68 protein-coding genes, 2 pseudogenes and 1 other annotated feature (2 of these 71 only partly in view) are annotated in these 53,921 nt (G+C 58.9%); of the genes and pseudogenes, 49 read left to right on the forward strand and 21 right to left on the reverse strand.

The features are described 5' to 3' along the window. Positions 1–774, forward strand: partial view of a DNA ligase D gene (gene ligD, locus AB6809_RS27825; protein WP_095423910.1) — the 3' portion only. It extends 1,194 nt beyond the left edge of the window; the window shows 774 of its 1,968 coding nt (coding positions 1,195–1,968); its start codon lies off the left edge, out of view; the stop codon is at positions 772–774. Positions 775–1,122: 348 nt separating this feature from the next. After that, a complete protein-coding gene (locus AB6809_RS27830) occupies positions 1,123–1,857 on the forward strand; it encodes a hypothetical protein (protein WP_371027594.1) in 735 nt (244 codons plus the stop codon). 873 nt (positions 1,858–2,730) lie between these two features. On the opposite strand, the gene AB6809_RS27835 is transcribed toward AB6809_RS27830, so the two are convergent. After that, entirely contained in the window at positions 2,731–3,657 is a 927-nt protein-coding gene (locus tag AB6809_RS27835; protein ID WP_371027595.1) for a MerR family transcriptional regulator, read from the reverse strand. 14 nt (positions 3,658–3,671) lie between these two features. Next, positions 3,672–4,589: a Ku protein gene (locus AB6809_RS27840; RefSeq protein ID WP_371027596.1), complete on the reverse strand. Its 918-nt coding sequence runs from the start codon at positions 4,587–4,589 to the stop codon at positions 3,672–3,674. 177 nt (positions 4,590–4,766) lie between these two features. Here AB6809_RS27840 and AB6809_RS27845 point away from each other — a divergent pair, with 177 nt between their 5' ends. The 4 genes from AB6809_RS27845 to AB6809_RS27860 all read left to right on the forward strand — a co-directional run bounded on the left by AB6809_RS27845 (position 4,767) and on the right by AB6809_RS27860 (position 7,118). Then, positions 4,767–4,979, forward strand: coding sequence for a hypothetical protein (locus AB6809_RS27845; protein WP_310035676.1), 213 nt, complete (start codon positions 4,767–4,769; stop codon positions 4,977–4,979). A gap of 224 nt (positions 4,980–5,203) precedes the next feature. Continuing rightward, a complete protein-coding gene (locus AB6809_RS27850) occupies positions 5,204–5,338 on the forward strand; it encodes a hypothetical protein (RefSeq protein WP_371027663.1) in 135 nt (44 codons plus the stop codon). A 421-nt stretch (positions 5,339–5,759) separates the two neighbouring features. Next, entirely contained in the window at positions 5,760–6,098 is a 339-nt protein-coding gene (locus AB6809_RS27855) for a hypothetical protein (protein WP_371027597.1), read from the forward strand. A 123-nt stretch (positions 6,099–6,221) separates the two neighbouring features. Beyond that, positions 6,222–7,118 (forward strand): DUF72 domain-containing protein, encoded by an 897-nt coding sequence (locus AB6809_RS27860; protein ID WP_371027598.1) that lies wholly within the window; start codon positions 6,222–6,224, stop codon positions 7,116–7,118. A gap of 1,018 nt (positions 7,119–8,136) precedes the next feature. On the opposite strand, the gene AB6809_RS27865 is transcribed toward AB6809_RS27860, so the two are convergent. Continuing rightward, positions 8,137–9,573, reverse strand: a complete 1,437-nt coding sequence (locus tag AB6809_RS27865; RefSeq protein WP_307251573.1) for an MFS transporter — start codon at positions 9,571–9,573, stop codon at positions 8,137–8,139. Positions 9,574–9,597: 24 nt separating this feature from the next. Then, positions 9,598–10,071 (reverse strand): nuclear transport factor 2 family protein, encoded by a 474-nt coding sequence (locus AB6809_RS27870; RefSeq protein ID WP_307251571.1) that lies wholly within the window; start codon positions 10,069–10,071, stop codon positions 9,598–9,600. A gap of 233 nt (positions 10,072–10,304) precedes the next feature. Between AB6809_RS27870 and AB6809_RS27875 the strand changes: the two genes are divergently transcribed. Beyond that, entirely contained in the window at positions 10,305–10,946 is a 642-nt protein-coding gene (locus AB6809_RS27875; protein ID WP_307251569.1) for a TetR/AcrR family transcriptional regulator, read from the forward strand. 301 nt (positions 10,947–11,247) lie between these two features. Here the strand turns inward: AB6809_RS27875 and AB6809_RS27880 are convergent, their stop codons facing one another. The 3 genes from AB6809_RS27880 to AB6809_RS27890 all read right to left on the reverse strand — a co-directional run bounded on the left by AB6809_RS27880 (position 11,248) and on the right by AB6809_RS27890 (position 13,885). Next, entirely contained in the window at positions 11,248–12,048 is an 801-nt protein-coding gene (locus AB6809_RS27880) for a TetR/AcrR family transcriptional regulator (protein ID WP_371027664.1), read from the reverse strand. Between the two features lie 111 nt (positions 12,049–12,159). Next, the gene (locus AB6809_RS27885) at positions 12,160–13,071 is read right to left on the reverse strand and encodes an SMP-30/gluconolactonase/LRE family protein (RefSeq protein ID WP_307251565.1); all 912 of its coding nucleotides are present in this window, start codon (positions 13,069–13,071) and stop codon (positions 12,160–12,162) included. A 49-nt stretch (positions 13,072–13,120) separates the two neighbouring features. Next, positions 13,121–13,885 (reverse strand): enoyl-CoA hydratase/isomerase family protein, encoded by a 765-nt coding sequence (locus AB6809_RS27890; protein WP_307251563.1) that lies wholly within the window; start codon positions 13,883–13,885, stop codon positions 13,121–13,123. A gap of 351 nt (positions 13,886–14,236) precedes the next feature. Between AB6809_RS27890 and AB6809_RS27895 the strand changes: the two genes are divergently transcribed. The 7 genes and pseudogenes from AB6809_RS27895 to AB6809_RS27925 all read left to right on the forward strand — a co-directional run bounded on the left by AB6809_RS27895 (position 14,237) and on the right by AB6809_RS27925 (position 20,558). Then, positions 14,237–15,574 (forward strand): MFS transporter, encoded by a 1,338-nt coding sequence (locus tag AB6809_RS27895; protein ID WP_371027599.1) that lies wholly within the window; start codon positions 14,237–14,239, stop codon positions 15,572–15,574. A gap of 49 nt (positions 15,575–15,623) precedes the next feature. Further along, entirely contained in the window at positions 15,624–18,011 is a 2,388-nt protein-coding gene (locus tag AB6809_RS27900; protein WP_371027600.1) for a xanthine dehydrogenase family protein molybdopterin-binding subunit, read from the forward strand. After that, the gene (locus tag AB6809_RS27905) at positions 18,008–18,868 is read left to right on the forward strand and encodes a xanthine dehydrogenase family protein subunit M (protein ID WP_307251559.1); all 861 of its coding nucleotides are present in this window, start codon (positions 18,008–18,010) and stop codon (positions 18,866–18,868) included. The genes AB6809_RS27900 and AB6809_RS27905 overlap by 4 nt, the downstream gene beginning before the upstream one ends. After that, positions 18,865–19,353 carry a (2Fe-2S)-binding protein gene (locus AB6809_RS27910; protein ID WP_307251557.1) on the forward strand — a complete coding sequence of 163 codons (489 nt, stop codon included), beginning with the start codon at positions 18,865–18,867 and terminating at the stop codon, positions 19,351–19,353. The genes AB6809_RS27905 and AB6809_RS27910 overlap by 4 nt, the downstream gene beginning before the upstream one ends. A gap of 19 nt (positions 19,354–19,372) precedes the next feature. Beyond that, a complete protein-coding gene (locus AB6809_RS27915; RefSeq protein WP_371027601.1) occupies positions 19,373–19,657 on the forward strand; it encodes an EthD family reductase in 285 nt (94 codons plus the stop codon). 75 nt (positions 19,658–19,732) lie between these two features. After that, positions 19,733–19,948, forward strand: a pseudogene (locus tag AB6809_RS27920) (NAD(P)-binding domain-containing protein); the annotation flags it as partial. Positions 19,949–20,018: 70 nt separating this feature from the next. Continuing rightward, positions 20,019–20,558: an NAD(P)-dependent oxidoreductase gene (locus AB6809_RS27925; RefSeq protein ID WP_307251553.1), complete on the forward strand. Its 540-nt coding sequence runs from the start codon at positions 20,019–20,021 to the stop codon at positions 20,556–20,558. Between the two features lie 292 nt (positions 20,559–20,850). Here AB6809_RS27925 and AB6809_RS27930 read toward each other — a convergent pair whose 3' ends face one another. Beyond that, positions 20,851–21,252 (reverse strand): hypothetical protein, encoded by a 402-nt coding sequence (locus AB6809_RS27930; protein ID WP_371027602.1) that lies wholly within the window; start codon positions 21,250–21,252, stop codon positions 20,851–20,853. A 493-nt stretch (positions 21,253–21,745) separates the two neighbouring features. Here AB6809_RS27930 and AB6809_RS27935 point away from each other — a divergent pair, with 493 nt between their 5' ends. Next, a complete protein-coding gene (locus AB6809_RS27935; protein ID WP_371027603.1) occupies positions 21,746–22,252 on the forward strand; it encodes a hypothetical protein in 507 nt (168 codons plus the stop codon). 158 nt (positions 22,253–22,410) lie between these two features. Here the strand turns inward: AB6809_RS27935 and AB6809_RS27940 are convergent, their stop codons facing one another. The 3 genes from AB6809_RS27940 to AB6809_RS27950 form a co-directional block, all read right to left on the reverse strand. Then, positions 22,411–22,803, reverse strand: a complete 393-nt coding sequence (locus tag AB6809_RS27940) for a DUF4304 domain-containing protein (RefSeq protein WP_371027604.1) — start codon at positions 22,801–22,803, stop codon at positions 22,411–22,413. A 138-nt stretch (positions 22,804–22,941) separates the two neighbouring features. Beyond that, the gene (locus AB6809_RS27945) at positions 22,942–23,895 is read right to left on the reverse strand and encodes an alpha/beta hydrolase family protein (protein ID WP_371027605.1); all 954 of its coding nucleotides are present in this window, start codon (positions 23,893–23,895) and stop codon (positions 22,942–22,944) included. A gap of 931 nt (positions 23,896–24,826) precedes the next feature. Next, positions 24,827–25,429: a GNAT family N-acetyltransferase gene (locus AB6809_RS27950; RefSeq protein WP_371027606.1), complete on the reverse strand. Its 603-nt coding sequence runs from the start codon at positions 25,427–25,429 to the stop codon at positions 24,827–24,829. 276 nt (positions 25,430–25,705) lie between these two features. Between AB6809_RS27950 and AB6809_RS27955 the strand changes: the two genes are divergently transcribed. From AB6809_RS27955 to AB6809_RS27965, 3 genes are all read left to right on the forward strand, one after another. After that, the gene (locus AB6809_RS27955; protein WP_371027607.1) at positions 25,706–25,972 is read left to right on the forward strand and encodes a hypothetical protein; all 267 of its coding nucleotides are present in this window, start codon (positions 25,706–25,708) and stop codon (positions 25,970–25,972) included. Further along, positions 25,969–26,190: a hypothetical protein gene (locus tag AB6809_RS27960; RefSeq protein WP_371027608.1), complete on the forward strand. Its 222-nt coding sequence runs from the start codon at positions 25,969–25,971 to the stop codon at positions 26,188–26,190. Before AB6809_RS27955 ends, AB6809_RS27960 begins: the two co-directional genes overlap by 4 nt. A 421-nt stretch (positions 26,191–26,611) precedes the next feature. After that, positions 26,612–27,913 carry a UDP-N-acetylglucosamine 1-carboxyvinyltransferase gene (locus AB6809_RS27965; protein WP_371027609.1) on the forward strand — a complete coding sequence of 434 codons (1,302 nt, stop codon included), beginning with the start codon at positions 26,612–26,614 and terminating at the stop codon, positions 27,911–27,913. Between the two features lie 329 nt (positions 27,914–28,242). Here AB6809_RS27965 and AB6809_RS27970 read toward each other — a convergent pair whose 3' ends face one another. The 3 genes from AB6809_RS27970 to AB6809_RS27980 all read right to left on the reverse strand — a co-directional run bounded on the left by AB6809_RS27970 (position 28,243) and on the right by AB6809_RS27980 (position 29,984). Further along, on the reverse strand, positions 28,243–28,758 hold the full coding sequence (locus AB6809_RS27970) for a GNAT family N-acetyltransferase (protein WP_371027610.1): 516 nt from the start codon (positions 28,756–28,758) through the stop codon (positions 28,243–28,245). A 221-nt stretch (positions 28,759–28,979) separates the two neighbouring features. Further along, positions 28,980–29,321: a hypothetical protein gene (locus AB6809_RS27975; protein ID WP_371027611.1), complete on the reverse strand. Its 342-nt coding sequence runs from the start codon at positions 29,319–29,321 to the stop codon at positions 28,980–28,982. A 171-nt stretch (positions 29,322–29,492) separates the two neighbouring features. Continuing rightward, a complete protein-coding gene (locus AB6809_RS27980) occupies positions 29,493–29,984 on the reverse strand; it encodes an NUDIX hydrolase (protein WP_371027612.1) in 492 nt (163 codons plus the stop codon). Positions 29,985–30,740: 756 nt separating this feature from the next. On the opposite strand from AB6809_RS27980, the gene AB6809_RS27985 reads away from it, so the two are divergent. From AB6809_RS27985 to AB6809_RS27995, 3 genes and pseudogenes are all read left to right on the forward strand, one after another. Beyond that, positions 30,741–31,610: a hypothetical protein gene (locus tag AB6809_RS27985; protein WP_371027613.1), complete on the forward strand. Its 870-nt coding sequence runs from the start codon at positions 30,741–30,743 to the stop codon at positions 31,608–31,610. A gap of 9 nt (positions 31,611–31,619) precedes the next feature. Further along, entirely contained in the window at positions 31,620–32,510 is an 891-nt protein-coding gene (locus AB6809_RS27990; protein ID WP_371027614.1) for a DUF2278 family protein, read from the forward strand. Positions 32,511–32,605: 95 nt separating this feature from the next. Next, positions 32,606–32,719 (forward strand) — a sequence feature (AL1L pseudoknot). After that, positions 32,630–32,885: pseudogene (locus tag AB6809_RS27995) on the forward strand (IS3 family transposase); the annotation flags it as partial. (Overlaps the previous feature by 90 nt.) 77 nt (positions 32,886–32,962) lie before the next feature. On the opposite strand, the gene AB6809_RS28000 reads toward AB6809_RS27995, so the two are convergent. The 5 genes from AB6809_RS28000 to AB6809_RS28020 all read right to left on the reverse strand — a co-directional run bounded on the left by AB6809_RS28000 (position 32,963) and on the right by AB6809_RS28020 (position 37,055). Further along, positions 32,963–33,703, reverse strand: a complete 741-nt coding sequence (locus tag AB6809_RS28000; protein ID WP_371027615.1) for a hypothetical protein — start codon at positions 33,701–33,703, stop codon at positions 32,963–32,965. 30 nt (positions 33,704–33,733) lie between these two features. Further along, positions 33,734–35,326: an amidohydrolase family protein gene (locus AB6809_RS28005; RefSeq protein WP_371027616.1), complete on the reverse strand. Its 1,593-nt coding sequence runs from the start codon at positions 35,324–35,326 to the stop codon at positions 33,734–33,736. An 85-nt stretch (positions 35,327–35,411) separates the two neighbouring features. Continuing rightward, positions 35,412–36,086 (reverse strand): hypothetical protein, encoded by a 675-nt coding sequence (locus tag AB6809_RS28010; RefSeq protein ID WP_371027617.1) that lies wholly within the window; start codon positions 36,084–36,086, stop codon positions 35,412–35,414. After that, positions 36,052–36,822 (reverse strand): hypothetical protein, encoded by a 771-nt coding sequence (locus AB6809_RS28015; RefSeq protein ID WP_371027618.1) that lies wholly within the window; start codon positions 36,820–36,822, stop codon positions 36,052–36,054. The genes AB6809_RS28010 and AB6809_RS28015 overlap by 35 nt, the downstream gene beginning before the upstream one ends. A 2-nt stretch (positions 36,823–36,824) precedes the next feature. Then, the gene (locus tag AB6809_RS28020; protein WP_371027619.1) at positions 36,825–37,055 is read right to left on the reverse strand and encodes a hypothetical protein; all 231 of its coding nucleotides are present in this window, start codon (positions 37,053–37,055) and stop codon (positions 36,825–36,827) included. 355 nt (positions 37,056–37,410) lie between these two features. On the opposite strand from AB6809_RS28020, the gene AB6809_RS28025 reads away from it, so the two are divergent. The 26 genes from AB6809_RS28025 (at position 37,411) to AB6809_RS28150 (ending at position 50,583) form a co-directional block, all read left to right on the forward strand. Next, a complete protein-coding gene (locus AB6809_RS28025) occupies positions 37,411–37,890 on the forward strand; it encodes a hypothetical protein (RefSeq protein WP_371027620.1) in 480 nt (159 codons plus the stop codon). Between the two features lie 60 nt (positions 37,891–37,950). Next, a complete protein-coding gene (locus AB6809_RS28030; RefSeq protein ID WP_371027621.1) occupies positions 37,951–38,142 on the forward strand; it encodes a hypothetical protein in 192 nt (63 codons plus the stop codon). Beyond that, positions 38,139–38,882, forward strand: a complete 744-nt coding sequence (locus AB6809_RS28035; protein WP_371027622.1) for an SDR family NAD(P)-dependent oxidoreductase — start codon at positions 38,139–38,141, stop codon at positions 38,880–38,882. The genes AB6809_RS28030 and AB6809_RS28035 overlap by 4 nt, the downstream gene beginning before the upstream one ends. A 206-nt stretch (positions 38,883–39,088) precedes the next feature. Beyond that, on the forward strand, positions 39,089–39,559 hold the full coding sequence (locus tag AB6809_RS28040) for a tyrosine-type recombinase/integrase (RefSeq protein WP_371027623.1): 471 nt from the start codon (positions 39,089–39,091) through the stop codon (positions 39,557–39,559). 104 nt (positions 39,560–39,663) lie between these two features. Continuing rightward, positions 39,664–39,900, forward strand: coding sequence for a type II toxin-antitoxin system Phd/YefM family antitoxin (locus AB6809_RS28045; RefSeq protein ID WP_371027624.1), 237 nt, complete (start codon positions 39,664–39,666; stop codon positions 39,898–39,900). Further along, positions 39,897–40,292, forward strand: coding sequence for a type II toxin-antitoxin system VapC family toxin (locus AB6809_RS28050; RefSeq protein WP_371027625.1), 396 nt, complete (start codon positions 39,897–39,899; stop codon positions 40,290–40,292). The genes AB6809_RS28045 and AB6809_RS28050 overlap by 4 nt, the downstream gene beginning before the upstream one ends. Positions 40,293–40,362: 70 nt before the next feature. Then, entirely contained in the window at positions 40,363–40,605 is a 243-nt protein-coding gene (locus AB6809_RS28055; RefSeq protein WP_371027626.1) for a hypothetical protein, read from the forward strand. 13 nt (positions 40,606–40,618) lie between these two features. Continuing rightward, on the forward strand, positions 40,619–41,149 hold the full coding sequence (locus tag AB6809_RS28060; protein ID WP_371027627.1) for a septation protein IspZ: 531 nt from the start codon (positions 40,619–40,621) through the stop codon (positions 41,147–41,149). Positions 41,150–41,167: 18 nt separating this feature from the next. Further along, positions 41,168–41,665, forward strand: a complete 498-nt coding sequence (locus tag AB6809_RS28065) for a hypothetical protein (RefSeq protein WP_371027628.1) — start codon at positions 41,168–41,170, stop codon at positions 41,663–41,665. A gap of 65 nt (positions 41,666–41,730) precedes the next feature. Then, a complete protein-coding gene (locus AB6809_RS28070) occupies positions 41,731–41,916 on the forward strand; it encodes a hypothetical protein (RefSeq protein WP_371027629.1) in 186 nt (61 codons plus the stop codon). Positions 41,917–42,001: 85 nt separating this feature from the next. Then, on the forward strand, positions 42,002–42,292 hold the full coding sequence (locus AB6809_RS28075; protein ID WP_371027630.1) for a hypothetical protein: 291 nt from the start codon (positions 42,002–42,004) through the stop codon (positions 42,290–42,292). A gap of 51 nt (positions 42,293–42,343) precedes the next feature. Continuing rightward, complete coding sequence (locus AB6809_RS28080; protein WP_371027631.1) at positions 42,344–42,526, forward strand: hypothetical protein; 183 nt, start codon at positions 42,344–42,346, stop codon at positions 42,524–42,526. A gap of 97 nt (positions 42,527–42,623) precedes the next feature. Beyond that, entirely contained in the window at positions 42,624–42,752 is a 129-nt protein-coding gene (locus AB6809_RS28085) for a hypothetical protein (RefSeq protein ID WP_371027632.1), read from the forward strand. Between the two features lie 20 nt (positions 42,753–42,772). Continuing rightward, on the forward strand, positions 42,773–43,087 hold the full coding sequence (locus tag AB6809_RS28090; RefSeq protein WP_371027633.1) for a hypothetical protein: 315 nt from the start codon (positions 42,773–42,775) through the stop codon (positions 43,085–43,087). A gap of 83 nt (positions 43,088–43,170) precedes the next feature. Beyond that, the gene (locus tag AB6809_RS28095) at positions 43,171–44,028 is read left to right on the forward strand and encodes a hypothetical protein (protein ID WP_371027634.1); all 858 of its coding nucleotides are present in this window, start codon (positions 43,171–43,173) and stop codon (positions 44,026–44,028) included. 594 nt (positions 44,029–44,622) lie between these two features. Continuing rightward, positions 44,623–44,958 (forward strand): hypothetical protein, encoded by a 336-nt coding sequence (locus AB6809_RS28100; RefSeq protein WP_371027635.1) that lies wholly within the window; start codon positions 44,623–44,625, stop codon positions 44,956–44,958. 29 nt (positions 44,959–44,987) lie between these two features. Continuing rightward, entirely contained in the window at positions 44,988–45,173 is a 186-nt protein-coding gene (locus AB6809_RS28105) for a hypothetical protein (RefSeq protein WP_371027636.1), read from the forward strand. Positions 45,174–45,563: 390 nt separating this feature from the next. Further along, positions 45,564–45,857, forward strand: coding sequence for an H-NS family nucleoid-associated regulatory protein (locus tag AB6809_RS28110; RefSeq protein WP_371027637.1), 294 nt, complete (start codon positions 45,564–45,566; stop codon positions 45,855–45,857). Positions 45,858–46,226: 369 nt separating this feature from the next. Continuing rightward, positions 46,227–46,412 (forward strand): hypothetical protein, encoded by a 186-nt coding sequence (locus AB6809_RS28115; protein WP_371027638.1) that lies wholly within the window; start codon positions 46,227–46,229, stop codon positions 46,410–46,412. Positions 46,413–46,425: 13 nt separating this feature from the next. Then, positions 46,426–46,689 (forward strand): hypothetical protein, encoded by a 264-nt coding sequence (locus AB6809_RS28120; protein WP_371027639.1) that lies wholly within the window; start codon positions 46,426–46,428, stop codon positions 46,687–46,689. Positions 46,690–46,943: 254 nt separating this feature from the next. Continuing rightward, the gene (locus AB6809_RS28125; protein ID WP_371027640.1) at positions 46,944–47,201 is read left to right on the forward strand and encodes a hypothetical protein; all 258 of its coding nucleotides are present in this window, start codon (positions 46,944–46,946) and stop codon (positions 47,199–47,201) included. Between the two features lie 31 nt (positions 47,202–47,232). After that, on the forward strand, positions 47,233–48,405 hold the full coding sequence (locus tag AB6809_RS28130; protein ID WP_371027641.1) for a helix-turn-helix domain-containing protein: 1,173 nt from the start codon (positions 47,233–47,235) through the stop codon (positions 48,403–48,405). 307 nt (positions 48,406–48,712) lie between these two features. Further along, on the forward strand, positions 48,713–49,060 hold the full coding sequence (locus AB6809_RS28135; protein ID WP_371027642.1) for a hypothetical protein: 348 nt from the start codon (positions 48,713–48,715) through the stop codon (positions 49,058–49,060). A gap of 350 nt (positions 49,061–49,410) precedes the next feature. Next, positions 49,411–50,019 (forward strand): hypothetical protein, encoded by a 609-nt coding sequence (locus AB6809_RS28140; RefSeq protein ID WP_371027643.1) that lies wholly within the window; start codon positions 49,411–49,413, stop codon positions 50,017–50,019. A 113-nt stretch (positions 50,020–50,132) separates the two neighbouring features. Then, entirely contained in the window at positions 50,133–50,378 is a 246-nt protein-coding gene (locus AB6809_RS28145) for a hypothetical protein (RefSeq protein WP_371027644.1), read from the forward strand. Positions 50,379–50,394: 16 nt separating this feature from the next. Next, positions 50,395–50,583 carry a hypothetical protein gene (locus AB6809_RS28150; protein WP_371027645.1) on the forward strand — a complete coding sequence of 63 codons (189 nt, stop codon included), beginning with the start codon at positions 50,395–50,397 and terminating at the stop codon, positions 50,581–50,583. Positions 50,584–50,696: 113 nt separating this feature from the next. On the opposite strand, the gene AB6809_RS28155 is transcribed toward AB6809_RS28150, so the two are convergent. Further along, positions 50,697–52,163: a UvrD-helicase domain-containing protein gene (locus AB6809_RS28155; protein WP_371027646.1), complete on the reverse strand. Its 1,467-nt coding sequence runs from the start codon at positions 52,161–52,163 to the stop codon at positions 50,697–50,699. A 130-nt stretch (positions 52,164–52,293) separates the two neighbouring features. Continuing rightward, positions 52,294–52,677: a hypothetical protein gene (locus AB6809_RS28160; protein WP_371027647.1), complete on the reverse strand. Its 384-nt coding sequence runs from the start codon at positions 52,675–52,677 to the stop codon at positions 52,294–52,296. Positions 52,678–52,874: 197 nt separating this feature from the next. Here AB6809_RS28160 and AB6809_RS28165 point away from each other — a divergent pair, with 197 nt between their 5' ends. Both AB6809_RS28165 and AB6809_RS28170 read left to right on the forward strand, forming a co-directional pair. Further along, positions 52,875–53,744 (forward strand): hypothetical protein, encoded by an 870-nt coding sequence (locus AB6809_RS28165; protein ID WP_371027648.1) that lies wholly within the window; start codon positions 52,875–52,877, stop codon positions 53,742–53,744. Positions 53,745–53,793: 49 nt separating this feature from the next. Then, positions 53,794–53,921 carry the start of a hypothetical protein gene (locus AB6809_RS28170; RefSeq protein ID WP_371027649.1) on the forward strand. 322 nt of this gene lie beyond the right edge of the window, so the window shows 128 of its 450 coding nt (coding positions 1–128); the start codon lies at positions 53,794–53,796; its stop codon lies off the right edge, out of view.

Here is a 53,921-nt window from a genome sequence, read left to right on the forward strand (position 1 = left end):
CATCTACACAACCGCCCCCTTGCACTTGTGCGGGCGCCAGACGGCATACAGGGCGAGCTTTTTTTCCAGAAACACAGCGAGCGAGCGAGCATTCCCGGCATCGAAGAGCTGCCGGCTGAACTGCATCCGCGTCATCCGCCGCTACTCGTCGCTAATACGCCCGAAGCGCTGGTGGGCCTCGCGCAGATGTCGGTCGTTGAGCTCCACACATGGAACGCCGTGGCGCCGGATCTCGAGCGCCCCGATCGCATCATCTTCGACCTTGATCCGGACCCGGCGCTGCCTTGGACCGCGATGCTGGAAGCCGCCGAGCTTCTGAAGGTTGTGCTTGACGAGATCGGCCTGCGCTCCTTTCCGAAGACGAGCGGCGGTAAAGGCTTTCACATCGTTGTGCCACTGACGCGCCGGCAGGGATGGAACGAGACCAAGGCCTTCGCACACGCGGTTGCGAGGCACATGGCCAAGGTCGTGCCGCAACGATTCTCGGCAGTGCTCGGGCCGAAAAACCGCGTGGGCAAAATCTTTATCGACTACCTGCGCAACAGTCGCGGGGCGAGCACGGTTGCCGCCTTCTCAGTGCGGGCCCGGTCAGGGATGGGCGTGTCGATGCCGTTCTCGTGGGACGAACTGAAGCAGGTGACGCGCGGCGATGAATGGACGATGCGTAAGGCCGTTGAGCGTCAACGGTCGCTGAGAGCTGACCCGTGGCACGGCTACTGGCAGACCCGGCAGGGCGTCACCGCGACAATGCGGCGGGCGGTGGGTATGGATTAACTGCGCGGGGCCGCGACGGACCTGGCGAGGTCCTCCGACGCCGAGCATCGGGCAACACAGACGGCCGACGGGCTCACAGCGACCCACAAGGGACGGTCGATTTACCTCAGAACGGACGCTCAACGGGCACTCCACCAGAGCAGCTATGCTGGAATCTCAGTCCGTAGCAACGACGTCCGGCTTCACGGTTTTTACGCGCTGCATCTCAGGAGACAGTCGAGGAAATCCAAAGCGGACAACCGTGGATCAGCCGACATCCGATCCACTTATGCCACAATTGCCGCGAAATCTAGAGCTGACGGCAAAGGCTGGTCCGCCGCGCCATGGCAAAGTATCCGGTGAAAAACCATGCTTAAACGCGACGTACAAGCGGTCTTGGATTCTTACTATGCAGATGCGCTTGCCGTGGCAAAGCCCGGCTTTATTCAACATTTTCGCGAGCTGTCGGCGCCGTTTCTCCTTAGCGTATCTCAGGCTTACCTCGATGCGCCCGTCCGCGTGATGTTCATCGGGAAGGAAACTAACGGTTGGTGTGGCAAGCTGGGAGCCTTCTACGAACGTTCTGACAGGATCGAGATCGCGAAAGCTCGCTACGAGAGTCAACACTCCCGTGGTACAGGTCGTAGTGAGTTGTTGCGGCAGTGGAAGCGGTTCGCTAATGCGTTCGCACGAGGCGATCGAGCGGCTGTTTGCTGGAACAATCTAATGAAGATGGACTGGTACCGCCCGAAGCGCGGCTTCTCTCGAACCTCGATTGATCATTCCGCGCATTTATTCAATTTCTCGGTGGCGGCCGTCCAGGTTGAGATCGAGCTGCTTAAGCCAGACCTAATCATCTTCGGTACCGGCCACGCGTACGATTGTGCTCTGAAAGCTGTCCTGCCGACCCGTCAGAATGTGAAGGTTGAGCCAAAGGCGCTGTGGCACTTCCAGTCAAATGGCATCGAGTGTTTTAGGACATTTCATCCAGGTGCGCGGGATAAGCAGGCCCCAAGACCAATCAAAGAGTACTACCAGGAGGTAATCGACACCGCGTCGAAGGCGTTTGCTGTGCGCCTATCGATGCCGAGTGCTTCGCCATAGGCTGCCGTTGTCTCAACGTTCTTCCGCACGGTCGTACAGCGTACTGATGCTGTGTTGACGAGCCGGAACGCGGCCCATCCGTTACGCCTCATGCTCACGCGTCGTCTAGTCGCTTGAACAGCTCTTTGTGCTGAGAGTAGATAACGGCAAGTCGAGACCCGTAGTCACCTTCCAAATATCCTTTCGTTCCCGCTGGCTTGCGGGCCGCCCGGCACTCTACTTGTCGTCTTTGGACGAGTTTTATCCGTACACGCTGCTTCATGACTTGTGCGATGTAGTGGGAATCGGCCGGTCGATTGTGCGCGATTCACGGCCCCGTGTCGAATAACCGTTCTTGGCCGACTGGTGCCCGATGCGGTCAACTGAAGCCGTTTGGGGAGCGTGCCTCTCGGCACCCAAGCACTCAGCTATCTGCGCTCAATTCGAGCAGCGGATTGACTATTTTCAGGACGTCTGCAACGCCTACAACTCTCGAACCCTCAACTACTTCAACGCGTCGACCGAGCCAAAACGTGTGTGGGTATGCTCCAGGCGATAATAGCCAAACCTCCGCCTCACATTGCTGCCCGGTGCAGACGCCAGTGGCGTCCACGAATTCGTGGTGTGCAGATGACCAGTAGTCAGTGCGCACCTTGTAGATCGGACGATAGCCTGAAACGACCTCCTTCAACGAACCGTCTGATCGATGCTCTGTTAGGGAGAAGTTCACAATCAGGTCGGGCGGACGAGGTGGGCGGGACATAAACTGATTCGCAGTAGCGGGGGTGTTGAAACGGCGATTGTCATCGATTTAGCTCGCCGCGTCGAACGTCCCTTCCTGGCCGGTTACCGTCCGATGCGATGGGCTTGGCCGCGGCGCGGTGTCGGCGGTGCCTACCCATTGGAGCGCCTCCATGCGCTGAGATGGCGAATAACGGCCTGCGAGTCGCCGTTCTGCTCGTGAAGTCGCGTCAGGTAGCGCAAGGCTTCTTCGTTGGCCGGGTTGATTTCGAGGCAGCGCGCATAGGCCGCCACAGCCTCCTCAACCCGCCCCAGTTCCTCCAGCAGAACAGCGTGGTTCAGCGCGGCCTGGTCGTTCTTTCCGTTGATTTCGACGCAACGCAAATAGCTGCCGGCGGCGTCTTCGAGTCGCCCGGCTTCTTCCAGCAGCACCGCGCGGTTGGCGTGCAGCAGTTCCGCATCTGCGAAATGTTGCAGCGCTTCGTCGAACACTTCCAGGGCGTGCGCGCAGCGGTTGCGATCGCCCGCCAGCAGGGCGCCGAGATTGTTGTAGGCGTGGAAGTCAGGCTCCGGCGAAAGCTCGATCGCTTTGCGGTACGCGGCCTCTGCGCCGACGGCGTCGGTCGCCTGCAACTGCTCGGCAAGCGAATACCAGTCTTCCGCCTGTTTTCGCCGCGCACTCAGGGTGGCCGGCGCATTGTCGAGAAACGTCACGTCGCCTTTCACGTCCGCGATCTCGAAGTCCAGCAGCAGCTGACCCGACACGGCGTCCCACTGCGCGTCCCCCGTCGTCACGGCCACCGCGTCGCCAACTGCCGTAATGCGCACGCCGGACAGGGGCGCGGCATCGGGCAACTGATCCTTGATACGTGAGAGCGCCTTCAGGACTTTGCGAGGCGGTATCCGCGATCCGCGCAGTTTCAACGCAGTGCGGAGCAGGACGACATCCCGAAAGGTAAAGCGCAGATCGTTGCGCGCGCCGCGTGAGGGCCGCAAGAAGCCGGCGTCAATGAGGATGCGCAGGGCGCGCCGCGAGACCCCGAGAAGCGATTGCACTTCCCGCAGCGAAAAGGTGTGCACGGTCGAACGGCCCCTCACCGCCGTGCCCGGGTCCTGGCGGGCGCCGCGACGGGTTCCTCGGCCTTCTCGGCCCGCTTGACTGTCTTACGTTGTTTCGCGGGCAGTTCAGAAACCGGGACTGCGGGCTTCGTCCGGCCAGGCGACGGGCTGCGCTTCGCATTTCTTGCGAGACTGGCGCGCAACGCTTCCATCAGATCGATCACCTGCCCGCCGTCGGCGGCCGCCTCTCCGTGCGGCGTCACAATCTGCTTGCCCTCGATCTTGGCGTCTATCGCTGCGAGCACGCGCTGCTTCTCCTTGTCCTCGTACTGTTCGGGATCATAGCGCTCGGTTTCGCCCTGCTCGATGAACTTGAGGGCAAGTTGCAATTCATTTTCAGTGACGGGCGCGTCCTCGATGTCCAGGTCTTTGAGCGAGCGAACAGCATCGCCCCAAAGCAGTTGCTGGAGGATAAGGCCGTCGTCGGTTGCCCGCACCTGGACCATATGGGTCTTTGCCTTCCAGTTCCAGGAGGCAAGTGCACATCGTCCGCTCGCCAGAAGGGCCTTCCTGAGCAGGCAGTACGGCTTGCCGCCCCGTTTGTCGGGCGCGACGAAGTAAGCCTTGTCGTAATAAACGGGGTCGATGGACCGGTCGGGCAGGAAGGCCAGAATCTCAACGATGTGACTGGGGCTTTCCTCGAGCGCTTTCAGTTCGTCCTTGGTGAACACGACGAACTTGTCCTTTTCGAACTCGTAGCCTTTCTGCATCTCGTTGCGCTCTACCACCTTTCCTGTGGCCTTGGAGACGTATTGCTGCTGGACGCGCGAGCCATCAGGCGCGAGCAGGTTGAAGCTGATGCTCTCAGACGCTGACGTCGCCGAATACAGGCGCACAGGGATGGACACCAGTCCAAACGAAAGTGAGAGCGATGCAATCGAACGGGCAGCCATGAGCGTCTCCTGATCAACAGAAGAAAGCGGGGCGCTTGAGGCCCTGGGCCGATGCAAATAGATTAGCACTCGTCTGTGCGCCGGCGGTGGCCACTTTCAGCAGATGGCGTTCCTGCTGAAGTCGGGCGCGCCACTTGCTCGACAGGACGGACGGTCCAACAACATGGAGAGGCACAAATGGCAGACCAGCATAAGCCAGGCGAAATCGTTAAGACGTCCGGGATCTACAAAGTAGTGAAAGAGGGCGGCGACGGGCCGGAATTCGAGGTGACGTGCGTCGAAGGTGAGCATTTCCCGCCGACGCGCTCGGGCAAGGGCGCGCACTATGAACTGATCCACGGCGCGACGCATTCGCACAAGCACACCGAACTCGGCAGCGGCGACAAATAGCGAGGCTATGGAACGTCCTGGAGGCCTGCCTGGGCCGCGAAGTCCTGACGGTCCCCTTTGCCGCAAGCGGGAAGTCGATTGGCGTCGCCCTTTGCGAATGCCGATTGCGGTCGTACCATGCGATTTCGTCCGGTCAAAAGGAGGCGCGCATGGTCACGCGTTACTACATACGCAAAGGCGACAGGACCACCGCAGGCGGCACGGTGGCCGAAGGCTCGGCCGTCATGCACTGTGATGGCTTGCCTCTCGCGTTTGAAGGCGACGCGGTGAGCTGCCCCGCGTGCCACAGCACTGGCAAGATTCTGTGTGACGGCCCCGCTGGCCAAAGGCAGGTCCCGATGGCAGGCAAACCGCACTGAGCGATGATCTCTGTCTATGCCGATGCAACCCATTGCCGCGGCTCATCGCTTCGCAAAGCACAATGTCAATGTCGATGGACGGCTCGCCGGCAGACCCTGTCGTGCAGCGGGCCACGGCCCATGTGTATGCGCCTAGCCCGGAAGCTTCGACCGCGGCGCCGAGCACAATCTCCAGGTCAGCGGGGAGCGGGCTGAAGCAGTCGCCGCCACTGGCCTTTGCCAGCAACGCGGCAAGTAGCGGGGATGCGGTGGAGCTGGCCGCGCGAGGCGTGAGCGAGGACGATGAGGCCGAGTGTCATACGCAGTATGAACTCGACATGGAAACGTGCAATGCGGCGAGGGCCATGTATAAGAATCCCGCGTATTTTCTGGCCTGCTCGCAGCGGGCGTTTGAGCGGTATCAACAGTGCAGGGGGTACTGATGGAAGCGAAGCGCAAGACATGCGTCATCACGCTATTCGATGAGGAAGCAAAGACGATTTCGTACCACCACGTGCCGCAGGACCTGGTCGCCGCAGCCATCGACAAAAGCACCAGCGTCGATGTGCCGCTCGAAGACTTTGATAACCGGCTCGACGATGATTTTGCACGTCGACTGGGCGGCATGATCCTGCTCATTCTTGCCGGCCGTTCGCCATTCCTCAAGAGCCATCTTGCGCTCACCACTGAAAACGATCGTGACGCATCCGGGCCGTCTTCCGGACCCGGTACGACGCCGCCGGAAACTGGAAAACGTTCATGGTGGGGGAAAAAGCCATAACGGGGTGCAAAGGCGACGCGCCCCCTGGAAGGTCAGGCAAACGTAAGTGGCGGGCGTTCGCGCTGCCGCGTCTATGCATAGCCGGTGGCAGAATGATCGCCCCGATCCTCAATGGAGACTGGCATGTCGATCTTGGTGGGCACCGCTTCCTGGACTGACAAGACGCTGATCGAGTCGGGCGCCTTTTATCCTCCCGGCTGCAACAGCGCGGAAGCCCGCCTTCGGTATTACGCAAGCGTGTTCCCCCTGGTCGAAGTCGATTCCTCGTACTACGCGATGCCGAGCGCGAGCAACAGCGCCCTTTGGGTTGAGCGCACGCCCCCAGGGTTCGTGTTCGATGTGAAGGCCTTCCGGCTGTTCACCGGCCACCAGACCGAGCCGCGATTCTTCCCGAAGGATTTGCAGGCCAACTTGCCAGACACGGGCAAGAAAAACCTCTACTACAAGGACATACCGTCGGCGGTGCTGGATGAACTGTGGGCCCGCTTTTTTGAGGCGCTGCAGCCGCTACATGCTGCCGGCAAGCTAGGCTCAGTACTTTTCCAGTTTCCTCACTGGATCACCGCGGCTCCGAAAGCGAGGGAGCATGTTGAACACTGTGCCGAGCGCATGCACCCGTTTCTGACGGCGTTTGAGTTCCGCAACGAAAGCTGGCTGGGCGAGAAGCACCGGGAATCGACGCTGGCAATGGAGCGGGAGCGAGGGATCGTGCATGTCATCGTTGATGCGCCCGAGGGAGTGACGAAGCGCGCGCATACGGTATGGGAGGCGACCTCGCCCGAGCTGGCGATCGTGCGTCTGCATGGCCGCAATGCGTCGACGTGGAGCGGCGCCGAATCCGCGGCCGAGCGGTTCAACTATGAATACAGTGATTCTGAATTGCGTGAGCTTGCGCCTCCGATCGCACACATCGCGCTACGGGCAGCGCGTACGCATGTCCTGTTCAACAACTGCTATCGCGACGTCGCGCAGCGCAATGCGGCAACGATGACACGGCTGCTCGACGACATTGGAATGTGAGCCGACGGGCGCGCTACCTCTTACCGTGACCCGACACCGGGCAAACCTGGCCAAGTCGTCAGCGATCCGGGAGCCGACGTAAGCCTTTTTCCCGTGGACGCTTCACCGGTCGGTCTGGCGGACCCGAACCTGAAGGACTGGTTTGCGCATCCCCGCCTGTCCCGCCGGCCGACGTTGCCTGCTGGCTGATCGCCGGCCCCGCCGGTAAAATCGACAGCCCGGAGCCCGATGCGGCACTGGGCCGTCACCCGCGGCCAGAAAAGACGCCGCTTCCGGCCTCTGATCGACGGTTTGGGCGTGGCGGTTGCAGCTATCCTCGATGCGATCTCTCGGTTCTGCCACGGCCTTCGGAAAGATGGGCAGAATCATTCAGCCGGTCCCCGCGACCGGCTTTTTTTCGCCTGGCGGTTTTTCCGAGGAAAATGTAACGCAACGTAACTGTTACGAACAGGTGCTGAGTTAAGTGTTGAACTCCGCCGCGTTCAGAAGGCAAGCTTCCGGTGTCGGCCATTAGCCGCCGGTCGAGGTCGTCGTCCAGTTCGGCTCGCCGAGGTCTCGTTCGCCCTTGCTCAATGACCGCTCTGAGGCGGCCAAATTCCGGAAGGCACCGCCTCAACCCGGCCACTTTCTGCCGGTCGGCCCCCTCGCAAAGCAGTCATTTGAACAGCTCGTTCACTCCTGATAACGGCCGCTTAACTGACTCCCTTGAATCGGGCCAAGGGGAAACAACAGATGTATCTAGCCGCTCTATTTTCCGGACCCATCGTGCTTTTCAAACAAGACATCCCCGTTTGGAACGTTGATCGCGCAAGCGTGTCAGCAGGCGGGCATCCATCTCAAAGTCGACGATCCCCAACTGTTCAATCTCCGCCCGCATGTCCAAGGCCCTGCATCCGGCAAGATCGACGCGGAGCACGCCCTGCGGCGCTCGGCCGGTGCGGCTCGCAATTGGATTGCCGTGCATGCCGGGGGAACGAGCATCGATGTTCTCCTTGCCGCGAGTGATGGCGGGCTGGGCTCAACGAGCGACGGTCCTTGCAGCGGCATGATGGCTCGATCTTGAAGCGACGATAGCCAGGACGGCGGAAACGGTCAGACTACCGCCGACGCACATCATTGCGACGACCAGTGCCCTGGCCAGGCTCGCCGGATCCGGTGAAGTCCCTGCGACACTGAAGAAGACGCCGCCGATGACCGAGACACCCAGTGCTGCGCTGATTTGCAACGCCGAATTCGTGATGCCCGCGATCATCCCGGAACCGGTCGCCGGTGCGCGATTGATAACCGAGCGCACCAGCGTCGGCAGCGCCCAGCCCTGACCGAATCCCAGGAGTGCGACCGCGCCGATGAGCGGAAAATGAGCCGGCACCTGTCCAGGCGCGCCGGCCACGAGGTCGGCGAGGAGTATGCAGCCGGCGACCTCGAGCATCATGCCGATGGCGGGAACGCGGTCGCCGAAGAGGCGGATGGCCAGCGGGGTCGTCAACGGCCCGATGAAGGCGCCGACCCCGAACGGCAGGAAAACCAGCCCTGTCTCGAATGGGCTCATTCCAAGTGCCGCCTGCAGGTAGACGGAGAACGTCAGGAAGAAAGCAGAGACGACGTAGAAGAAGAGGACGCCCGTAAGCCCGCTCATCAGGCCAGGCCTGCGGATCAGCTCCACGCTGATCAGGGGCACGCCGCCTCGGCCGGCGTAGCCCACCTCATATCGGCAAAAGCCTACGCCAGCGACGGGACATGCGATCAGCATTGCGCAAGCCCACCACGGCCAATCTAGCTCCCGCCCTTCGACCAGGGGCACGATGAGCAAGCCCAGCGTAAGCGCGCAGAGCAGCACCCCGATCCGGTCTACAGGTGCCGGGCTGTCACCGCGGACGTCGGGTAGTAACGGCAGCCCGAAAATCAGGACGGCGACGACGACGGGCAGGTTGATGAGAAAGACGACGCGCCACGCCAGGTGAAAGATGTCCGCAGAGATCAACGCACCCCCGAGCGCCTGCGCGGCTACGGCGGCCAGTCCCACCGCGGCGCCGTAGAGGCCCAAAGCGCGCGCGCGCTCCTTCTCTGGGAATAAGGCGTGAATGGAGGCCAGTCCCTGCGGCGCCATGGCGGCGGCGCTCAGGCCCTGCAGCACACGCCCGAGGATCAGTATGACGGGTGACGATGCGAGGCCGCAGATCACCGATGTCAGTCCGAAGCCCGTGACGCCGATGAGGAAGATCCGCCGCCGGCCGAAGAGATCGCCTAACCGTCCTCCTGTGATGAGGAAGACCGCGTAGGCCGCGGCGTATGCGGAGATGACGAGTTGCAGTTCTGCAGCGCTCGTGTGGAGGGTGCTTTGGATGGACGGCAGAGCGACGTTCACGATGAAGAAGTCCAGCGGAGGCAGAAATGCTCCCACCAGCAACACCGCGAACGCCGACCATCGACGCGTGGAGGAGGTTGTCGTATGCATAAGTTTGGGCGGCCAAGGACCGTGTCAGGCCGGACGGCCGAAGCGTTCAGTTCCCGTGATGGGGTGCCAGTTTTGAAGCGGCGTGGCGTAGTGCATGGTGAAGGTGCGCTCCAGGAATGCCCAGCGGCCTTCGCGTCGCTGATAGACGTCGCGGTATTGGCCGCTCACTTGAAGCGTGCCCTGATCGACGTCGTAAAAAAGACAGTCCGCCGCCACCAGGCCGTGGCCGTTATCGCCGTCCACCGTAATCAGGGCATTCGCCATCCAATGATGCATGTGGGGCATGCGCTTCATGTTGATGCGTGCTTGCGCCAGGATGGCCTCCAGGCCGTCGGAGTTGCCGTTCGCGCCCAGCAGCAGTCGCGAGTCGGGATGCCAGAGAGTGGCCAGCAGCTCGATGTTCATGGTGTCGAACGCCTCGGCGTAGTTAGCGATCAGCGCATCGATGGCGAAGCGGCTTTCGATGGCGTCAAGGCGTGCTTCGAGTTCTTTGGACATTGGTTATTTCCGTACCGAATGGTACATAAATAGTGAAAAAAATGCGGGACTCGTGTGATGACCCCGCGCTGCTTCGATATACATACCGAGTGGTACAAATATACGGGGCCGTGGAAGACCGTGTCAACCGTTCTCTTGAACGGCCCGCTGCCATGTGCCGGAAGTTGTAAGGCGCGGCTTGCCCAACGATTATGTATCGATTAGTATATATATTTTGACTGACGGAGATGTTCATGACTCAGCGGGGTCGGCCACGCACGTTCGACCGTGATGCGGCGATCATTTCGGCGATGCACCTGTTCTGGGAACATGGCTATGAATCGACGTCTTTGTCGCAGCTAAAGGCGGCGATCGGCGGTGGCATCTCCGCGCCCAGCTTCTATGCGGCCTTCGAGTCCAAGGAGGCGCTGTACAAGGAGGCGCTGGAGCGATACATGGAGATTTATGGCAAGGTGACCCGTAGTCTCCATGACACGTCGCTTCCGCCACGGGAGGGCGTGTTCCTGGCGCTGCTCCGGTCGGCAAGGATGCAGATTGAGAGCGGCCACCCGAAAGGCTGTATGGTCGCGCTGGGCGTTGCCGGGGCCAGTTCCACCGGCAGCGAAGCCATCACCCAGTTGCTTCGTGAGGTGCGCAGTCGCACGCGCGCCGGCTTCCGCGCCTGCGTAGTACGGGGCATCAAGAGTGGGGAACTGCGCAGCAGCACGGATCCGGCATCGCTGTCCATCGCGCTCGACTGCTTTTTCCAGGGATTGTCTGTGCTCGCCCGCGATCGTGTCCGGCATGCCGTCATCGAGAAGGCCGTGACCGACGCGATGGGAATCTGGGATGCCGCAGTGGACCAGCCGATGCCTAAGGAGGTCGGCAAGACTTAGTTCGGAAGTAGATCAGCTTAGCATTGCCTGTCGACAAAATAAAACGGGCCAGCGCGAGTTCCTTCGACCGGGTGAAGCGCTTGGTGCGTGCAAGGCACTGGTGCAGATCGTCGAGCCGCACTGGCCCAACAGCAAGACCGGGCGGCCACCGGCCGGAGTGGCTCGATGTACGTCGAGTAACCTCGACGAACTCCGAAAAGGCGTCCGTATCAATCCGCGGATCAATTGGCTCTTCCAATTAGAGTCAACGTCCGGCGGCCGTGTGACCAAGCCGCATCGCTTGAACGGCGCATTGTGCAACTCAGTGGGTACGCGATGGCGAAGGCTTTCGGTTGCTTGGGGGTTTGGCGACACGGCCGTCGGGACCCTTCGATAACGCTGTGAGAGCTGTTTCGTTGCGCACCAATGCGCGAATGCCCGCAGCCGCGAAGCGAACGAGGTCCGCATAATGCGCTGTCGACTTTTTTTCGCGGTCCTGTGCGCCTAGTCGCATCGCCCGGCCATTGAGTGCATGGGCCTGCTGCCGCGCTCCGACAGAGAAAAGATACGCCCACACCGCCTGCTCGCGTGCGATGCCAGGCACGACCGTATGTAGGGCGTCGATGATTCGCTCCGCAATCGGGTCATAGTAGGTTTCACGAATGCGCCGGGAGCGCTCGTCGCTGCCTAGACTCACGGACGCCACCAGCTGCACGTAAAGCGCCAGATTCACGGCATCCTCGCCATGAAAAATCTCCGACAGCGGCGTAAAGGCGATCGTCAGCACGTCTTCGACGGTGGCCTTGCGTTCGCTCGCAAACAGGTCGTCGAGCAACTTGCCACGGTGTTGATTGATCGCTGACGATCGCCGCTCGAATACGGCCTCGTAGAGCTTGTCCTTGGTCGCGTAGTGGTAGTGCACGAGCGCCTGCGCGACGCCCGCTTCGTCCGCGATGTTTCGCATGCTCGCTCCGGCGTAGCCGTGCTCGCCGAACACGCGCTCGGCCGCATTCAGGATCGCGGATAAGCGCGTACCCGGCGCGCGGTCGGGTTCCTGAGCACCGTTGCCGGCGTGTGCGGACGCCTTCTTTTCGCGTTGTGTTCTCATCTCCGCAAGCTCCATGGCCTTACTATTCAATCGATCAGTCAGTATATCGCCATCCTCGCGCGACGCGGGCCGGACGATCCGGACCGCGTCGCAGCTTGCAATGCGATGACCGGACCGCGCACGCCCTTATCCGAGAAACGCCGGCTCCGGCAGACCCCTGACGCCGGGCCGCACCGCGAGCACGTTGCCCGCGAGCGGCTGCTGCGCGAGTTCCTTCTCGCTCATCCGCCGGCGCGCCGTCGTAATGAAGAGGGTGTCGAGGTCCGGACCGCCGAAGCACAAGCTGCTCACGCGTCGCACCGGCAGATTGACGACCATGTCGATTCTCCCGCGCGGGTCATAGCGCGTGACGCACCAGCCATCCATGTTCGCGCTCCAGAAGCAGCCGTCGGCATCGACGGTCGAGCCGTCGCAGATGCCGCGCCCGAGCGGAACTTCCGCGAACTTGCGGCGGTTGTAGATGGCGCCATCGACCGAATCGTAGTCGAACACGTCGATCTGGCAGCTGAACGAATCGGTCATGTACATGAGCCGGTTATCGGGACTGAAGCTGATGCCATTGATGCAGGTGATGCCCTCCATGATCAGATGCGGCTTCAGATCGGGATCGAGACGGAACAGACGTCCGCGCGGCGTGTAGGCGGCTGCTTCCACGGTGCCAGACCAGTAACGGCCGTGACGATCGCATTTACCGTCGTTGAAGCGGTTCTTCGGCCGCTCGGCGTCGGGACGCGCCACGTCGGTCAGCTCGCCGGTTTCGGGCGAGAAAAAGCAGAAGCCCGAGCGCATCCCCACGATCAGGCCGCCCTTCGCGCGTAGACCGATGCTGCCGATTTCTTCCTGCATCGGCCAGCTTTTCTTGGCGCCGCTTGAAATGTCGAGGCGATGGATCGCCTGTCCGATGCCATCTACCCACCAGAGCAGTTGCGTTTTCTCATCCCAGATGATCGATTCGCCCAGCACATCGGGTGTGGAATCGATCACGTCGATGACCGAACCCACCATATCGATAGGTCTCGTGATGCTGCTGACAGTCATGTTGCCTCCTTGATCCTGACGTTGATATCGATGAATGCGATCTGTCCGCTCAGACGGCCGGCTCTTTCATGCGGGCGATGCCTTCGAGCGCGAGTCCGTAACCCAGGACGTCGTGCAGGCGAGCTTTCAGTTCCTGATTCAGGCAGGTGCGTGTATAGCGTCTTACGAGACGCGGTTGCTTGAGCATCGACCGGGCGAGTTCGCGGGCCCGCGGGAGCAGGTCTGCCGGCGGCAGCACTTCGTTGACGAGGCCCATCTCCAGCGCCTCGGTGGCTGAGATGCTCTGGCCCGTCAGCAGAAAGTAGTGGCCGCGCGCTCGGCCCATGAGCAGCGGCATGATCAGATGCATGCCATCGCCCGGCACCATGCCGCCCTGGAAGTGCGCGGTGTCCTGGATCGTCGCAGTGTCCGATGCCAGCACGATGTCGCCCAGCAGTGGAAGCTCCGCGTGCCGCACGGCCGGCCCGTTGATGATGCTGATCACCGGCGCTTCGATGTTGAGCAGGTTGATGAGCAGATGCTTCGCTTCCCAGTAGATCGGATCATAGATCGTGGGTGTCATCGAATTGCGGTTCTCGTGCATGCCCGGCGCGATGGACGGCCCGCTGAACGCATCGCCCGTGCCGGTCATGATCACGACGTCGTTTTCACGGTCTCGGCCGACGTCGAGAAACGCCTGCTCGAACTCGCGGTGTGCCGTCAGATTCCACACGAGCGGCCGGCCGTGTGTGTGGAAGTGCATCTCCAGTACGCCGTCGGTGCGCGTCATGCGGATGGTCTCGAATTTGTCTGCGTATTCGTCGAAGTTGCTCACGGCTCTGTCCTCTACTGAACGTTGAAAATCGCGCCGGCGCACGCCGACGAAGGCGTTGGCATGCATCCGCGCAAGGTAATCAAGCGCCTATACTAGTCCTGACTGATCGATCAGTCAACAAGGGAAATTCCGGTCTCGCTTCCGGTTGACCGGGTGTTTGCTCATCCGTTACTGTGCTGACTGTTCGATCGATCAGTTTTTGATCCGAGCGATCCGCCGCCTTTGGGTACGCCCTGACAAAGAACAGATGCCGCCGGACCATCAGCATGTCCGAGGTTCAAGGAGACAGCTTCATGAGACGCTTTCCGTCGTTCGTATGCCGTTCCGTCCACCAACATTGAGAGGGTCATCATGTCGCGCAAAATCGCTCTCGATACAAACTCGCCCGCCCCGGCGACGCCCCAAATGGACACGCAACGTGCGCTGTATTTCAAGGTCGCGCTGCGGCTCGTGCCGCTGCTGATCGTGTGCTACGTGGTCGCGTATCTGGACCGCATCAACGTCGGCTTCGCCAAGCTTCAGATGCAGGACGCGCTCGGTTTCAGCGATGCGGTGTACGGTCTGGGCGCCGGCATTTTCTTCATCGGCTATTTTTTGTTCGAGGTGCCGAGCAATCTGCTCTTGCAACGCATCGGCGCACGCAAGACCATCACGCGCATCATGGTTCTGTGGGGCATCACCGGCTGCGCGATGGCGACGGTATCGAGCCCGACGGCGTTCTACGGGCTGCGTTTTCTGCTCGGCGTGTTCGAGGCCGGCTTCTTTCCGGGCGTCCTGTACTACTTGAGCCAGTGGTTTCCGCGTCATCGCCGCGGCCAGATTCTCGGACTCTTCATGACGGGCTTTCCGATCGCAGGGGCGATCGGCGGACCGGTGTCGGGCTGGGCGATGTCGCGGCTCGGCGGCGTCGCGGGTTTCGCGGGCTGGCAGTGGCTCTATATCGTTGAAGCTGCTCCTGCGGTGCTGCTCGGCATCGTGACGTGGTTCACGCTGTCGGACGACATCGGGCGTGCAAAATGGCTGACCGAATCGGAGCGCGACGCTTTGCGCCATGCATTGCGTGCCGAAGGCAGCGACGCGGAGCCGAAGCATACCGGACAGTTGCGGCAGGTGATAGCCGATCCCAAGGTGTACCTTATAAGCTTCGCGTATTTCACCTTCATCTGCGGCACGTATGCGCTGAGCTTCTGGTTGCCGACGGTGCTCAGGAGCGCGGGCGCGACGAGCGTGGAGCGTGTCGGCTGGCTGTCGGCGATTCCCTACGGTATCGCGGCCGTGGGCATGGTGCTGATCTGCCGCAACTCGGACCGGCTGCTCGAGCGTCGCTGGCATGGCGCGCTGGCCGCCTTCGCAGGGGCGATTGCGCTTTCGCTGCTGCCGCTTATGGCGCATGATCTGACTGCGACCATCGTGCTGCTGACGATCGCATCGACCACGGTGTTCGTCACACTTCCGCTGCTGTGGTCGCTCGCATCCGACTATTTCGCGGGCTCGTCGGTGGCTGCTGCCGCAATCGCCTTCGTCAACAGCCTTGGCCTGCTAGGCGGCTTCGCCAGTCCGTTCGCAATGGGCTGGCTCAAGACATTGAGCGGCACGCTGAGCAGTGGGCTTTATCTGATGACCACGCTGCTTGCACTGGGTGCATGCGCGATGCTGTGCATGCGTACCGGCCGTCAGTCGAATGCATAATCAACCAACGAACGTGGAGGCTGCGCAATCGGGCCCGCACGCGGCAAACATGGAACAGACCTTCAAGGATGCATCGCCGGGGAGCCTGCTCGGGGAAAGCGTGGCGCGACTGGATGGCGCGCGCTTCGTCTCGGGACGTGTCGACTACAGCGCTGACCTCATTCCTCGAGATGCCCTCCATCTCGCCATACTGCGCAGCGCGCACGCTTGCGCGAGGATCGTGTCGATCGACCTGTCCGATGCGCTGGCGATGCCCGGCGTTGTCGCCGGCCTGACAGGCGAGGAAGCGGCCCGCTGCAGCGATGCGATGCCGCCGGCGATGGACCTGCCCGCGAAAGGCGCGCGCGGTCCCCTGCAGAGCCGCTGCCTCGCGCTCGGAGAGGCGACCTACTTCGGTCAACCCGTGGCGGCGCTCGTGGCGACTTCGGTTCACGATGCTCAGGCGGCGCTCGCGAAGATTCGCATCGAATACGAAGTGCGCGCGCCGACCGTGAGCGCGCGTGACGCATTGCGCGACGGTGCGCCGATCGTCCAGCCCGGCTGGGACACGAATTTGCTCGTGCACGACCGCATCCGCTCCGGCGACGCCGATGCCGCGTTCGCGCGCGCGGCACACGTCGCGCGAGGTGAACTGACAATCGGCTCGTCGACGAGCGCGCCGATGGAAACGCTCTGCTATGTCGCCGAATGGGATGCGCGCGGCGAGCGTTACGCGCTCACTGGCACGTTCCAGAATCCCCATACGAGCCGCTGGCTGATCGCTGCGGCGCTGCGCGTGAAGGAGTCGCAGGTGCGTGTGATCGCGCCGCGTATCGGCGGCACGTTCGGGCTCAAGATGGCGGGGCATCCGGAGGAAGTGCTGGTCGCGCTCTTCAGCCGGCTCACGAAGCGCCCGGTGGCATGGATCGAGGAACGGCGAGAGACCTTGCTCGCGGGCGCGCGGTCACAGCATCACAGCTTCGAGATCGCCGCGGATGAGAACGGCAGGCTGATCGCCTGGCGTGATCGCATACTAGTCGACGTCGGGATCATCGGCGCCGGTCATAGCTGGGCGATGGCGCTCGTCACGCCGGCGGTGTTTCCGACCGTCTATACGATCGAGCATTGCGACGTCGAGTGCTCGCTGGCCATGACCAACCAGCCGCCGTGGCAAGCCATACGTGGTTACGGCAAGGAGATCGGCAATCTCGTGCTCGAACGCGCGATCGATCTGCTCGCGCAACAGACCGGCATGGATCCGGTCGGACTGCGCCGCCGCAACCTCGTCGCGCGCGAAGCCTTGCCGCGCCTCCTGCCATCCGGCCTGAACGTGGACAGCGGCGACTATCCGGGCGGCCTCGAGCAGTTGCTCACGATGTTCGACTACCCGCGATGGCAGGCACGGGCGCGCGCCGCGCGCGATTCGGAGTGTCGCATCGGGATCGGCGTTGCGTTTGAACTCACGCCGGAGGGCGGCGCGCGGCCGGGAAATTTTCCCAACGGCTACGAGACGTCCACGGTACGCATGATGCCGTCGGGCGACGTGCAGGTGCTGACAGGCGTGACGTCACCCGGCAGCGGTAGCGACACCGGCATCGCGCAGATGGTCGCGGGCGAACTCGGCTTGCGCGCCGACCAGGTGAGCATCATCGAAGGCGATACCGACGTGACGCCGCTCGGCACCGGCAACGCCAGCAGCCGTGCGCTTATGTATGGCGGCACGGCTGCCTACCTCGCCGCGCGGGAACTGCGTGACCGGCTTGCGCAGTGCGCCGCCAATATGCTCGGCGGAACTGCCGACGACATCGTGTTGCGCGACGGGCATGCGCGCCGCCGGTCGAACGGCGCGCAGATCGCCGTGGCGGAACTTGCACTCGGCGCCCACCTGCGTCCGTTCACCGTGGCTGCGGGCGTGACCCTTCCACTCGAAGTGACGCGCAGCTTCGCGCCGAAGAACGTACGCGTGGAGCCGGACGCGCAAGGCCGCATCGCCACTTACCCGACATTCTCGTATTCCGTGCATGCCGTCGCGCTCGAACTCGACATGGCCACCGGCAACAGCAAGCTCCTCGACTATGCCGTGGTGCATGACTGCGGCGCGATGATCAACCCCGCGCTCGTGGAAGCGCAACTTAGGGGTGCGATCGTGATGGGCATCGGCGTGGCGCTGTGGGAACTTATCAAGATGGACGAGCAGAATCGCATGATCACCGATCGCTTCAAGAGCTACCTGCTACCGCGTGCAAACGATCTTCCGCCGATCCGCGTCGGGCATCGCGTGACGCTCAATCCGTTTCATCCGCTCGGGATGAAGGGCGCGGGCGAATCGGGGCTCGGCGGCGCGCTTGCGGCCGTCAGCAATGCCGTGGCGAACGCGCTGGGTAACGATGCGTGCCTCGCGCACGTGCCGGCAACGCCCGCGCGCGTGATCGCTTCCCTGCGGGAGCGATTCGCGTGATAGGGCATCGCTTCGATTTTCATCAGCCAAAGGAACTCGACGAAGCAGCAGACTTGCTGGCTCGCTTCGGTGAGGACGCGTCCTTGCTGGGCGGCGGCACGATGCTGGTGCCGTCGATGTCGGCGAATCTCGTGCGGCCCGCGCATCTCATCGGTTTGAGCGCGCTCGGTCTGGATTCGATCGAGCTGGACGGCACACACCTGCGTATCGGCGCGATGACGACCTACGCGCAACTGCTCGCCTCGCCGATCGTCGCAAGCCATGCGCCGCTGCTCGCCGCGATGGCCGCCCAAGTCACGGGCGGCGCATCGATCCTCAATCAGGGAACGCTCGGCGGAGCCGCGAGCTTTGCGAATCCTTCGTCCGATGCGCCGGGCTGTCTCGCGGCGATGGAGGCGGTGTTCGAGTTGCACTCGTCCCAGGGAAAGCGTTGCATGCCGGCGTGTGATTTTTTCGCCGACGCGTTTCGGACCGCGCGGCGCGCGGACGAATTCCTCACGGGCATTCTCGTCTCGCGCGACGCGACCCTCATCGCCTGCCAGTACCAGAAGTACAAGGCGAGCGCGAGTTCGTGGCCGATCGTGACCGTCGCATGCTCGTTGCATCGTGGCACGCAGGCGAGCGTGCGGCTCGCGGTCGGTGCGGCAGGGCGCCGACCGGCGTATCACCGCTTCATGATCGACGAGAGATCGTTGCTCGCGCCCGATGCACTCATCGAGCAGGCCGCAAGCAGGGCGCTCAATCTCGTCGGCGAAGGCTGGAACGATGAACTAGCGGACGGCGATTACCGTCGCGCCATCGTGCCGGGTGTCGTGAGGCGGCATTTGCGCACGCTACTCGCGGGAGCGAAGGCATGAAAGGAACGATTCAGGTGCGGCTCACGCTCAATGGCGAGCCGCGTTTCGCGGACATAGACTCGCGGCTGTTGCTCGTCGAGGTGATCCGCGATGCGCTGGATGCAAAAGGGACCCGCGTCGGCTGTCTGACCGGCGATTGCGGGGCGTGCACGGTCCTAGTCGATGGCGAGGTAAGAAAGGCCTGCCTCGTCCTGGCGGCGTCGATTTCGGGCAACGATGTGCGGACGATCGAAGGCATCGAGGGAATTGAGACGCTGAAAGAGGCGTTTATCGCGGAGAACGGATTCCAGTGCGGCTTTTGCACGAGCGGCATGATCGTCGCGGCCGCGGATCTGTTGAAGCAGAATCCGCTGCCGAGTCAGGAAGAAATACGGCGCGCCATCAGCGGCAACCTGTGCCGATGCACCGGTTACGAAAGCATCGTCAATGCAGTCTATCGTGCGGCGCATGGCGGCCGCTTATCTGGAGGAAACGATGACGAATGATTCCACCGTCGCGGTTTAGGTGACGTATGAAGGAGAACCGGGCGCGCGTTTCGACAGGGCTTACTACGTCGAGCGTCACCTTCCGCTCGTTATGCATCGCTGGTCGCGTTACGGCTTGACCAGTGTCGCTGCGTTTTTTCCGGCGGTGGAGCAGGCAGGTACGCTCGCGATCTGCGAATGCCAATTTCGCGACGAAGCATCGGTCGATGCGGCGTTCGCATCGCCGGAAGTTTCGGAGGTGATGGCCGATCTGCCGTGCTTCACCGAGATCGCGCCGCGCCGCGTGCGGGTGCTGCCGCTCTGAAAAGAGGCTCCCTATCAACATCGATTCGATCAAGGTGGCAATTTCATGGAAATCGGCATCATCGGTCTTGGCGCGATGGGACGCGCGATGGCGCGCAATCTGGCGCACGCCGGACATGGCGTGAAGGCGTAGAACCGCTCGGGCGGAACAGTGGACGGTGTGACGACGGTGGCCTCGCCGGTCGAGGCGTTTCGGGGCGACGCCGTGCTCACCATGCTGTCCGACGACGATGCGATCCGCTCGACGCTGCTCGCGTCGGGCGTGCTCGCGCAGGCAAAGCCTGGGCTGGTTCACGTGGTCACGTCGACGATCTCGGTTGCGTTCGCGCGCGAGCTCGTTGCGGCCCACGAATCGGCACGCATTGGGTTACGTTTCCGCGCCGGTGCTCGGACGCCCCGACGTCGCGGCGAAGGGCGAACTCAACGTGCTGGCGGGCGGTCCGCCCGATGCTGTCACGAAGGTGCGGCCGCTGCTCGACGGGATCGGCGGTCGCGACTGGGACATGGGCGACCAGGCCCCGACCGCCAACGCCGCGAAAATCGCCTGCAACATGATGATTACGATGGCGATCGAGGCAATGGCCGAAGCCGTCGTTCTGACGGAGGCAAACGGTTTGCCGCGCGAGCGATTCTTCGACCTGATCCTGAACACGCTGTTCGGCAGTCGCTCGTATCAGGTTTATTCCGCGAACATCGCGCACGGAAACTACGAGCCGGGCTTCAAGGCCACGCTTGGCATGAAGGATCTGCGGCTCGCGGCCGAAGCGGCCGAGGAGGCTGGCCGTGCGTTGCCGCTGCTGGCGGCGGTATATGCGCGCATGGCTGAAACGATTGATGCGGGCATGGGCGATCGGGACTGGTCCGCGATGGCGAAGTTCACGATCGAGTCCGATGATTCATGAGTTGGCGATTAGAAACGGGCCGTTTGACGCGAGGTGTCAGCCGCTCGCATCATGTATGGAGCGCAAGAGTTCGTCGCACGCATGGATGACCGCTGCGTGTGGGAAGCGGCCGTCGTCTCGGCGCAAACGCGGAAGTCTGCTCCGGGTACGCACTGCCGACTGGCCGCTTCGGGGCCGCGGAATTCCAGTGACCGCTTGCGAGCGATGAGTTTGGGGAGCGGACTGACGCAGCCCGACCCTGAAAGGACTTTCAGTTTTTCCGAGAACGGTCATTCAGTCGTCTATCGGCTGTCTATGAGGCGTATAGTTTGCCATCCTCGTCGACCCAAATGACACCAGGGATCATGTAAAAGTAGACTGTTAGCTCTGGGTCGTTTGCATGAGACACATGACTCGGCCATTGAGCCGCGAGTTGGCGAACAATTTCTTCGGATGACTCGTGCCACTGGGCGTCTCGATCGTAGATAGTGTATCGAGGACGCGGATTGGAAGGAGACGTATAGCAGTCAGCTCCTGGCGCGATGAACATGATCTTGCCGTCATCCAGCAATTGCCTTAATACGTCAAAAAATGCAGATTTATACTCATCGAATGAGAAGGTTGGATTCCAGTGCCTAATCGAGTCAAAGAGTCCTGTAATCCAAAGACCGAATGAATCTCGAATGATCTCCTCAATGTGGTCTATCTGCGTCATTGCTGAACACCAGCCTCTACAAAGTTGACTCTCAACGGTTCATCTTATCGGTCGTTCGTTCGTACTAACGCTCACTGTTTCAGGGCATGAGCCAAGATTCGCGCAGTCCTTCAGCGTCGCCTTTATGAAAGGGATGCACATGTCATTGAATACGTGCGTTATCTATAGGTCTGATCGGATTAAAAAACGAATTTTAGCGGCGTTTGAGCGGGTGAATCTGGAGGACTACCTCTCCAGCAGCGCGAAGGGGCGACGGCGGCTTCGATTGTTGACGATTTTACCTTTTAGCCGCCATCGTCCGTACATGGCCGTTCATCGACGTATGCGAACTGCATACACCGCGAATGCCGCGGGGTAGCGATCGACAGCGCGCGACCCGATGCGGTCCTTCAGATTTTCCGAAATCGGCCGTTCATAGAGCACAGTATGCACGGTATGTTGTGTTCCGCGCTGTGGCATATGTGAGTGACCACGCCTATCTGGATGGGGGTATATGAAGACTGCTGCGAAGCATTTGTTGGGGACTGTGTTTGTCGCCTTGCTTTGGATCCTCTCGGACGTTGCGCTCGCCGACAGCGTCGCAGCTCAGACTTTCTCGCTGGACCCGAGGGTCGAAAAAATTGCTGAAGCGTACGCGTCGGACGCCGTCGATTTCTCGGCAAAACACTTCGCGACAAAACTCGATTGGTCGGATGCAAGCATTGCAGATGTAGAGAAGATATTGGGTCAAATGAACCTGTCGTACGCCAACACCGCCCCCAAGCCCACTGATGACAAAGTCATGGCTTTCGCAAAGGTTTTCGGAAGTTACGTGGGCGAGGTGTATCGCCGCAATCATGGAGGCGAATGGGGTATCGTCACGCTCGGCGGAGAACGCTATCCAGGCATGCAAACCGCATCCGGTACCGATTTTTGGCCTTGGGGTCGAGCATTCGATCGAATTACGAAGGGCCATGAAGACGATATTGCCGCCTACTACAGTGCGCTGCTGAAAAAATAGACAGCTGAGCGAGCAGCTTCTTTTCAAACTGCTTCGAGGGCAACGAGAGTTGTCAATGATCTAGGGGCGTGTGTCGAATGTCCCGTACTGTGGCCGAAGATCGTCGCAGGCCCTAGACAGCAGCCGACCCAACAGTCGCTTACGCCGAAAAGGCGACTTTAGCGAGTAGTCCACCAACGTTCAGCCTCGTCGATGTGAGCGCATAGCGAGTCCGCAACTGCCATCGGCGAAGTGCCGTCATCGAATCTAAACCAGTTGTCAGCATCCGGTCCCGGCGACCCCAGTCTATGACGCTGACTGGGATGCAAATCGTGCGCCGTGACCTTGCCTGCCGATATGAATTTGCCCCAATAGGTGGTGATTCCTTCTATACCGCATTGAGCTAGCTCCACGACGAAACCTCCCCCGTGTCGGTCGAACTGCACCGTCAACAGATCAATTCGACTTTCTCGCTGCCGTCGAAAGTGAGGCAGCGAACCTTTGAACCCTAGCTGACGGAGCGCGGGAACAAAGCGCACTTTCAACGCGTGGTTCATTTCGTCACGGCTCATCGGTGTGTCCAATCAGAATGAGTCAGTAAGGTCACCGCCTGTTTGCGGAGGCGTGATTGTCGACAATTCAGACGATGAAGTCGAATGGCCGAAATTGGCCGCAGTCAGTCGCCCTGTCCGGCCCTTCTGATAAAGCGATCATCGAAGATTCGCTTTAAAGAACTGGAGCGTCATTTGGTCGAAGTGGGCATGGAAGGCGGACCTGTTAAACCCGACGGCGTCGACACACACCTCAGGCGCGATCTGCTTCAATTGGATGGAGCACGGAGCGAGAAACGCGAAGTGTCCCGCTTGCGGGACAAAATGGAACTCTGGCCGTTTGGGAAGTGCATCCGCAAGCGCCGGGATAGTCTCGGGCAGCACTCCGTCGCCTCCAAATTGCGAGGCCCAGAGCTGAATGGGCGCTGTCACGTTTTCCAGCTCGCGTGCTCGCGGAAACTCGTTAAGTGGATCTGCCAGCACATAGGCCTTGATGCGGTCGTCGCGCGCTGGCGTCATGGGCGTCCGTTCGAGCTTGATCTCATGACAGATCGGAAGGTTCGGGTCCGTGCAAGGCACGTTCGCATTGGCGAAGTCAGGGTTGCCGCCGGCTAAGACCAGCCCGGTATAGCCGCCGCGCGAAAAGCCGAAAAACCCTATCCTGGTAGCGTCGATTTTCGCCGCGTCCGGAGCATCATCGAGCATAAAATCGACGAGGCGTTTGATGTCCGTAGGCCGCTCAACGAATTCGGATATTTCGGCCGCACGGCTCATGTCAGAAAACGTATCGCCTGGATGGTTAATCGCCGCCACGACAAAGCCAGCATCCGCCAGGAACTCGGCAAGGTCGTGATGCCCCAGGTACGATCCGCCGTGCCCGTGAGAGACAACGACGAGAGGTAAGCTGTGGCCAGCGGTAGGACAGTCTCGACGCCCCCGCAAGACATACGGACCGACCGTCAAATCCTCTGCCGAATCGGTGCAGGGTGTCCAGACAATGGCCTTCAGGGCTGGGGCCGAGCCATCCCCGGGAATAGTCAGAAATTTGATTCCTGCGGCATGCGACAGCGTCACCAACGAACAGAGGACCACAACCGCAAGAAGCGTCCGCATATGTCTTCCGCCTGATAGGGAGGTTGCGATAACGACTCTGCTTCGAGCGCTGCCCGGCATGGCGGCCCCTAAACAGATAATTGCCACTATAGATTGTCGGTGGATTTTTTTGCATCGCCGTCGACCGGCTGCTTGGCGCGAAACAGCGTCCGACGCCGGCGGCCGCACCGCGCCACACTGACACGTCCCTTTGTACCAACTGAAGGAACGGCAAGTTCAATCATCGTCGACGCCGCAGCGAGCGTTCTGCTTGTGACAGGCTAGCGCTTGATGATTTTGAGCCGGCTTTTCGTGCCACCAGAATAGCAACCGTCGCAATCGGGAGACTGCCGATCCACGCGCGCTATTCGTGAGGCTATGCCATCGGCTTCGAACTGTCAGATTGTCACCAATCTAGCCCCCGGTGTCGAAAGGCGGGTTTTGGCCGGTTATTGCCCGAATCTGCCTACCTTGACCGACTCACAATGGCGCTGGGCGGACGCGTCAGCTTCGATCACTTGCAGTTCAAATACGCGACTTGGCGGTCACACCAATCTTGCGGATATGAAAGAACTTCGTCGTCGGATTGGGATGCGTACTTTCCATAGCCGACGAATTCGTAATAAACGCACATCGCCTCGGCATGTGACGATGCCCAAAACGTCCATATCCAGTCGCTGCCGGGCTCGTTCAGAGCACGAGCGGCATCTCCGTCCGGTCCATGGGCGATGCATGCGGGAAGAGCGTTGCCGAACTCGTCCGGGCAGAGCCAAACCTCGTGAAGGTAACCAAGTGTCTTCCTCATGCAGTACGATCCCCAACCAATTGGCTACACCTCCGCGAATTGTCGACGATTTCCCGCAGAAGGTCGAATGGCTGAAACTGGCCGGTTTTGGAATGCCGCGACATTCGACGCGGCGCGCCTCTGGGCCCAAAGAGTTAGATCATCGCGTCAGGGGAGGCTCGCCCGGCGGGCCAGCTTCTCTTCCAATTGGTTCTTCACGTCCGGCCATTCCGTATCGATGATGCTGAATCGCACCGAATTGCGTTTGCGGCCGTCGGGCATGATCCGCTCATGGCGTACGATACCTTCCTGCTTTGCGCCGATGCGCAAGATTGCCGCTCGCGATTTCTCGTTTAGCTCATCGGTGGTGAACTGCACCCGGACAGTCTGCATTACTTCAAATGCATGCCTCAACATGAGGTATTTCGCCTCCGTGTTCGCCGCTGTTCTTTGAGCGGACTGGCTCAGCCAGGTATGGCCGATCTCGAGCTTCCTGTTGGCGCTGTCGATCTTCCAAAAGCGCGTGCTGCCAACGATGCGTCCGCTATCACGAGCGATGACCACGAATGGGATGACGCGGCCTTCCTCATACCCGCGCAATGCCGAAGCGATGTATTCGTCGATAGTCGACTGTCCCGGCACAACAGTAACTTTCAAGTTCCAAAGCTGGCCGTCCGCTGCCGCATCGATCAGAGCGGGCGCGTCTGCGGGTTCGAGAATACGAAGTTGAACAGTGTTGCCAGAAAAGGTCAGTCTAGCTGCGTCGTTCATAACCATTGGAAAGGTGTTGAGTCGGCGTTGCGTTTTAAGGCGCCCCCTGCTTGCGATGCCAGCGTTCGCGCGCCGGCGAGAGCATAAGAATAGCGATTGTCAGCGATCCTGCACCGGCCGTCGACCGCCCGCTTCCGGCCGACTAGCGCCCGACGATCAAGCATGGCGATCGCGGCCGGCGCGGCCTCTCATGCAGAGGGCGTAAGACGACCCTGATCTGCCCTTCAGTTTTCCCCAGAACAGCCGTTCAACAGTCGGGAACCTTCGGATAAAGATATGATGTTCACGCCAGAATTTTCTACAGCGGACGCCACGGAACATACACTGATCGCCAATCATTATGTCGAGACGCAAGTAGCGCTGAACCTAAGCGTTGCGTACGTTCGGGCGCGTGTACTCTTTGGCCGACAACACGTGCCGCTGCCTACTGCTAGATTTGTGGTGGTTTATGATGTCCGTGGACAAAAGGTGGCAGACGATCTTGAAGGCTGCCTGCATCACGCGCTCGCAGATATTGCAGAGATTCGGGTGAAACGGTCATGAGCTTTCAACTTATGGTTCGCGGTATACCCCTGAACGATGTCGAGCGTAGCCTTGGCTTTCTGAATGGTCGAGCCGAAGTTTTTTCGATCAACTCTGAGCACGTCGGGATTGCAATCCCGACCCGCTTGTTTGACGCCCTCGGAGAAGACAAGATTCGGCAAGCGCTACAGCACATGATGGTCTATGACCTTTACTCCGGCGACTGGAGCGGGCAGTAGTCTGCCGGCACGACGCATATCATGCCGGCCATTCAACCTCGGGCTCTCGCCGCTGAGGATCGCAGGGGCACACAGACGGAGGATTGACGATTCTAAGCCCAACCTCGAAATGACCGTTTGTGGCCGGTTCACTGCATCCAGCCGGTCGCTCAAAACTGGCCGACTTTGGAATGTCGCTTCACTCCCGGTCGACCGTGAGTGGACCGGCGCCAACTCGTGCTTACTCTTGTTCTGGCTTGAAGAACCGAACCCCGAACACGTCTTTTGTCTCCCTCACTACGATTTTGCGGCCGCAGTTTCCGCAGGTGAGAAGGACAGTCGGTTGCAACGGCGCTGCCATTATTTCGTGAACTCCCCGCTTTGCCCTCTCGCAATGGCATCATATCGGCTTGACGTCCATCTCTCTTCAAACGTCCCCAACATGTCCAACTTGATCGTTCATGGAGGCGCCCCGTTACGCGGGGAGATTGTGCCCTCCGCTAACAAGAACGCTGTCCTGCCGATACTCTGTGCAACGCTTCTCACCGATCGACCCGTGCGCCTCATCGGAGTGCCAGAGATCACTGATGTCCGGAAGATTCTCGACATATTCCGTGTGCTCGGAAGTGATGTGTCGGTGAATTTCTCTACCGGCATCGTTGACTTGCATCACCGAGCGACCGTTTTCGATCCCGCTACGCACCGGCTGCCCGAGGAGATGCGCTCGTCGATCATGCTGGTGCCACCTCTTCTCGCGCGTTTCGGCGTGGCCAGGCTTGAAAACGACGTGAAAGGCTGCACACTCGGTGTGCGCGAAATCGATCCACACGTGGAAGTATTCGAGCGTTTCGGCGCTCGTGTGGCGCGCACGGACAATTCGCTGACCGTCCACAACGACGGAAGGATGGTTTCCAACGATCACTGGCTGGACTATGCATCAGTAACGACGACTGAAAACTTTGCGCTGTGTGCGGCGGCCGCCGATGGCACCTCAACACTTGTCAACGCGGCGTCGGAACCACATGTTCAGGAGTTTTGCCGGTTCCTGTCAATGCTCGGTGTCTGCATTGAAGGCGTCGGTACGTCACGGCTCGTGGTGACAGGCGGCCGACAACTCGGCGGCGGCGAGTTTCGCTTTAGCGAGGATTTTCATGAGATTGCGACATTTCTCGCGCTGGGCGCGATCACTGGCGGCGACATCGCGGTCAAAAACTCCGCACCCGAGCAGTTCCCGCTGATCGACAGGACCTTCGCAAAGTTTGGCGTCAACGTCGTGCATCGCAACGGCTGGTCACGCACGGTAGATCAAGGCCAATTGAAAGTGCTCCGCCCGTTCACCCAGAACATTCTTACCAAGGTCGAAGCGGCGCCATGGCCCTATCTGCCGGTCGATCTACTTCCTATCTTCGTGGCACTTGGGGTGAAGTCCGAAGGCAGTGCGATGTTTTGGAACAAGGTCTATGACGGCGCAATGGGCTGGACGAGCGAGTTGTCGAAGTTCGGTGCGCATGTGTTTTTGTCGGACCCCCACCGGCTGGTCACGTTCGGAGGGCTGACGCTAAGCCCCGCACGTGTCGAGAGTCCATACATCATTCGAGTAGCGATCGCATTGCTGATGGTCGCAGCGAGCATTGACGGACGATCGGAGATCGTGAATGCACTACCGATCCGGCGTGCCCATCCGCGCTTTGTCGAAAATCTGCGCTCAGTGGGTGCGAACGTCGAGTGGACCAGTAGCGAATGATAGGCATCGGCGCACGACTGTCCTGCATGGGGGTGCCGGATTCTGCGAGCATTGCGACGCAAGATCTGAAAAAAACAGCCGCAATGTGAACCGTCGCGAGATTGCCGCGTGGTCGAGGTTCCTACGATAGCAACGGCTCCAGGTCCGCTGTTCGCTTCGTTTCCACCGCTCAAATGGTTCTCGGTGCACCGGAGTGAGCGTCTCTTCATGGCCGCACCTGGTCCCACGGACTTGCGCAGCGATCACGCCGGGTTGTGTATCTCGTGCGAAAGGCATAACCCGACGACAGTCACGGATCAAGTGAAAAGGGAGGAACGATTCGAAAAGCCTTACGGTTGGGTCTGTGACGGCGATACAACCACGGCTGTCCCTATAAAGTTGGATGGAGCCTTGCTGCTTGCCTTTCGCTCCACCGGTTGAAGAGCATAGTAGATGTCCCATTCCTCTTCACTAGTCTGTACGAAACCGTGCCGTCTGTAAAAGCGGTTCGAATCACTGCCGCGCAAGGCGCCGAGACGGACTGGCATGCCTTGCGCGTCCGCGCTCATGAAGACGTCGCGTAGGACGGTCGCGCCGATACCCTTTCCCTGGTATTCCGGCAGAATATAAAAGTGATCGAGTAACCAGTGGTCTGCTTGCGGGCGAATGACAATGAAGCCAGAGCGAACACCATTGACCTCGATGAATCGACACAACGCAGGATCGAACGACGTTAGAAAGCGCTCCCGCGCGCGCTGCGGGTCGAAACGATCGGCACGCTCCAGGCTCTCGCGCATCGCGGCGATACGAATGGCAACGAGGCTCTCGGCATCGGACTGCGCCGTAAGGGAATAGGCGATGTTCATTGAAGGCGGCTTCCGGCAACGGTCATTCGGCGCTGCAAATAATAACGCCGCGAATCGATTGTCACCAATCCACGCCTTCTTCCCGGAGGTCCGGTTTTGGCCGACTCTACGCATTCGTCGCCTTCGCCGATCACGCGCCGACGGCGAACGCAGCAAACCTACCCCCAAACGGCTTTTCACCCTTCTCCAATTCGGTCGTTCACTTTGCAATCTCGGCGGACTCAAGGAGCCAGCCGAGAATTATCTGACACAGCGAAAGCCACACACTGGAGGTGACCACAAAGTTCCACGAGACGCGCAATAAACTGCTCGAGAGATGATGTTGACCATGCCTGACTGGAGCGCAGAGCGATATGCGCAGAACTCACCGGGTCATTCGCCAGCGTGACTTCCAGACTATATTCCTCGCAATTCACGAACAGGCCCGTTGTAGATTCCGGGAACTTGGCTTCAAAGATTCTCCGCACGGACTCGGCATCGCCCATAGGGCTTACTTCTCGAACGTCGTTCAGACTTTCCGCATTGAGATTCGTTGGTTGAATGACGATGATGTCAAAACTCATTGCCGGTCCTTGTACGAGTTAGATTATGCAGGCGAGTTCCGAGGTCCTCCGGCGAATTGTCGACGATCTATGCGCCTATGTCGAACAACCCTTCGTGGCCGAAGTCGGCACTCGAACTAGCGACGGGATCAAGCGCCCCTCCTTCATCGTAACTGGCGAGCGAAGCATCGCTCAGTATGAGACTTCAAAATGCGATTCACGCTGGATCACGTGTGCAAGAGCGCCACGATCGGCTCGAAGCAACTGACGAAGAAAAACGGGCCGCACATCAATCTCAGACAGCCGTCGCCGAGCAACCCACGTGAAGGTAAGGCGTTTGTTCCCCTCCGAGCCATGATGCGAAACCGTTAGATCGAGCAACGGCGATCCGGGCTCTAGGCGCGCAATTAGGTAGAAACCGATCTCATGGTTTGGTCGTCCGTTATAACTGAAGAAATTCTCGACGATGCAGAGCGTTTTCTCGATGTGGACCGAAGCGCCAACCTCTTCTTCCATCTCACGGATAACAGTCTGTGCGGCATGTTCTCCAGGCTCGACCCGGCCCCCGGGAAGGCTCCAGAAGTCGTCACCCTCGACTTGATGCAGCAGGACGTAGTCGTCTTGGAAGATTACTGCGGCCGCCCTCAGATTGAAGCGATGACTTCCGGTGTCGAATGAAATCATGGTTTTGAGTTCGAAGATTTATGAGCGGCCATTTTAGGCCCAGAATTTTGGTGCGTCGGCGATTGTCAGCGATCCAAGCACGGATGTCGACTGACCGGTATTGGCCAATTGGGTGAAGTCGCCAACGGCCGCTCATGCGCAGTCCGGTTCGCAAAAACTCGATTCAGCTGACTGACCGCTTCGGAGAAGGTCATCTGACCGGGATGGGTCGAAAGTACGCGCTGACGACTGTCCGCTCCCGGGCCGCGAGATTCCACTGGCCGCTTTCCGGCGATGAAATTGAAGAGCGGGCTGACGCAGCCCGACCTTCTGAGCCATTCGACAGCGCGGTGCCGAAGTGGCCGAGTCGCGTGATAGCGGCCGTTGCCCGGCTACTTGGCAATGGCCGTTACGGTTCCAAAAGGCAAAAGGCGATGTCCTTGTTGCCTTGCGCTGAAGAGACGCACAGGATGTTCGAGAAGCCTTACCTCTTGACTTCGTAACCTACCCAGCCTTGAAGTCGCGTCTTGGAAATCAATCCGTCACGTCAAACTGCCGGGAAGCAGATGCACCATTAGGAATTCCCTGCAGCCGATTTTGTCGCAGTGGTTTTTTTCGGCGACAGCTTCTCGCGGGCAGTCCAAAATCCTAGCTTCTGAATTGCCTCGGAAACGCGCTTGATGCTACCGCCTTTCTAGGCAAATGAGAGAGGGCGACCTATATTATCTTTGGGTTCGTGCGGAGCCGTTTGCGCAACTTGATGCGGGGAGGACTGTGATGATTCTGTCAATGCTCTTCAAAGGTGTACCGGGGGACGAGCAGGTATATCAGAGCAACTTCGACGGATCGGGCTGGTCGGCGAAAGTGGCCATCCCCCAGATCGCGACGGCATCGCATCCGTTCTGGGCCGGTTACTACGACCAGACACTGTTCGCGGCTTGGCACGACACTTCATCGCCGAGTCGGGTGCAAGCGGCGCGATTCGACGGTCTCAACTCTTGGAACTGGTTCGGCGCGGTCCCGGGTGCCACGTCGGACACCGCGCCGGCCGGCGCCTTCATGAACACATCCGACTTCATGTTGATCTGGAAGGCGTTGGGCGGATCAGGACTCAATGCTGCAATCTTCGATTCCGTGCATTGGGGGCCGTTGTCGATCGTAACCAACGCACGGACGTCGCATCCCCCGGCGCTCGCGCGTTTCGACAAGACTATGCACCTAGTCTGGAAAGGTCCCGCCGACGATCACAACGTCTATCACACGACCTACGCCAGCGGAGCTTGGTCAATCGTGCAGCCGATCCCCGGCGTCGCCACGACCAGCCAGCCCGCGCTGGCCGTCTATGACGGACGTCTGGTCCTGGTCTTCAAAGGAGCGGAGGGCGACCATGGGATCTATTGGTCCTCGATGGCGTCGAGCGTCAGTGCGTGGTTGGCTCCATCTAAAATCGCCGACTTCACCACCGGCACCGGGCCGGCAGTCGTCGCCTTCTCCGGCCGGTTGCATCTCGTCTGGAAGGGAATCGGAGACGACTATAGGCTCAATATGGCGAACTTCGATGGCAACTTCTGGTGGCCCCAGCACGAGATACTCGGTGTGGCAACCAGCAGCACCCCGTCGCTCGCCGAGTTCAATACCGCTTTCTGAGGAGAAACCATGCCGCTCCAAACACCGTACGGCGTGAACGTGGGCCCTTTGCATGACGCTGACTTGGTCAACCCCGACACGGGTCAGTGGCCGCACTATCACGTGCGTATCTCTGGCCTGAGCGGACAGATCATGGATTCGGCGATAAATCTAAAATCGTTGACCGATATACAGATCGAGTACCGTAGCCGCCAGTTCGGCATCCAAGAGCCGCTTTTCGCCAGCGTCGTCGAACTCCCCGACGGGCAGCACCTTCTCGCGCAGACGTCTTGGTCCGGAGCGCTCGACTACGTTCGGCACGGGGGCATTACGGGCACCGCCGACTGGATACTTCAAACCGGCGACAACCTCATCGACAAGCTCAACGCACTGCTGAGCGGCGTCGAGCGCCTCTACATCTTCGGCGCAACCTACTCAAGCGGCATCGGCGTGCACGATGTGCACATGAACCAGGGAGATCCTGACGGAAGCTCGTTCCAGCATCTCGACGAGATCTGGCAGGACGGCGGCGTGCTGTTTCAATATGGAGGGAGCCAACCGCGGCTGGAGGTACTGCAGATCAAGTTCGAGACACAGTCGCTTTTCACTGACGACCATGGGCTCCCCATCGATTTCCGCATTCCACCGCGCCTGTACTACTACATTCCACGCTGGCGATGGCCGCCGGGCGATCCGATGACGAACGACGAACGGCGTGTCCTCCTCGAAAGTGGGCTCATCAAAATCGCGTCCTGGGCTGCTGTCATCGACGATGTCCCTTGCGAAGCCAGGGCCGCGATGACGCGCGAGTTGCACACACAACTCGGCAGCCATCTGCCCGAAGCCAGCGAAGAGCACCTCGGACGCATCGCCTCGTACGTGGTCAAGATGGGACAGCGACTTCGGCAACTCCGCCTGTGACGGTATCGACAGCGGTTAAGCCGGCGATCGCGCCGCGCTTCGCAGCTTCCTGAGCAGCAAAGGCGTCCAAGGCATCGGCAACCGGTCGGCATTCTGGTTCGTTCTGCATAGCGGCTTGACCGCCGTTTGAAGTCATGAAGGCCTTTATCGATCAGCATCGCGACACCTCGGGGGTCGAGCCGATCTGCAAGGTCTTTCGGATTGCCCGTCGGGCTGCCGGCGCCATGCGACCCAGCTGCGTGATCCGTCGACGCGCTGCGCCCGGGCGAAGCGCGATGAGATGCTGTGCCCCGAGATCAACCGATCAACCGAGTCTGGCAGGCCGACTTGCAGGTCTACCGCGCGGACAAAGTCTGGAAGCAGACGAACCGGGAGCGCGCTGTGAAAAGCGCAGGAGGACGTGAGAACAACAGGTACCTTGGGAGGGTGCGTCTGGAACCCGATCCACGCGCCTATGCTTTGATCCAGTAAGAAGCCAGTAACAGCCATCTCCTCGCCTCTTGCTCGCGAAAGCGCTTGGCTTGCAAAGGCGTGGCATGATGCCAAAAGGGAAGCCGATGCACTGAAATCGTTCCGTTGCGCGTCGCATCGAAGCACATGTTTAGATGTCCGTCAGGTCCCTCGCAGATGACCAATTGGGAGGCCACTGCGTCATTCGTAAACGACAAGTGCACGTCGACGTATCCATTGCGAAGATGCAGCTCTTCGGGATGGTGATCGTTGTGAGGCCCCACATAATCGCCATGCTTGTAAAGGATCGCCTGTACGCCGTTTTTCCTTTCGAGTTTCAGACCGGTCATCGCTTCGGCGAACCTTGCCAAGCTCTCTGACGTTAACATGCTCACCAACCCGATCTCTTTCGCTTGGCGGTAGGCTTGTGATCGGCGCGAATCAAGGTATATAGTGCGTTGGCGAACCACCTTATGTAGACACTCCGAGTAGTTGCGCGTCATGGCGCTAGTGCTTTCGCGAGGGATTGGTGCCGCCACGAGCTTGACGTGGGCAAGCAAGGAGGCGTCCAGGAGCGCGTGACACCGCTGTGCAACATCTTCATCAATCAAGCCGGGCACAACTTCTAGCGTTGGCATCGATCCCGTCGACCTGCCCCGACGAAAGCCGGCGGCTCCTTGATCAAGTACGCGCAGCCCCCGTTTATTCAGAAGGCCCTCGAATTCCGCCGGAAATACCTTCATTTCGTTCCTCCCGATGTTCGGCGGTGCCCCTCACAACGCCGCTCTCAACCATTCGGGCAGATTTGGGTTCGCCCAGATTCGCTGTCTGAACGTGGAGTCGTCGATCGACGTGATGGGATCGAGTTCCATCGGGTCGACGTCGCCTGGACCGATGGGTCTTGATCCTGCCACTAGCTCCGCGGCATATCCCTCGTCCATGTCGAGATGGACGAATAACGGCTGAGCCGTCGCGAACAAGGCGTGTTTCTCTGAAAATTCAGACGCCGCTTCAGGCAAATGTTCCAGTGAATAGCTAAGCGTTCTGGTGGCTTCTGCGAGAGTCATGTTCGCGAGCGGGTGAGTCGGACTGACTGTCAAATCGAGAACCATATCCTGGCTAGCGACATGAATTCGCTCCACCCCAGGGGTCCGAGGATCGAGGATTGAGGCACGGCCGGCGCGTGGGCGCCCCCCGATTAGCACGGCGACAAGGTCTTTTTCCGTCGCGCTGATCAGGTTCGCATACGGATCGCCATCAAGCGTATCGACGATAAGGAGGTCCGCAGTCTTACCAGCCCCGATGCTCCCCAACGAGTTCGCCCATCCGACCATGTTGGCGGGCGTCGACGTCACTGAACGGACCAGATCTAGGTCGCTAAGAATCGCGCCCAGTTGTTTGCTCGCTGCCTTGGCAACCTTCAGCTCTCCGAGCAAATTCTTGGTGCCGCTCGGAGCCCAGTCCGAACCTAGCGCAAGGGGCACGCCCGCATTGGTGAATTCCGATATGTCCGTTGTTGCGCCATACAGCAGAAAGTTACTCAAGGGAGACCATACCAGGCCGCCGCTAGCGCGCATTGCTTGAATTCGCGATTTATCCAGTGCGGTGCAGTGAATGCCTATGAAGTTCCTCCCGACCAGCCAGCATCCGTCGGGACGCTTCAAATAGTCGAATGCGCGAAGTGCCGCGTCATCGGTTCCTTCCGAGACATGCATGAGAAACGGGTGACTCGAATCGTTTAGGATGGTCCCGTACTTCTTCGCGGCTTCGGCTTGCGATTCGAAATCGTTGATCTGATCCACGGCGGTGGGCCAAGCCGGATTGTCAGGAAGCTCGGTGTTCCGGACCAGACCGCGATACTGCTCCACCGTCGCACTTGCGGTCGTGCCCAGCGACAGCCCCTGCGTCGTCGTGACGCCGCCCAGTAAGGCGCGGCATTCGACGAAACGAACCACGGCCTTCGCATTCTCTGACGTTGGATCGTGAGTCAGCAGTGCTGCGGGAGAGGAAACATGCCTCCTGTAGTCGGCAGCGCCACGCCAGACCCGTCGATCAGGAAAGCGGGTCGAGATTGACCAAAGCGGAATGGCGTTGTAGGCGGGGTGGTTGTGAAGCTCAAACAGGCCGGGATAAATAGTCCCTCCCGTCTCGACCACCGGACCATTGGCGAACGACGGAGCAAGCGGCTGATCTCCCTGGCCGACGTAAACGATCTTGTCCTCCTCGATCGCGACGACGCCGTCCTCTATGACCGTTGCCGCTTCGTCCATCGTAACGACGCGCCCCCGAAGAATCAGCCTCGACGGCACATTCACCAGTGCGCGACGGGATTGGTCCTCACCTGTCTCCACTCGAAACCACGCCATGTTCCACCTCATGTCACAACTGCGAAACCGGAGCTGTCGGGTGATCAGTCGTGCGGCCACCCGCGTCAGCCCAATTACGAGCGTGTTATCTCTCAGCCGCCACACGAGGCGTGGCGCGACAGTCAGTAAGCACGCAGAATGAGGGGAAGCCCGCTAGGTTGTCACCAGTAAGGTTGTATTGCTCGCAAACCACACTCATTCTCGTGCAAGACGCTCGAACCTCAGTCACGGAATGGACTACATCTCCAAGGAAGTGAATGACTTCGTTGCTGTCGGGTTGGAGCACGACTTCGCTTTCTTTCCCAACGTTCAACACGAGGCTTCCCCCGACAATGTCGCGCGGAACCTCCACGTAAAAGACACTGACGAGGTTCGGTATTAGCCTCACATCACCATCCCCAATGAGCCGGCAATCGATGTGTGGATCTACACGCGAGGAGCCTTCAAGGATAAGCGGATTAATATAGAAGGCATTACATGCTTCGAACAATGCGAGATCGAGTAAAGGGCACAGATAGGGAAAGTGGTGTCCGACCGACTCGATCCGATCGCGACGGAATACGACCGAGAAGCCTTTGCTGTTGACAAACTCCTTGCCCAACGGACTTGGTCCCAAATACTCGCTGGTGAGGATGCCTTCTTTCAGTGTCGCAAGTTCCGTCTTGCCGAGGACGTTTCCAGCTCTTGCAAAGTAGCGCTTGAACATTTTCTCATCCCCGATCCGCTCAGAGAAATGAAGACGTCTCTCTTGAATCTCCATCCAGCTCCTTCTCAGTGACCTCGTTGAGCACCGTCTGGAACTCGCGCATTGAGACCATGACTTGCTCTTGATATCCCTGACGTGCGAGAGCGGCCAGAAAATCCGCCGTATAGCTTATATGCCCCACTTCGTCCGTCACAATGATTGCCATCGCTCGCTCCAGCTTCGCTCGGTTAGCGTCGGGTGCGTGAGCAAGGATAACCGGCGTGAGAAGTCTCTCAAGAAAAAGAGCCTTAATTTCGAACAGATTGATGAGGATTAGGGAATTCAAAAGCTCCTGGAAATCATACGATTCGAACTCTGCTTTCGCACCGGACGGCACCGACTCGAATTTAGGCGCGCAACCATGAAGCTTGGTTCTAAGCTTTTCGGTTGCGATGCGGGGAAACGTGTTGAACGTGATGCGGGCGAACATGCGTGAATGCTTCGCCTCGTCATATGCGTGCTTCCGTACGCCTCGTGCGATCGCCGTCTGTCCAAGGCGTTGGCTGTATTCCCACAGTCGGCCAGCACTGTAGCCTTCCATGTCAACATTCGACAGCAGAAGCGAAATCAGCCACTCCTGATCTCGCGAGCGCCGCCTAAACTCATTGCCGAACCACGCCCTACCATATGGTGGTTCGTTGCCCGTGAAGGCGTGCGCTAGCAGCTTCGCGTAAGTGGCCCGCGCCAAACCATCCGAGCGCGCGAGATGCTCTTCAACGAACCGGCAAACGAAAGACGGGTCGGCGGACATATTCAGTGTCCGTCCTTGCTCTTCTCCTGATCGATCTCCAGACGAATTGTCACCGCGTCGTTGACACTTTTGGGAATGGGCGCGTTTTCTATCGTGAAGGTGGTCTTTCCAAAGAATTTGGCGCTGGTGATCTGAACCGATTTTCCTGACGCTATCGCCTTCAAATCCTCTGGAGAAAGCTCGAACTCGATTTTTTTTCCACCGCCCTTAAGCGAGTTGTCCTGATGTTCCATCGCGTGTCTCCATTACTTTGCGGTTCGGATTGATTCTCTTAACGTAGCAGTTTTCCAGTCGAAGTGGACGCTTCCACGTTGCGCTGAAACATCGTCCCTCGGTTTTTATGCTTGCTTGCGCTGCATTAAACATAGCAGGCTCTCGCTTACTTTCAAGGATGATCGACAATCGGTTTTGGTAGCAGGGTCGCTGCGCAGCGCCGACGCGTCACAGTGTGCAGGGAAACGGAGCCAGACGCTGGAAACGGGAAACGCATAAACGTAAGCCATTGCATTGCCGTGGAGAGGCATTGTGGCCGTTGCTTGCGTCGTCTCACTGGTGTTCGGACGTCAGCGCGGCGCAATGAAGCGGCCTTTGATTACGCCACTCAAGTCGACGGACCAATTGCCGGCAGTGCGATTGCTGGCCGCCGCTGGTCGGTCGGAGCAGACCCGAGACCGCTTCGGTTTCCGTCGGCACGAGCTCGAGCAAAACTTTTTTTTATCTCTCCAACGCAGCGACGAATGGCCGACATGGGTGATGCAACTGGCCACCTGCACCATCGAGTACTTGCTCTGCATCATCTATAGCTCGCTTTGGATCAATGGGGGTGAGCCCCCAGGCCTGCAAAGTTCTGCACAGGTTTGTAAGGTCGCACTCTTCTGTCTGCAAATCACTGTCGCGCGCCAACTGTCTCAGCGCCTTTTATCGAATGGCCAGTTTCCGAGCAATAACCGACGTGTGAACGGCCAGGAGACGGGGGGGAGCGAACGTCTCATCATGGCCGATTGGGTGAAGTCGCCAACGGCCGCTCATGCGCAGTCCGGTTCGCAAAAACTGGATTCAGCTGACTGACCGCTTCGGAGAAGGTCATCTGACCGGGATGGGTCGGGTCATGCCTTTTGCATCGAACGTATGGCCCAGACGATCGTCGCGTTCGGCCGTGGGGCGCTGGTCGGCCAGTTTGAGACATTCGACACAACTCGCCAGATCGTTAACAATTGCCGGACCCTGTCGACGACCGGCCTGTACGGTCATTCGGTCGAAGGCAAGGAATACGTTGTCCGCCAGTCCGAAAAAAACCTCATTCGGCAATCGCCTCCATGAAAATCCCATCACCTGTCGCTCTTGTCACTGGCTCGACTTCTGGTATCGGTGCCGCGATCGCGCGGCGACTCTCAAAGGACGGATTCTCAATCGTCCTGCATTCGCGAAGTTCGGCCGATGCAGGTGATGCGCTGGCCCGTGAACTCGGATCGGCAGCTTATGTGCAAGCCGATCTGACCGATGACGCGGACAGGCTGAGGCTAATCGGTGAAGCGATTGCGGTATGGGGCCGACTCGACGTTCTGGTCAATAACGCGGGGATCAGTCGCGTTATACCCCATGCGGATCTGGCGGCAGCCACGCCGGAGATATGGCAGGAACTGCATGAAGTCAATGTCGTTGCCCCGTTCCGGTTGGTCACGGCGGCGCAATCCGCGCTCCGTGAAGCTGCCACACGAGGAAGGCCGGGTTGCGTCGTGAACGTGAGTTCACATGCCGGCGTCCGGCCAAAGGGAGCGTCCATTCCTTACGCAGCAACAAAGGCGGCGTTAAACCACGTGACCCGCTTACTCGCGGTTTCACTTGCCCCAGATATCCGCGTGAATGCCGTCGCTCCTGGCTTGGTCGATACGCCTCTAACAGCGGACTGGACGCAAGCGCAGCAACTATGGAAGGAACGGGCGCCGATGCGTAGGGCCGCTAGTCCTGAGGATATTGCTCAGGCTGTTGCATTGCTAGTCGCATCAGATTATCTGACCGGAGAAATTCTGCTTTCGGATGGGGGATTGAATCTCACGTAGCAAGCACGTGCACGACCGACCGGCTGCTTTGAAGGAATTCGGAGGACTGTTGTGGGGTCGATCAGCGACGTTCGGAACGCCATCAAAAAATCCGTTTATTGAGGGCACCCCCTGTTGATGCCAAGGATGTGCCAGTCTAAAGGCAGCGAATCTGTTGCCAATCTGCTACGCAGAGATCTAACCATCCATTTGCAAGCATTCCACCAGTGCGAAACACTGTTGCTAACTGGGAGAAGCGATGTGTCTACCTCACGCATTCGAAAACGCTTTCGGCTCTGGAGCGCTATCTCAACCATCGCATTACACGCGGCATGGGAACCGAGCTAACCGCAGAGCGCTATCGCGGACTCGCGCCGTCAAGCTGCCTGGTCCTTGCGGGCAAGGGGCGCAAGTTTGCGATGAACACCAAGCGCCGCATCAACGAGGCCGGGCAGCCGGTTGACTATTCTGCGTGTGACAGCCTCCAATCCCACGTCACAAAGCTCTACAGGGACGCAGGGATACGCGGCGGATCATCCCATTCGGGCCGGCGCTCGTTTGCCAGTAACCTCGTTGAGCAAGGACACGATATTGAGACGGTGCAGCAGCTTTTAGGTCATGCGGAGCTTGACGACGTTTTGCCCTATCTGGCCGTGTCCGATAGAAAACTCCGGCAGATGTTCTCCGACGTGCTATGAGGCCCGCGTGTGAGGCTCCCCAATAGGCAATCCTTCAATGACTGCCTTATGTAGTCATTTGTTTGCTATACTTGTGACTATAGGCACTGACCATAGGCGCGAAAATGGAACGCAATCAGGTATCGAAGTCCGAATTCAAGGCGAAGGCGCTTGAATTCTTCCGTCAGATTGAGTCGTCGGGCGAAAGTGTCGTCGTCACCGACCACGGCAAGCCAGCGTTAGAAGTACGGGCGTATCGGAGCATGGAGCGCAATCCGCTCGACGTGCTGCGGGGGTCGGTTGTGCGGTACGAGAACCCTACCGAGCCGGTTGCAGACGGCGATTGGGAGGCGGCTCAGTGATCGCCCTGGATACGCACGCGTTGGTATGGTGGGTAACGGGTGATTCGGCATTGAGCACGAAGGCGAAAGCGGCTATCAATCGAGAACTCAACGGCGGGGAACTTCTCGTGTCGGCAATCTCGGCATGGGAAATTGCGATGCTTGTCGAGCGCGAGAAACTGGTTCTTTCGATGGACGTGGGTAGTTGGCTTGCCACGGTACAGGCCATCGAAGCTGTGCATCTTGTTCCGGTCGATCCTGAAATTGCAGTCAAGTCGGTTGAGCTGCCGGGCGAATTTCACAAGGACCCGGCTGACCGGATGATTGTCGCGACCGCCCGCAAGTTCGCCGTGCCGCTTGTGACCAAGGACGAAAAAATCCGCGCCTACGCGCATGTTAAAACCATCTGGTAACACTAGATTCAAGGTCGGCGCATGCGCGTCGATAAACAGACAGGAAAAGTTGGCAGCAATCGGGGGGCTTATGTGGACAGAAGAGTTGTCAGCTTTTCAACGTATCAAGAAGGCCGTCGTCTGGGTGGGCGGCACCGTCTTGGCATACTTTCTTGTCTCGTGGATGGTAGACGCGCTTAACGAGCGGTCGCCATTCTTGGTTAAGGTGCTGCTAATGTTCCTCATCGGCGCGATCATCTATGGCAGCACAGAAAACCCTAATCTGAAACGCCGGGTTGACGAACTCAACGGGCGCAATAGCAGCGGCTCATGACAAAGTAAGCGGTTTGAAACCCTCGCTTTCGTTTGGGCGCGGAGGTGATGACGGGGACGAATGGGAAAAGGAAGTTGAAAAGTTACCACGACAATTCGGGGATAGAAAAATGGGGTGGGGAATATTTTGGCGCATGTTTCTTGGCGAACTTTTGGCGTCTCTGGCATTGATGGCGTTGTGCTTGGTAACGCCGCTAAAGCCGCTGTTGTATGGTAGCCAATGGATACTCTGGCATCCAACTATCGCGTTCGGCTGGTTCGCGGTGCTTTTACTTGGCAGTTTGCTGCGCGATGGCAATGGTCCGCTTTATCTTATCTGGGGACGTCTGCTGGGCAAGCCGGAATCGTTTTGGCGACGACTTCACGGCTGCGCTGGTGGTCTCTACGTCGTTCTCGCGATCGTGAATATCGCTGTAGCCCACGTGGTGCCATTCCGTACGTGGTTGCAGCTAAAGACATTCGGACCGCTCCTGGCGCTGATCGCCTTTTCGGTTTGGGCGGCCCGGTATCTTGGCGACAATCGGAGAGCGGCAGGCAGTGCTTGATACAACGGAAAACAGCACATGAGTAGGACCGGAATCACTGATGTGGCGGTAGATGCAGTGCGAAGCCAAACTCGGCTAGCACTGCCGGATGACGACGCCTACCTTTATCGCCTAGGGGTGGCTCTTTACGGCTTCGCCAAGCTCAGCAGCTTTATGGCGGAGGTTGCTTGCAAGCTTGACAAGACTCTCAGCCGATCTGAGGTGGAGCCAGGTACCGGAGGTGCGATATTGTGCAATTTCCGCAACAGTGCGGAAAAGGTTAGCAAGTCACTTCCTGAGATAGAGCCCGTCGCGCAAAACGTTGTGAACATGTTTTTCGCACTGAACAAAGAACGTACTGATTTCGTTCACGCCTATCCCATCACGAACGACGCCGAGGCACAGATTCTTCATCGACGGAAAGACTCTGAGGAAAAGTACTTCGAAGTGACAAACGAATTTTTGGATCTTTTTATCACCCGACTCGATACCGTAAGCGATAAGCTTTATGAGATACGTGCCATTGTTTCAGCGTGACGATGGCAAACCTAACGGAAAACGCGGCCCACGTCGCACGACAGGAAAATAAGGAGAGTTGTGCAATGAGCGATCAACAGCAGAACACAATGGCGCAATCGTTGAGCGACTTAGGTTACGACGAAGCCGCACAAGCGAAGCTGAAAAGTATCCTTGGCAGCACCGGCACCGTCATCATTGCTGGGCCGGTTGGTTCCGGTAAGAGCGCCTACATCGGCGATATCGTCAAGTCTTTGGGCGAGGCTCGCTGATCGGATCGGAAAAGCGGTCGCGCCGGTCGCGCGGGCCACACAGGAAAACATTGGCTAGGGCAAGGGGGAAACGATGACGGGACAGATGGACGAAGGCTACTTCGACGAGAAAAAGCAGTTGGTTCAAAAGGCAATCGCTAGCGCCAGCGAGGACGTGGCTAACGCGCTCGGCCTAATTGCGGCGACAAGCTACGCGATGAACGATCTGGTCGCACCAGCTCAAATCCACGAGTTGCTAAAAAGTGCCGCGATCAAACTGGACGCGGCGAGGCGCGACTTCGAGAAAACCCGCTGGGCAGCTTCGCGGACGGATCTCCAGTTCGAACAATGGTTAGCCGTACACGGTCATAGCGACCTTCGCCTCAAGCAGGACTGAACGGAAAACATCGTCCAGAGCTATAGAAGGAAAGCATGGAGCAGGAAAATCATGGTCGGATTGATGGTTGTCGTCGCCCTCGCGGGGACGGCATTCGGTTTCGCATTCGCCGTAAAAGCGGCGTGGGCTATCGGTCCGAAGATGGACGTACTGCCGCTGCTGTGCTCGGTCTTTGCGTTCGGCGCGGTGTTTGTTTCGGTCGCTATTGCTGCGTTAGATTTTGTGACCACATAGGAAAATTATGACAACGACTCTCCAGCGCGCGAAGCGTGCATCACAGGCCAGCAATCGTCGCTCTACTGCGCGGGCGCGACTGCGTGTAGCTCTTTCAATGCATACGGAGACGTTGCCAGGCGATGAAGCATTGAAGTCGTTTGCTGCACAGGCGCGCAGCTATCGTCCGCATGTCGTGACCGCGACGCAGGACGTGGGCGTGCTGCAAGCTCACTACTCGAAGTAAGCATCGGAAAATCACACGCCATGAAGAAACGAATTTTGATGCTCACGTGTCTCGTTCCACTTTGGGCAGCGGCGCAAGAAAAACCGGGCGTCACGGCGATTGCACCGGCAGCCCGCTCGATTCCGGCTTCGGCGGTTGATGCAGATGGCGCGTACATCGAATACAAGGCGATGGTATCGAACGGCGACGGAGCGATAGAACTTGGGCGCTATCTGAGCGCTTCCGATTGCACTCACCGTCTTGAGCAGGCATTTGCATCGCCCGAGTTTTCAGCCGCAATCCACAAGAAGCCCATTCTGCAACTCGCCTGCGTCGCAACGCGACAGAAGGCATAGGAAAATCCGCGAATCGCAGGTGGCCGACGGTAGACTTACGGTATTTGCGAAAACATTATTGCTCGCGCATATGGAGGGCGACCGTGCATTTCGACGTCGATGATGACTTCGAGAGATTACTGGACTTCTTTGCCAGTCTGATCCAGACAATGGCGGGAGTGCCAATCCCTCCAGATCTTGTCTGGGTGAATGATGCGCAAGTCCTTGCCATCAAGTTTTACCGGCATCTATGTTCGATTCGAAACGCAGCAAACCCAGTCCCGTACGTATCGCGAGGACTAGAGTCCGAGCCTTATGTCGATCACAGTTCGGTTTTCGTCCTCACGCGCGCAGCTCTTGAGACGTACCTGACATTCGCTCACGTGTACGGGCAAGACGACATAGACGCGCGAAGATTTCGACATCTGTTGTGGAAGTACGGCGGGTTTGCGGACCGCCAGAAGATGGTTCCGACGACGGAGCAAGGCAGGCGCAAAATCGCTGACGAGAGGGTGTCACAGGCAGAGTTGAAGGCAGCAATTGAGAGCCACATGCGCTGGAAGGAATGTGATAAGCAGGCGCAGAAGCGGATCCTCAACGGAGAGTGGCGAGGCGGGAAATCTTGGGTTGAGATCGGTGTTGGAGCCGGATTCCATCCTCAATATATTCGCAATGCGTATGCGTATCTCTGCGGTTATTCGCATTCTAGTTGGCTGAGCATTCTGCAAATCTCTCAGACGCTTGAACTGGACCAACAGCGTCGAATGGTGCGAGGGTTGATGAGCATGCTTGTCACTATACTTAGTTTTTTTATCGCTGATCACGTCAGGTTGTTTACGAATGGTGCAGCGTTGGTAGCCGCAGACTCTCATGCGACGGCGATCGCGGCTCGGTGGCGTGTGACGGGCGAACATATGTCGCGCCCATATCCCGCCGATCAGGGACCCCCAGCAGCAAGTTAGACCGGAAAATTCGCCGCAACGCGCCGCACTGGAAAACGGCGCATCGAAATTTAAGGAAGGACATGGCAACTGACCAACTGCCTCAAGACGCGGCGGAACCGACGCTGACCTTGCAGGATTTGACAAAGACGACAGAACATTGGATTCAGCTTTGGTTGACCTCCGAGACATCCTCATTTTGGACCTGGAGGCGAAGTGCAAAGAGCTGGGCGACCTAGACATCGACGCGCTTACGTACCAGCAACTGTCCGATTGGGTGAAATGGGTCGGCACTGTGGAGGAGAAGCTGCAACGCGCGCAGGATGTAGTGACGTCGGGACGTAGGTTGCTTACTGCCGACAACTTGTCCTGTCTCTCACTACTCGTGTCGAGTGGTGATGACGCGCGAGCGTTTAGCGAGTATCTGAAATCGCTCGCTGGCGGGCAACCGTAAATCGACTTACAGGCCGCGTATGCGGCCTTTTCAGGCACTTCGTATGGCGGGTAAGATTCGCGCGGATGGAAGACAGGACAACACGCCTATCGTTCAGATGCCTGCTGCGGTCGTCACGGCTGCATCGTCCGCACCCGCTCACTAGGACAACGGAAAAAGCCATGGTTACGCATCCAGTTCATGTTCGTCGCAACGGTTATCGCGGGTCCGACGCAAGAAAAAGGGCTAAGGCAAACAGTGAAAACCGGGATGCTTCGGTGCTTGAAGCTTATGCGAACAAGTTACTGCTAGAGCAAACGCTACCTATACAAGTGTACTTTTGGATGGAATTGGCTCAAGGCACCGGCCTGCCGTATGAAACGGTTGCCCGACTCGGCGCATCCATTGACGGGGGGAGCGGCGGGTTCACGGCGTGGCGGCATGACATGACGTATGAAGCGGCGATGGCCGCGAACAGTCAGGCGCGCACTGCTTCCGATAAAAGCGGTGACGATTGAACGTCAAGGAAAATTAGGAGAAGTGTGCAATGAACGATCAACCGAAGAACACGACGCAGCAGTCGCTGACCGACTTGGGTTATGACGAAGCCGCACAAGCCACGCTGGACAGCATTTTTGGCAGTGCCGGTTCCATCACCATTGCAGGCCCGATTGGTTCCGGTAAAAGCGCCTACGTGGGCGATATCGTCAAGTCGTTGGGCGAAGCCAGCTGACCGGATCGGAAAGCATGGATACGCTTGTGTTCACTCTTGGGATCGCCTTCGCTGTTTTATCCTCGTCGGCTGGTCAAGCTATCTCCGTTCGTCGGGCACTCGGCCCAGCGTCGCTCTTTATGGGTCTCGTCGGCGCTGCGGTTACTGTCGCCGCAGGGCTCTTATTGCCCCCGCACTGCGATGGCGGATCGTTATACGCCCCTTGCTTTGCTCTTGGAACGCCCGCGCTCGCGATGATGGGTGTTGCGTCGGCTCTGCTGGTGGTACTTGGCATCGCGGTCGGATGGATGGAGGCGCGTTCGCGCGTCGCATAGGAAAAGCTGGTGTGGCCGTGTTCAAGAAGTCGCACTACACATCTGGAACAACCAAGTGAACAGACTGGAGAAATGAGTGGCAAGTTACCGTGAACTTCTTAAGCAACGTGAAGCACTGCAAAGGCAAATCGATGCCGCGCAAGCGCAGGAAGTTGCTGCTGCGATCGAAAAGGTTTGCGAAATCATCAACGAGTATTCGTTGACGCCTGAGCAGGTATTTGCTCAACCGAAGGGAAAGCGCGGGCCGAAGCCTGGGACGAAACCGGCGAAGTATCGTGACCCAGCGTCCGGTGCCACGTGGAGCGGCATGGGACGTGAGCCGCTTTGGATCAAAGGCCAGTCGCGCGAACAGTTCTTGATCGATCGCTGAGCCAGGGAAAACAAGGCGATGACTCTGACTACGATGATTATTTCGATTGCAACGTTGCTTACGTTACTGGCCGCGATGAGTGTAGCGCTAGTGAATCGTTGGCACGGGGAGCATTTTTCCTCGGCCGTGGAGCGCAGAAAGGTCATGGAAGCGGACGGACAAGAGCGCGATCACTATTCATTCTCGGCTTCTCGCTCGAATACGTTTATCGGTCACACCGTGGGGCGAGCCTACATCGCAGTTGCGGTAGTTCGCTATGACCGCTTGATGCGCAAGCATCGACCGGCCACAAGCGCATAGGAAAAAAGCATGACGATGCGAACTAGATACACCCTCGCCTGCACATGTGGGCACACGGGCGCAGTGAAGATGAGCGAGAACGACGCGCCGTATTCTTCGTCTTGGGAAAGTTACTCGCTTGAAGGCTTCGACGGTGGCACTTTCAACAAAGAAGGTGCGGCGGCTGGTTGGCCTGAAGTGTTCGCGCATCTCCGGCCGGCATGCCCGAATTGTAAGCGCATTTTGACCGAAGCCGATCTTGAACGCGCCCAATAGGAAAAGCATAACCATGCAAACGAAAGAACTGCTGCAAGAATTGATCACGGTCGTTGAGGGTGGCGGTGACGCCGCAACATTCCTTGGCGAAGCGTTTGTGAGTTTTTATCGCGGCGGGAAGAACAAGATTGATCTGCGCAGCGTGGAAAAACTGGACCAGGAGAATTTTCGGCTGTTTTCGGAAATGCTGACGCTTCGGCGTCGTCCCGGTTGGTCGGATGATGAACTCTTTCAGACCGAACAAACCATCAAGCGCATGTTGGGCCAAACAGCCTGATCGCCACGGAAACTCGGAAAACCCAATGAGCGAAGTTGCTAGAACCCTCGCGGCCGGCATCTGCCTCATGGTAACGGCGCTTGCAGCGGGGGCAGTCGTGCGCGCAGCGCTTTTGCTCTGTGACATCAGCGGGCCGGCGGCCAGCACAGTCGGGATGCTCGTGCTTTTGGCCATTTCAGCCAACGCCAGGGCCTATTCATTGTTGGCGCGTATCTTCGGTTCCTCAAAGGTATAGGAAAATTAGGAAACACGAAATGCCGAACACCGAAGAAATGGTCGGGAAGCTGGTCGAGTCCATTCGGTCTGCGCCCGACAGGCGAGAGGGCGAGGCTGCACTACAGTTTGCGTCAGGCTATATCGGCGCGCTGGACGACTTCAAGCTCATTACGCCGGAGGAAAGTCGTGAGGCGAGGGCAGCAGTCATGAACGCCCGCAGTGCGGGGGAATATGAAGCACCGCGGCTCACCAATGCCGAAGTGTCCGCCATTCTTACTTCGGGCGACGGCCTGTAGGGCAAGGAAAACGGTCGGGAGACACGCACATATGATTAACTCCACGCTTTCGTCTTTGGCTGAAGAAGATCTCCAGCGGCTCTGCGAAGATCGTGCGGTTGAGTCACAGACTCTAGACTTCAAGCGAACCATACCAGGCAAAGACGATCGCAGCAAAAGCGAGTTTCTTAAAGACGTATGCGCGTTCGCAAACGGAAACGGCGGCGACTTGCTTTACGGCATCGACGAGTATGGTGGAGTAGCTTCGAGCATAGTTCCAGTTACGAATGAATCGGTAGACGATCTACAGCGCAGGCTATCGCAGGTGCTGGACGCCGGCGTTGAGCCTCGCCTCGTCGGCGTCCAAATGCGTGGGATTTCGGTGAGCGGTGGTTATGTCCTCGCGGTTCGCGTTCCAGCATCGTTCAATGGTCCGCATCGATACAACCTCAACGGACATAGCAAATTCGTCATGCGAACCGGTACACACACTTCTGAACTCTCGTATGATCAACTGAGAAGCGCGTTCGATAAGAACGCGTCATTGGCGGGGCAGGCCAAGCTATTCGTGGAAGGGCGGGTCGCGGCAATCCGGGAGGGGCACGCAATTCGGCCACTGATATCTGGCCCGCAAAGCTTGCTGCATGTGATTCCAGTGGGGAGGGGTATTGACGCTTCCGCCGTGGACGTTGCGAGCTTGCACGACGGGAAGTATTCGGAATACATTCTTCCGGGATGGCCTGGTGCATCGCGTTCACTAAACCTTGAAGGCCTTGTCGTCCACCCACCCTCCGATGCAGATGGTCATTATGCATATCTGCAAGTGTTCCGTTCTGGTGCAATCGAAGCGGTGACGTTCACCGGACACTCATTTGCCGACCGCAAGATCATCCCGTCAACAACGGCGTCGAATTTCTTTCGCGATGCCCTGAAAATCGCTTTCACGAGCTTCCGAACGCAGGGAATATCCGGCCCCGCTGTTATAGCCGGCGCGCTCTTGCGCGTCGACGGATACGAGCTGGGCGTCGATAGTCGTTCGTTTTCGTTCAATCGCTTTGCGTCAGACCGAGACAACATGTTCTTGCCGCGCCTTTGGGTTGATGACGTCGGCTCGGCCGAGGTTGATGCATACGCGAGACCGTTGCTTGATGTGATGTGGCAGGCGTTCGGGGCGAATAGGTGTTTCGAGTATTCCGAGGACGGGCGCTGGCAACCGAGAGCTTGACTTTCAAACCACGGAAAATTTGGGGAAACGACGATGTGCAAGAGGCGGGACGTTGGCGACGTTGTTCTGTTGCGCGACGATGAGGAAGGCTCGTACCTAGGGCGTATCGACGCATTGGACTCTGAGCGCCGGTATGAATGCCCGCGCTGCTCGTTCGATGCGGCACACGACCAAGAGTGTCGGGAGTGGCCGAACGTCGAGGTACTGAACGACAACCGGCAACCGACCGGCCACTTCGTGTACCACGTCACAGAATGCGAAATGAGCGATCCCGTCTGAACCGGATAGAACCAAGGGAAATCGCGCCATGACCGCAAAACAACAGGGCCAAAACGAATTCGTTACGTTTAGCTCGGATGCGTACAACGCAGGCTTTACTCTCACGCTGTACGTTGACGGCGGCATTCGCTCCAGCGCGGCCCTCGTGTCGTTGAACAGAGAACTCGATAAGCCGTTCTGCCAGGTCAAGCTGGGCGTCCGTGCTCTAACCTTCGCATTGCATCAAGACGGCTACCCTGTCGAATACAGCGCTCAAGGCAAGTCATGGTCTCCGGTCGTAGAGCCGAAATTCGACGCCATGAGTCATTACCGCGTGTTGCTCAAACCCGGTATGCCCGAAGCACCTGTGGTCGAATCGGACCCGGACAGCTTCTGAAATAACTAGCACGGAAAATCGCTTTACCGGCACGCTCCCGCCACTTAAACAACGGCGCGAACTGGGAGCGTGCCACCTAAACGAAGGAAAACGTCATGCGATTCATCCCCACGGTCTACTCGCGAACTGGCGGCTCGCTCCGGCGCAGTGACGAGAGGGCGAGGGCTGATTTTGTTAGACAGCACGTGCGGCACGGGTGGACCGAAAGCGATGCCATCGCTCGCTACGAACTGTGGGTTGTCGCAGCCATCGATAGCAACCCCGATATGGACGTCAACACTCATCAACAACTGGGTGACCGCGCCATCACGCGCGCTCGCAACTCGTCGCGTCCCAGAAACTAGTAAATCATGAAACGACTTTTGATCTTGTCTGTTTGTTTCGCCGTGATGTGGTCCGATGCCATCGCCGCTGAGTGTCCGTTGGGCTTGCCCCTAACGTCCGACCCGGACGCATATATGGCGCAACTGAAGAAGTTGCCTGAGGTCAAATCTCAGAGGGTACCTGAACGCCCTCCGCTCTTCGGCCACTGTACGTACCAAGTGTCCACGTTCATGCAAATGGGCATGTCTCCGCAGGGCTTGTGTTCCATTGAAGGGCAACCAGCAACAATGACCATGGCGGAGATTCTTGACAGTCGGCCGGCCGTTGTCGCTCAAGCGTATCTGGTTTTGAAGACGGACCAGTCTTTGCCTGCGATCAAATCGGCCTTGAGCAAGATCGGCACTGCAGTGTCCCGAGAGAGGGAGCCGAAGGCCTGGACGACGGTAGACAGCAAGCATTGGGTCATCGATCTCGTCTACGGGAACGGCGATGATCTATGGACCGTTGGACACCAGCAATTGGAACCCGGCGAGACGCGAGCCGGCCCCGACATCTACATCGTGAAGCATGTACGTCGCGAGTGGCTTGATTTCTCAAATCGGGATCTGAATACTTGCACCGAGTTCCCGCAGTAAGACAAACCCTGACCTCCTATCGTGACGGCGTCGTGATGTGCGGTCGCGACCGGATATGCGCGGCGGCACGGTCCAACGTGCAACAGCCAGATCAACGGCCGTAGGAAAAAATCGTGACTAGAGATCAAATCAATCTCGAATCGTTCTTCGGTCATCTGCTCGAAGATTTCAAGGCAGGCAAGCTGAGCAAAGAGCAAGCTATCGGCGGCCTCGTGGCCTTCTCGGTAGTTCTCAACAAGGGCGATTTCCATGAGGTTCGTCGGTGGGCCGAGCAAGGACGAAAGCTCGCCCGTGACCTCATTTCTCTGGACCGAGCCTCGCTCTTTCTGAGCCGTCCGGTTGGCACCCTTCCGCACTGAACTCACGGAAAACGCTATGTTCGAAATTTGGGCGATCGAGGCCGATGGCAGCCGCGTCCTGGTGCGCAATGACGTGGTGGATAGAAGCTTGGCCCGCGCGCTGGTCAGTGAAGGCAACAACGGCGCGGCAATTCGAGGCGAGCCGCACCGGTACGTCGCCGTTCCCGACCCGGATGCGGCCGACGCAGAGACCAAGAGAAATTAAAACCGAACTAAATTGCGCATGCTTACGAGCGCACGTGACAGGCAGGTTATGGTCGCGTGCCGTAGTCTGCCGGCATCGCCACCAGAAATTAGCAACGCCGCCATAAGGGGAGTTCAAGGGCCCGGCGCAAGTAGCCGCATCAGATCGTCGCGCAGGTCAGATATGTCCAGCAGGTGTTGAGCGCGCGTTATGGCGACATACAGCAGCCGTAGCTCGTCTTCGTCTACCGCCAGTCGGCCGTCGACATACTTGAACAGGAAATCGTTGACCACCTTGACGCGTTTCCACTCAAGCCCCTTTGCTCTATGCACCGTCGAGATTACGTAATCACTGTTCGACTCTGAGGCCACCCGCTGCGATAGCGCGCGCAGGTAGTCCGTACCGAGCTCGTCGACGATACGCACAATAGGCAGGAGGTCGGCTCCGACTGCACTCCTCGCAAAAGACTGCACGTCCTTCCACGTCTCGAAGAGCGAGAACGCCGCTGGTTTATAGGCGCGGCGGCCGGCGAGCAATGCATCCGCGCCGTCGGCGTAAGCGACGATCTCTGCCGGACTCATACGGATAGATGGCCTGTGCCCCGATTCGACGCCGGCGGCCAGATGCCAGATGGCGGACACATTCTTGCGGCAGAGAATCGCATCGACCGGAGGAGACAGCGAAGGATCATCGACGCCTATGGAGCCGATCGCGTCCTGCCCGCGAACCGGAACGTTCTCTCCAAGCAAGGCGAGCAGCCGGCTGGCCAGTCTGGCGATTGCAGGACCAAAGCGGAACGACTCGGTCAACGCATACTCAGGTGCGCTGATCTGGGCCATCGCGTTCACTGCTCCACGCCATTCGTAGATCTGCTGATACGGATCGCCAACGAAAATTGTCTGGGCGTGTGTTTGCTGGTTGAGGAGCCACAACATCACGCCGTCGCTGTCTTGCGCCTCATCAAACAGGATGAAGTCAGAATCGATGCGCGGACTACTCTGTGCCCACACTTTCAGGTAGACGTCAGGAATAATTGCGCTGCGACCTCTCACGTTCCTGCTCTCATCCCATAGCCGGGAAACGTATGGGTGCAGGGCGCTTCGCAGCCAGTCGGCGGCTCGCGGATCAATTTTCTCGTCGACTGGAACGTGAACAGGGGCGGGCACTGCATCGGCCGAACGACAGAACCGCCCCAAGCCGTCCACAACCATGCGGCCGAGTTCGAACGGCGTGAGCTCAACCGCCTTCCCCGTCGAAAGAGGCACCTCGAGCGCTGCAAGTCCGAATCGCGCTGCAAGCTCGTGCGGTGGCTCCGCGGGGTAGCTGACCCTTGCTGCAAGATCGGGCGAGACGGATCTGTAAGCAAGAGAGTGGATCGTCCCCGACGATACGTTCGAGGGGAAACTGCGGCGCGCCTGTTCGGCAATCTCACGATTGAAGGCTAGATACATCCCGCGCCGTTGGGAAAGACGATCCGCGACAAGGCGAAGAGTTGACGTCTTGCCGGCGCCAGCGTAGGCCTTTATCTTCAGCTTGCCGCCCGACGGGACGGCGTCAATGATCCTCTGCTGCTCTGACGTCGGGCTTAGAAAGCGAGCCATCTGGATTTAGCGCTCCGTTGCACTGGCTTTAGGAAGCCCTGGTCGTGGTTTCGGGGGCCGCGGATGTGCTTCGTTGGAGCGGGAGAAGCAGTGGCCTGCATTATCTCATTCCGTGGCGCGAAGCCTTGGGTCAGTCGGCATCCGGCAGCATCGGACGATTCCCAATGGCTCGCTCACCGGGTGCGGTCCTGGCGGCTCTTTGCGGCATAGTCTTCGCCGACCTTGCGATGCCGACGACCCGGACGTCAAAACCAATCTCACCAGCTGCGCGCACGGCGGCATCGAGGGTCTTGAACTTGCGTACCCTGTGAACAGCAAGCTCACGCGCGGTGCGAAGTTGCACATGAGTCTGTCGGCCATGACGGCCAACCACAACCAGCGTCAGCACCCACAGATCATCGCCCGTGTTCGTCGCAAAAAAGTCATCGACGATGCCAGCACGAAAGAATGATTTGGCTTGAGCCGGCGTCCAGGTCTCGAATTCCTGCTCAAACAGTTCGCCAGATGTCGTCATGCACTTGTTCTCCGTCGTCGCCGCAAGTGTACCAGGACGTTTCCAGAAAATGTCATGACGGAAACAGAAAACCGGCTATGGCATTCGGCGCGATAAGCGATAGCGTTGCCGATGCACGGCGCATATCCATCCCCTTAACAGGCCATTGTTGCCGCTTTGCTGGCATGATGCGTTTTCTTCAGAACGATCCTGCATGTATGGCTCACGAAGCCTCGCACTCGCGCAAACACTTTCTTGCCACCGCGTTTGCGGCCTGCCTGCTGGCAGCCGCTCAATCCATTGCCAATGCATCGACCCAGTTGTCCGCCCGCGCCCGGACTTTGCCACCGCCCGGCACCACGTGGTGCTATAGCACCGGCAAAGGACAGACGTTCCCGATGACGCTCAAGGGTTCGTCCGCCGGTGTCGCGAGCTACGATATCGGCGTCGGGCATGGAGCTTCTGCCATCGAAGAGCAGTCCGACACCTACACGCCGACCAACGGTACGCGGCAGGGGTCACGAAGGCTGATCGTCTTCCCGATTGTCAAAGACAAGACGTGGTCCGACGAGTTCAGCGAGGTACTCACGGCGCGCCTCGGGCACGACATTCAATGGCAATACACCTATCAGGCTAGATCTCTGAGCCGCGTCATTGGCTCAGAGAAACGAGGTGTCGGCGCGGGGACGTTCGATACGTTCATCATTGAGCGCAAGACGGCGTGGACCAAGCGCTCGCCGCATTCTGATAGTTCCGAACTGCGCGAGCAGCATTGCGACACGGACGACTGCAGCGTCGACGGCTACAGCAAGGAGGTGTTGTGGTATGCGCCGTCGGTGGGCCGCGGCGTCCTGAGAGCCTATGCGCAAAGCGGGGACAAGTCGGTCTGGGATTATTCACCCGATGACCTCATCCGGAACGCGAGCTCGCTCGTCACCGAGCTAGTGGGCTACGGAAACGACGCGGCTTGCGCTAGCGCTCAACCACCGTTATTGGGCAGCATTCCGACGGCTCCATGGTACGGCTTTCCGCTGCTAATGAACGATACATGGGAGTTCCTGATGCAGAGGGACATTGCGCGCGAATAGCAATGTTCGGCGCCCTCATTGTTGACGAATTTCTTTCATTCACTCACTAATGCACGCCACTTTCAATTTTTCCAGCGGCGAACTCGATACCGGCAACGGACTGGTGCTCGCGCCGGGCCTGGCAGCGGCTGCGGACGTAATCGAAGCAAACTGGAAGCCGCTCGACGCGCGGAACGG

It is taken from the genome of Paraburkholderia sp. RCC_158 (assembly GCF_041355255.1).
In the GTDB taxonomy this organism is placed as follows: Bacteria; Pseudomonadota; Gammaproteobacteria; order Burkholderiales; family Burkholderiaceae; genus Paraburkholderia; species Paraburkholderia graminis.

Excerpts from the sequence above, each read along its gene's own strand:
- AB6809_RS27830 (WP_371027594.1), top strand. The coding sequence starts at position 1,123 with ATGCTTAAACGCGACGTACAAGCGGTCTTGGATTCTTACTATGCAGAT.
- AB6809_RS27840 (WP_371027596.1), bottom strand. The coding sequence starts at position 4,589 with ATGGCTGCCCGTTCGATTGCATCGCTCTCACTTTCGTTTGGACTGGTG.
- AB6809_RS27845 (WP_310035676.1), top strand. The coding sequence starts at position 4,767 with ATGGCAGACCAGCATAAGCCAGGCGAAATCGTTAAGACGTCCGGGATC.
- AB6809_RS27850 (WP_371027663.1), top strand. The coding sequence starts at position 5,204 with ATGCACTGTGATGGCTTGCCTCTCGCGTTTGAAGGCGACGCGGTGAGC.
- AB6809_RS27855 (WP_371027597.1), top strand. The coding sequence starts at position 5,760 with ATGGAAGCGAAGCGCAAGACATGCGTCATCACGCTATTCGATGAGGAA.
- AB6809_RS27860 (WP_371027598.1), top strand. The coding sequence starts at position 6,222 with ATGTCGATCTTGGTGGGCACCGCTTCCTGGACTGACAAGACGCTGATC.
- AB6809_RS27865 (WP_307251573.1), bottom strand. The coding sequence starts at position 9,573 with ATGCATACGACAACCTCCTCCACGCGTCGATGGTCGGCGTTCGCGGTG.
- AB6809_RS27870 (WP_307251571.1), bottom strand. The coding sequence starts at position 10,071 with ATGTCCAAAGAACTCGAAGCACGCCTTGACGCCATCGAAAGCCGCTTC.
- AB6809_RS27875 (WP_307251569.1), top strand. The coding sequence starts at position 10,305 with ATGACTCAGCGGGGTCGGCCACGCACGTTCGACCGTGATGCGGCGATC.
- AB6809_RS27880 (WP_371027664.1), bottom strand. The coding sequence starts at position 12,048 with ATGGAGCTTGCGGAGATGAGAACACAACGCGAAAAGAAGGCGTCCGCA.
- AB6809_RS27885 (WP_307251565.1), bottom strand. The coding sequence starts at position 13,071 with ATGACTGTCAGCAGCATCACGAGACCTATCGATATGGTGGGTTCGGTC.
- AB6809_RS27895 (WP_371027599.1), top strand. The coding sequence starts at position 14,237 with ATGTCGCGCAAAATCGCTCTCGATACAAACTCGCCCGCCCCGGCGACG.
- AB6809_RS27900 (WP_371027600.1), top strand. The coding sequence starts at position 15,624 with ATGGAACAGACCTTCAAGGATGCATCGCCGGGGAGCCTGCTCGGGGAA.
- AB6809_RS27910 (WP_307251557.1), top strand. The coding sequence starts at position 18,865 with ATGAAAGGAACGATTCAGGTGCGGCTCACGCTCAATGGCGAGCCGCGT.
- AB6809_RS27930 (WP_371027602.1), bottom strand. The coding sequence starts at position 21,252 with ATGACGCAGATAGACCACATTGAGGAGATCATTCGAGATTCATTCGGT.
- AB6809_RS27935 (WP_371027603.1), top strand. The coding sequence starts at position 21,746 with ATGAAGACTGCTGCGAAGCATTTGTTGGGGACTGTGTTTGTCGCCTTG.
- AB6809_RS27940 (WP_371027604.1), bottom strand. The coding sequence starts at position 22,803 with ATGAGCCGTGACGAAATGAACCACGCGTTGAAAGTGCGCTTTGTTCCC.
- AB6809_RS27945 (WP_371027605.1), bottom strand. The coding sequence starts at position 23,895 with ATGCGGACGCTTCTTGCGGTTGTGGTCCTCTGTTCGTTGGTGACGCTG.
- AB6809_RS27950 (WP_371027606.1), bottom strand. The coding sequence starts at position 25,429 with ATGAACGACGCAGCTAGACTGACCTTTTCTGGCAACACTGTTCAACTT.
- AB6809_RS27955 (WP_371027607.1), top strand. The coding sequence starts at position 25,706 with ATGATGTTCACGCCAGAATTTTCTACAGCGGACGCCACGGAACATACA.
- AB6809_RS27960 (WP_371027608.1), top strand. The coding sequence starts at position 25,969 with ATGAGCTTTCAACTTATGGTTCGCGGTATACCCCTGAACGATGTCGAG.
- AB6809_RS27965 (WP_371027609.1), top strand. The coding sequence starts at position 26,612 with ATGTCCAACTTGATCGTTCATGGAGGCGCCCCGTTACGCGGGGAGATT.
- AB6809_RS27970 (WP_371027610.1), bottom strand. The coding sequence starts at position 28,758 with ATGAACATCGCCTATTCCCTTACGGCGCAGTCCGATGCCGAGAGCCTC.
- AB6809_RS27975 (WP_371027611.1), bottom strand. The coding sequence starts at position 29,321 with ATGAGTTTTGACATCATCGTCATTCAACCAACGAATCTCAATGCGGAA.
- AB6809_RS27980 (WP_371027612.1), bottom strand. The coding sequence starts at position 29,984 with ATGATTTCATTCGACACCGGAAGTCATCGCTTCAATCTGAGGGCGGCC.
- AB6809_RS27985 (WP_371027613.1), top strand. The coding sequence starts at position 30,741 with ATGATTCTGTCAATGCTCTTCAAAGGTGTACCGGGGGACGAGCAGGTA.
- AB6809_RS27990 (WP_371027614.1), top strand. The coding sequence starts at position 31,620 with ATGCCGCTCCAAACACCGTACGGCGTGAACGTGGGCCCTTTGCATGAC.
- AB6809_RS28000 (WP_371027615.1), bottom strand. The coding sequence starts at position 33,703 with ATGAAGGTATTTCCGGCGGAATTCGAGGGCCTTCTGAATAAACGGGGG.
- AB6809_RS28005 (WP_371027616.1), bottom strand. The coding sequence starts at position 35,326 with ATGGCGTGGTTTCGAGTGGAGACAGGTGAGGACCAATCCCGTCGCGCA.
- AB6809_RS28010 (WP_371027617.1), bottom strand. The coding sequence starts at position 36,086 with ATGGAGATTCAAGAGAGACGTCTTCATTTCTCTGAGCGGATCGGGGAT.
- AB6809_RS28015 (WP_371027618.1), bottom strand. The coding sequence starts at position 36,822 with ATGTCCGCCGACCCGTCTTTCGTTTGCCGGTTCGTTGAAGAGCATCTC.
- AB6809_RS28020 (WP_371027619.1), bottom strand. The coding sequence starts at position 37,055 with ATGGAACATCAGGACAACTCGCTTAAGGGCGGTGGAAAAAAAATCGAG.
- AB6809_RS28030 (WP_371027621.1), top strand. The coding sequence starts at position 37,951 with ATGGCCCAGACGATCGTCGCGTTCGGCCGTGGGGCGCTGGTCGGCCAG.
- AB6809_RS28035 (WP_371027622.1), top strand. The coding sequence starts at position 38,139 with ATGAAAATCCCATCACCTGTCGCTCTTGTCACTGGCTCGACTTCTGGT.
- AB6809_RS28045 (WP_371027624.1), top strand. The coding sequence starts at position 39,664 with ATGGAACGCAATCAGGTATCGAAGTCCGAATTCAAGGCGAAGGCGCTT.
- AB6809_RS28055 (WP_371027626.1), top strand. The coding sequence starts at position 40,363 with ATGTGGACAGAAGAGTTGTCAGCTTTTCAACGTATCAAGAAGGCCGTC.
- AB6809_RS28065 (WP_371027628.1), top strand. The coding sequence starts at position 41,168 with ATGAGTAGGACCGGAATCACTGATGTGGCGGTAGATGCAGTGCGAAGC.
- AB6809_RS28070 (WP_371027629.1), top strand. The coding sequence starts at position 41,731 with ATGAGCGATCAACAGCAGAACACAATGGCGCAATCGTTGAGCGACTTA.
- AB6809_RS28075 (WP_371027630.1), top strand. The coding sequence starts at position 42,002 with ATGGACGAAGGCTACTTCGACGAGAAAAAGCAGTTGGTTCAAAAGGCA.
- AB6809_RS28080 (WP_371027631.1), top strand. The coding sequence starts at position 42,344 with ATGGTCGGATTGATGGTTGTCGTCGCCCTCGCGGGGACGGCATTCGGT.
- AB6809_RS28085 (WP_371027632.1), top strand. The coding sequence starts at position 42,624 with ATGCATACGGAGACGTTGCCAGGCGATGAAGCATTGAAGTCGTTTGCT.
- AB6809_RS28090 (WP_371027633.1), top strand. The coding sequence starts at position 42,773 with ATGAAGAAACGAATTTTGATGCTCACGTGTCTCGTTCCACTTTGGGCA.
- AB6809_RS28100 (WP_371027635.1), top strand. The coding sequence starts at position 44,623 with ATGGTTACGCATCCAGTTCATGTTCGTCGCAACGGTTATCGCGGGTCC.
- AB6809_RS28105 (WP_371027636.1), top strand. The coding sequence starts at position 44,988 with ATGAACGATCAACCGAAGAACACGACGCAGCAGTCGCTGACCGACTTG.
- AB6809_RS28115 (WP_371027638.1), top strand. The coding sequence starts at position 46,227 with ATGAGCGAGAACGACGCGCCGTATTCTTCGTCTTGGGAAAGTTACTCG.
- AB6809_RS28120 (WP_371027639.1), top strand. The coding sequence starts at position 46,426 with ATGCAAACGAAAGAACTGCTGCAAGAATTGATCACGGTCGTTGAGGGT.
- AB6809_RS28125 (WP_371027640.1), top strand. The coding sequence starts at position 46,944 with ATGCCGAACACCGAAGAAATGGTCGGGAAGCTGGTCGAGTCCATTCGG.
- AB6809_RS28130 (WP_371027641.1), top strand. The coding sequence starts at position 47,233 with ATGATTAACTCCACGCTTTCGTCTTTGGCTGAAGAAGATCTCCAGCGG.
- AB6809_RS28135 (WP_371027642.1), top strand. The coding sequence starts at position 48,713 with ATGACCGCAAAACAACAGGGCCAAAACGAATTCGTTACGTTTAGCTCG.
- AB6809_RS28140 (WP_371027643.1), top strand. The coding sequence starts at position 49,411 with ATGAAACGACTTTTGATCTTGTCTGTTTGTTTCGCCGTGATGTGGTCC.
- AB6809_RS28150 (WP_371027645.1), top strand. The coding sequence starts at position 50,395 with ATGTTCGAAATTTGGGCGATCGAGGCCGATGGCAGCCGCGTCCTGGTG.
- AB6809_RS28155 (WP_371027646.1), bottom strand. The coding sequence starts at position 52,163 with ATGGCTCGCTTTCTAAGCCCGACGTCAGAGCAGCAGAGGATCATTGAC.
- AB6809_RS28160 (WP_371027647.1), bottom strand. The coding sequence starts at position 52,677 with ATGACGACATCTGGCGAACTGTTTGAGCAGGAATTCGAGACCTGGACG.
- AB6809_RS28165 (WP_371027648.1), top strand. The coding sequence starts at position 52,875 with ATGGCTCACGAAGCCTCGCACTCGCGCAAACACTTTCTTGCCACCGCG.